At 27.4% G+C, this 57671-nt stretch carries 67 protein-coding genes, 1 tRNA gene, 1 pseudogene and 1 riboswitch (2 of these 70 cut by a window edge); of the genes and pseudogenes, 52 read left to right on the top strand and 17 right to left on the bottom strand.

What is annotated here, in order from left to right; translation table 11 throughout:
• Positions 1–639, top strand: the 3' end of a protein-coding gene (locus tag ACH5BK_RS10550; RefSeq protein WP_404307160.1) for an EAL domain-containing protein. 1395 nt of this gene lie to the left of the window's left edge; only the last 639 of its 2034 coding nucleotides appear in the window; the start codon falls outside the window, past its left edge; its stop codon occupies positions 637–639.
• A gap of 59 nt (positions 640–698) precedes the next feature.
• Here the strand turns inward: ACH5BK_RS10550 and ACH5BK_RS10545 are convergent, their stop codons facing one another.
• Entirely contained in the window at positions 699–1085 is a 387-nt protein-coding gene (locus tag ACH5BK_RS10545; protein WP_404307158.1) for a class II SORL domain-containing protein, read from the bottom strand.
• Positions 1086–1227: 142 nt separating this feature from the next.
• On the opposite strand from ACH5BK_RS10545, the gene ACH5BK_RS10540 reads away from it, so the two are divergent.
• The 3 genes from ACH5BK_RS10540 (at position 1228) to ACH5BK_RS10530 (ending at position 3556) form a co-directional block, all read left to right on the top strand.
• Positions 1228–2049, top strand: coding sequence for a thiamine-phosphate kinase (locus tag ACH5BK_RS10540; protein WP_404307156.1), 822 nt, complete (start codon positions 1228–1230; stop codon positions 2047–2049).
• A 15-nt stretch (positions 2050–2064) separates the two neighbouring features.
• On the top strand, positions 2065–3129 hold the full coding sequence (gene truD, locus ACH5BK_RS10535; protein ID WP_404307154.1) for a tRNA pseudouridine(13) synthase TruD: 1065 nt from the start codon (positions 2065–2067) through the stop codon (positions 3127–3129).
• A 76-nt stretch (positions 3130–3205) separates the two neighbouring features.
• Positions 3206–3556: a hypothetical protein gene (locus ACH5BK_RS10530; RefSeq protein WP_404307152.1), complete on the top strand. Its 351-nt coding sequence runs from the start codon at positions 3206–3208 to the stop codon at positions 3554–3556.
• 21 nt (positions 3557–3577) lie between these two features.
• On the opposite strand, the gene ACH5BK_RS10525 is transcribed toward ACH5BK_RS10530, so the two are convergent.
• Positions 3578–5767 (bottom strand): methyl-accepting chemotaxis protein, encoded by a 2190-nt coding sequence (locus tag ACH5BK_RS10525; RefSeq protein WP_404307150.1) that lies wholly within the window; start codon positions 5765–5767, stop codon positions 3578–3580.
• A 104-nt stretch (positions 5768–5871) separates the two neighbouring features.
• Here ACH5BK_RS10525 and ruvA point away from each other — a divergent pair, with 104 nt between their 5' ends.
• From ruvA to ACH5BK_RS10480, 9 genes are all read left to right on the top strand, one after another.
• Positions 5872–6441, top strand: a complete 570-nt coding sequence (ruvA, locus tag ACH5BK_RS10520; protein ID WP_404307148.1) for a Holliday junction branch migration protein RuvA — start codon at positions 5872–5874, stop codon at positions 6439–6441.
• A gap of 18 nt (positions 6442–6459) precedes the next feature.
• Complete coding sequence (locus tag ACH5BK_RS10515) at positions 6460–7500, top strand: D-alanine--D-alanine ligase (RefSeq protein ID WP_404307146.1); 1041 nt, start codon at positions 6460–6462, stop codon at positions 7498–7500.
• A gap of 2 nt (positions 7501–7502) precedes the next feature.
• The gene (locus ACH5BK_RS10510; protein ID WP_404307144.1) at positions 7503–8222 is read left to right on the top strand and encodes an alpha/beta fold hydrolase; all 720 of its coding nucleotides are present in this window, start codon (positions 7503–7505) and stop codon (positions 8220–8222) included.
• On the top strand, positions 8209–9654 hold the full coding sequence (locus tag ACH5BK_RS10505; RefSeq protein WP_404307142.1) for a Mur ligase family protein: 1446 nt from the start codon (positions 8209–8211) through the stop codon (positions 9652–9654). The genes ACH5BK_RS10510 and ACH5BK_RS10505 overlap by 14 nt, the downstream gene beginning before the upstream one ends.
• Positions 9655–9665: 11 nt before the next feature.
• Entirely contained in the window at positions 9666–10154 is a 489-nt protein-coding gene (locus ACH5BK_RS10500; RefSeq protein WP_404307140.1) for an HIT family protein, read from the top strand.
• Between the two features lie 101 nt (positions 10155–10255).
• Positions 10256–11500 carry an NAD(P)/FAD-dependent oxidoreductase gene (locus tag ACH5BK_RS10495; RefSeq protein ID WP_404307138.1) on the top strand — a complete coding sequence of 415 codons (1245 nt, stop codon included), beginning with the start codon at positions 10256–10258 and terminating at the stop codon, positions 11498–11500.
• Between the two features lie 75 nt (positions 11501–11575).
• On the top strand, positions 11576–12925 hold the full coding sequence (locus ACH5BK_RS10490) for a hypothetical protein (RefSeq protein ID WP_404307136.1): 1350 nt from the start codon (positions 11576–11578) through the stop codon (positions 12923–12925).
• 1 nt (position 12926) lies between these two features.
• Positions 12927–13931: an ATP-binding protein gene (locus tag ACH5BK_RS10485; protein WP_404307134.1), complete on the top strand. Its 1005-nt coding sequence runs from the start codon at positions 12927–12929 to the stop codon at positions 13929–13931.
• Between the two features lie 3 nt (positions 13932–13934).
• Positions 13935–15026: a VWA-like domain-containing protein gene (locus tag ACH5BK_RS10480; RefSeq protein WP_404307132.1), complete on the top strand. Its 1092-nt coding sequence runs from the start codon at positions 13935–13937 to the stop codon at positions 15024–15026.
• Positions 15027–15039: 13 nt separating this feature from the next.
• Here the strand turns inward: ACH5BK_RS10480 and ACH5BK_RS10475 are convergent, their stop codons facing one another.
• Both ACH5BK_RS10475 and ACH5BK_RS10470 read right to left on the bottom strand, forming a co-directional pair.
• The gene (locus ACH5BK_RS10475) at positions 15040–15162 is read right to left on the bottom strand and encodes a hypothetical protein (protein ID WP_404307130.1); all 123 of its coding nucleotides are present in this window, start codon (positions 15160–15162) and stop codon (positions 15040–15042) included.
• A 97-nt stretch (positions 15163–15259) separates the two neighbouring features.
• Positions 15260–15337: riboswitch (cyclic di-GMP riboswitch) on the bottom strand.
• A gap of 49 nt (positions 15338–15386) precedes the next feature.
• The gene (locus ACH5BK_RS10470) at positions 15387–16016 is read right to left on the bottom strand and encodes a TetR/AcrR family transcriptional regulator (RefSeq protein ID WP_404307128.1); all 630 of its coding nucleotides are present in this window, start codon (positions 16014–16016) and stop codon (positions 15387–15389) included.
• Positions 16017–16132: 116 nt separating this feature from the next.
• On the opposite strand from ACH5BK_RS10470, the gene ACH5BK_RS10465 reads away from it, so the two are divergent.
• The 25 genes from ACH5BK_RS10465 to infA all read left to right on the top strand — a co-directional run bounded on the left by ACH5BK_RS10465 (position 16133) and on the right by infA (position 29392).
• Entirely contained in the window at positions 16133–16705 is a 573-nt protein-coding gene (locus ACH5BK_RS10465; protein WP_404307126.1) for a hypothetical protein, read from the top strand.
• Between the two features lie 330 nt (positions 16706–17035).
• A complete protein-coding gene (locus ACH5BK_RS10460; protein ID WP_404307124.1) occupies positions 17036–18103 on the top strand; it encodes an ABC transporter permease in 1068 nt (355 codons plus the stop codon).
• 677 nt (positions 18104–18780) lie between these two features.
• The gene (rpsJ, locus tag ACH5BK_RS10455) at positions 18781–19095 is read left to right on the top strand and encodes a 30S ribosomal protein S10 (RefSeq protein WP_071627220.1); all 315 of its coding nucleotides are present in this window, start codon (positions 18781–18783) and stop codon (positions 19093–19095) included.
• Between the two features lie 16 nt (positions 19096–19111).
• The gene (gene rplC, locus ACH5BK_RS10450; protein ID WP_404307121.1) at positions 19112–19687 is read left to right on the top strand and encodes a 50S ribosomal protein L3; all 576 of its coding nucleotides are present in this window, start codon (positions 19112–19114) and stop codon (positions 19685–19687) included.
• The gene (rplD, locus tag ACH5BK_RS10445) at positions 19684–20295 is read left to right on the top strand and encodes a 50S ribosomal protein L4 (RefSeq protein WP_404307119.1); all 612 of its coding nucleotides are present in this window, start codon (positions 19684–19686) and stop codon (positions 20293–20295) included. The genes rplC and rplD overlap by 4 nt, the downstream gene beginning before the upstream one ends.
• A 1-nt stretch (position 20296) precedes the next feature.
• Positions 20297–20578 carry a 50S ribosomal protein L23 gene (locus ACH5BK_RS10440; RefSeq protein WP_254577568.1) on the top strand — a complete coding sequence of 94 codons (282 nt, stop codon included), beginning with the start codon at positions 20297–20299 and terminating at the stop codon, positions 20576–20578.
• Positions 20579–20589: 11 nt separating this feature from the next.
• Entirely contained in the window at positions 20590–21417 is an 828-nt protein-coding gene (rplB, locus tag ACH5BK_RS10435; protein ID WP_404307117.1) for a 50S ribosomal protein L2, read from the top strand.
• A 9-nt stretch (positions 21418–21426) separates the two neighbouring features.
• Positions 21427–21702, top strand: a complete 276-nt coding sequence (gene rpsS / locus ACH5BK_RS10430) for a 30S ribosomal protein S19 (protein WP_404307115.1) — start codon at positions 21427–21429, stop codon at positions 21700–21702.
• Positions 21703–21705: 3 nt separating this feature from the next.
• Positions 21706–22038, top strand: coding sequence for a 50S ribosomal protein L22 (rplV, locus tag ACH5BK_RS10425; protein WP_254577571.1), 333 nt, complete (start codon positions 21706–21708; stop codon positions 22036–22038).
• Positions 22038–22736: a 30S ribosomal protein S3 gene (gene rpsC, locus ACH5BK_RS10420; protein ID WP_404307113.1), complete on the top strand. Its 699-nt coding sequence runs from the start codon at positions 22038–22040 to the stop codon at positions 22734–22736. The genes rplV and rpsC overlap by 1 nt, the downstream gene beginning before the upstream one ends.
• A gap of 2 nt (positions 22737–22738) precedes the next feature.
• On the top strand, positions 22739–23164 hold the full coding sequence (gene rplP / locus ACH5BK_RS10415) for a 50S ribosomal protein L16 (RefSeq protein ID WP_404307111.1): 426 nt from the start codon (positions 22739–22741) through the stop codon (positions 23162–23164).
• Positions 23151–23342, top strand: a complete 192-nt coding sequence (gene rpmC / locus ACH5BK_RS10410) for a 50S ribosomal protein L29 (RefSeq protein ID WP_404307109.1) — start codon at positions 23151–23153, stop codon at positions 23340–23342. The genes rplP and rpmC overlap by 14 nt, the downstream gene beginning before the upstream one ends.
• Before the next feature lie 11 nt (positions 23343–23353).
• Positions 23354–23605, top strand: coding sequence for a 30S ribosomal protein S17 (gene rpsQ, locus ACH5BK_RS10405; RefSeq protein WP_404307107.1), 252 nt, complete (start codon positions 23354–23356; stop codon positions 23603–23605).
• Entirely contained in the window at positions 23605–23973 is a 369-nt protein-coding gene (gene rplN, locus ACH5BK_RS10400; RefSeq protein ID WP_404307105.1) for a 50S ribosomal protein L14, read from the top strand. Before rpsQ ends, rplN begins: the two co-directional genes overlap by 1 nt.
• Position 23974: 1 nt before the next feature.
• Complete coding sequence (gene rplX, locus ACH5BK_RS10395; RefSeq protein WP_404307103.1) at positions 23975–24214, top strand: 50S ribosomal protein L24; 240 nt, start codon at positions 23975–23977, stop codon at positions 24212–24214.
• A gap of 1 nt (position 24215) precedes the next feature.
• Positions 24216–24764, top strand: coding sequence for a 50S ribosomal protein L5 (rplE, locus tag ACH5BK_RS10390; RefSeq protein WP_404307101.1), 549 nt, complete (start codon positions 24216–24218; stop codon positions 24762–24764).
• Positions 24764–24949, top strand: coding sequence for a type Z 30S ribosomal protein S14 (locus ACH5BK_RS10385; RefSeq protein ID WP_254577578.1), 186 nt, complete (start codon positions 24764–24766; stop codon positions 24947–24949). Before rplE ends, ACH5BK_RS10385 begins: the two co-directional genes overlap by 1 nt.
• A 14-nt stretch (positions 24950–24963) precedes the next feature.
• Positions 24964–25362, top strand: coding sequence for a 30S ribosomal protein S8 (rpsH, locus tag ACH5BK_RS10380; protein ID WP_404307099.1), 399 nt, complete (start codon positions 24964–24966; stop codon positions 25360–25362).
• A 9-nt stretch (positions 25363–25371) separates the two neighbouring features.
• Positions 25372–25905, top strand: a complete 534-nt coding sequence (gene rplF / locus ACH5BK_RS10375) for a 50S ribosomal protein L6 (protein ID WP_404307097.1) — start codon at positions 25372–25374, stop codon at positions 25903–25905.
• Between the two features lie 10 nt (positions 25906–25915).
• Positions 25916–26275 carry a 50S ribosomal protein L18 gene (gene rplR, locus ACH5BK_RS10370; protein ID WP_404307095.1) on the top strand — a complete coding sequence of 120 codons (360 nt, stop codon included), beginning with the start codon at positions 25916–25918 and terminating at the stop codon, positions 26273–26275.
• A 9-nt stretch (positions 26276–26284) separates the two neighbouring features.
• On the top strand, positions 26285–26725 hold the full coding sequence (rpsE, locus tag ACH5BK_RS10365) for a 30S ribosomal protein S5 (RefSeq protein WP_254577582.1): 441 nt from the start codon (positions 26285–26287) through the stop codon (positions 26723–26725).
• A gap of 4 nt (positions 26726–26729) precedes the next feature.
• On the top strand, positions 26730–27128 hold the full coding sequence (gene rplO / locus ACH5BK_RS10360; RefSeq protein ID WP_404307093.1) for a 50S ribosomal protein L15: 399 nt from the start codon (positions 26730–26732) through the stop codon (positions 27126–27128).
• Positions 27129–27130: 2 nt separating this feature from the next.
• A complete protein-coding gene (secY, locus tag ACH5BK_RS10355) occupies positions 27131–28393 on the top strand; it encodes a preprotein translocase subunit SecY (RefSeq protein ID WP_404307091.1) in 1263 nt (420 codons plus the stop codon).
• Positions 28394–28395: 2 nt separating this feature from the next.
• On the top strand, positions 28396–29160 hold the full coding sequence (gene map / locus ACH5BK_RS10350; protein ID WP_404307089.1) for a type I methionyl aminopeptidase: 765 nt from the start codon (positions 28396–28398) through the stop codon (positions 29158–29160).
• A 13-nt stretch (positions 29161–29173) separates the two neighbouring features.
• Complete coding sequence (gene infA / locus ACH5BK_RS10345) at positions 29174–29392, top strand: translation initiation factor IF-1 (protein ID WP_072682044.1); 219 nt, start codon at positions 29174–29176, stop codon at positions 29390–29392.
• A 131-nt stretch (positions 29393–29523) separates the two neighbouring features.
• Here the strand turns inward: infA and ACH5BK_RS10340 are convergent, their stop codons facing one another.
• Positions 29524–29733, bottom strand: coding sequence for a hypothetical protein (locus ACH5BK_RS10340; RefSeq protein ID WP_404307087.1), 210 nt, complete (start codon positions 29731–29733; stop codon positions 29524–29526).
• 127 nt (positions 29734–29860) lie between these two features.
• Between ACH5BK_RS10340 and ACH5BK_RS10335 the strand changes: the two genes are divergently transcribed.
• The 10 genes and pseudogenes from ACH5BK_RS10335 (at position 29861) to ACH5BK_RS10290 (ending at position 43047) form a co-directional block, all read left to right on the top strand.
• The gene (locus ACH5BK_RS10335; protein WP_404307085.1) at positions 29861–30532 is read left to right on the top strand and encodes a uracil-DNA glycosylase; all 672 of its coding nucleotides are present in this window, start codon (positions 29861–29863) and stop codon (positions 30530–30532) included.
• Positions 30529–31662, top strand: a complete 1134-nt coding sequence (locus tag ACH5BK_RS10330) for a hypothetical protein (RefSeq protein ID WP_404307083.1) — start codon at positions 30529–30531, stop codon at positions 31660–31662. Before ACH5BK_RS10335 ends, ACH5BK_RS10330 begins: the two co-directional genes overlap by 4 nt.
• Positions 31663–31705: 43 nt before the next feature.
• Positions 31706–33457, top strand: a complete 1752-nt coding sequence (gene aspS, locus ACH5BK_RS10325; RefSeq protein WP_404307081.1) for an aspartate--tRNA ligase — start codon at positions 31706–31708, stop codon at positions 33455–33457.
• A gap of 19 nt (positions 33458–33476) precedes the next feature.
• Positions 33477–34271: a metal ABC transporter solute-binding protein, Zn/Mn family gene (locus tag ACH5BK_RS10320; protein WP_404307079.1), complete on the top strand. Its 795-nt coding sequence runs from the start codon at positions 33477–33479 to the stop codon at positions 34269–34271.
• A 100-nt stretch (positions 34272–34371) separates the two neighbouring features.
• On the top strand, positions 34372–36948 hold the full coding sequence (locus ACH5BK_RS10315; protein WP_404307077.1) for a chemotaxis protein CheW: 2577 nt from the start codon (positions 34372–34374) through the stop codon (positions 36946–36948).
• 139 nt (positions 36949–37087) lie between these two features.
• On the top strand, positions 37088–38869 hold the full coding sequence (locus ACH5BK_RS10310) for a YgiQ family radical SAM protein (protein ID WP_404307075.1): 1782 nt from the start codon (positions 37088–37090) through the stop codon (positions 38867–38869).
• A gap of 97 nt (positions 38870–38966) precedes the next feature.
• A complete protein-coding gene (locus ACH5BK_RS10305; RefSeq protein ID WP_404307072.1) occupies positions 38967–39551 on the top strand; it encodes an adenylate kinase in 585 nt (194 codons plus the stop codon).
• Positions 39552–39723: 172 nt separating this feature from the next.
• Positions 39724–40485: pseudogene (locus tag ACH5BK_RS10300) on the top strand (nitrate- and nitrite sensing domain-containing protein); the annotation flags it as partial.
• Between the two features lie 39 nt (positions 40486–40524).
• Entirely contained in the window at positions 40525–42291 is a 1767-nt protein-coding gene (locus ACH5BK_RS10295) for a methyl-accepting chemotaxis protein (RefSeq protein ID WP_404307260.1), read from the top strand.
• Positions 42292–43047: a competence/damage-inducible protein A gene (locus ACH5BK_RS10290; protein WP_404307070.1), complete on the top strand. Its 756-nt coding sequence runs from the start codon at positions 42292–42294 to the stop codon at positions 43045–43047.
• Between the two features lie 2 nt (positions 43048–43049).
• Here the strand turns inward: ACH5BK_RS10290 and ACH5BK_RS10285 are convergent, their stop codons facing one another.
• From ACH5BK_RS10285 to ACH5BK_RS10270, 4 genes are all read right to left on the bottom strand, one after another.
• Positions 43050–43616, bottom strand: coding sequence for a tetratricopeptide repeat protein (locus tag ACH5BK_RS10285; protein WP_404307068.1), 567 nt, complete (start codon positions 43614–43616; stop codon positions 43050–43052).
• Positions 43613–44635: an alanine racemase gene (locus tag ACH5BK_RS10280; RefSeq protein WP_404307066.1), complete on the bottom strand. Its 1023-nt coding sequence runs from the start codon at positions 44633–44635 to the stop codon at positions 43613–43615. Before ACH5BK_RS10280 ends, ACH5BK_RS10285 begins: the two co-directional genes overlap by 4 nt.
• Positions 44636–44637: 2 nt before the next feature.
• Entirely contained in the window at positions 44638–46488 is a 1851-nt protein-coding gene (gene uvrC, locus ACH5BK_RS10275) for an excinuclease ABC subunit UvrC (RefSeq protein WP_404307064.1), read from the bottom strand.
• A gap of 72 nt (positions 46489–46560) precedes the next feature.
• Positions 46561–47454, bottom strand: a complete 894-nt coding sequence (locus tag ACH5BK_RS10270) for a hypothetical protein (RefSeq protein ID WP_404307062.1) — start codon at positions 47452–47454, stop codon at positions 46561–46563.
• A gap of 127 nt (positions 47455–47581) precedes the next feature.
• Between ACH5BK_RS10270 and ACH5BK_RS10265 the strand changes: the two genes are divergently transcribed.
• Entirely contained in the window at positions 47582–48283 is a 702-nt protein-coding gene (locus ACH5BK_RS10265) for an SOS response-associated peptidase (protein WP_404307060.1), read from the top strand.
• On the opposite strand, the gene ACH5BK_RS10260 is transcribed toward ACH5BK_RS10265, so the two are convergent.
• From ACH5BK_RS10260 to ACH5BK_RS10225, 8 genes are all read right to left on the bottom strand, one after another.
• Positions 48272–49030 (bottom strand): phosphotransferase, encoded by a 759-nt coding sequence (locus tag ACH5BK_RS10260; protein ID WP_404307058.1) that lies wholly within the window; start codon positions 49028–49030, stop codon positions 48272–48274. The genes ACH5BK_RS10265 and ACH5BK_RS10260 overlap by 12 nt on opposite strands.
• Positions 49011–49580 carry a nicotinamide riboside transporter PnuC gene (gene pnuC / locus ACH5BK_RS10255; protein ID WP_404307056.1) on the bottom strand — a complete coding sequence of 190 codons (570 nt, stop codon included), beginning with the start codon at positions 49578–49580 and terminating at the stop codon, positions 49011–49013. Before pnuC ends, ACH5BK_RS10260 begins: the two co-directional genes overlap by 20 nt.
• Before the next feature lie 90 nt (positions 49581–49670).
• A complete protein-coding gene (locus tag ACH5BK_RS10250; protein ID WP_404307054.1) occupies positions 49671–50153 on the bottom strand; it encodes a glutathione peroxidase in 483 nt (160 codons plus the stop codon).
• Between the two features lie 372 nt (positions 50154–50525).
• Entirely contained in the window at positions 50526–50894 is a 369-nt protein-coding gene (locus ACH5BK_RS10245; protein WP_404307051.1) for a response regulator, read from the bottom strand.
• Between the two features lie 100 nt (positions 50895–50994).
• Positions 50995–51072, bottom strand: a tRNA-Pro gene (locus tag ACH5BK_RS10240).
• Between the two features lie 65 nt (positions 51073–51137).
• Positions 51138–51608 carry a hypothetical protein gene (locus ACH5BK_RS10235; RefSeq protein ID WP_404307049.1) on the bottom strand — a complete coding sequence of 157 codons (471 nt, stop codon included), beginning with the start codon at positions 51606–51608 and terminating at the stop codon, positions 51138–51140.
• Between the two features lie 52 nt (positions 51609–51660).
• Positions 51661–52164 (bottom strand): SprT-like domain-containing protein, encoded by a 504-nt coding sequence (locus ACH5BK_RS10230; protein WP_404307047.1) that lies wholly within the window; start codon positions 52162–52164, stop codon positions 51661–51663.
• A 5-nt stretch (positions 52165–52169) separates the two neighbouring features.
• Positions 52170–52619 (bottom strand): J domain-containing protein, encoded by a 450-nt coding sequence (locus ACH5BK_RS10225; RefSeq protein ID WP_404307045.1) that lies wholly within the window; start codon positions 52617–52619, stop codon positions 52170–52172.
• Positions 52620–52840: 221 nt separating this feature from the next.
• Here ACH5BK_RS10225 and ACH5BK_RS10220 point away from each other — a divergent pair, with 221 nt between their 5' ends.
• From ACH5BK_RS10220 to ACH5BK_RS10210, 3 genes are all read left to right on the top strand, one after another.
• Entirely contained in the window at positions 52841–54532 is a 1692-nt protein-coding gene (locus ACH5BK_RS10220) for an L-lactate permease (protein WP_404307043.1), read from the top strand.
• A gap of 106 nt (positions 54533–54638) precedes the next feature.
• Positions 54639–56570: an ankyrin repeat domain-containing protein gene (locus ACH5BK_RS10215; protein WP_404307041.1), complete on the top strand. Its 1932-nt coding sequence runs from the start codon at positions 54639–54641 to the stop codon at positions 56568–56570.
• A 95-nt stretch (positions 56571–56665) separates the two neighbouring features.
• A protein-coding gene (locus tag ACH5BK_RS10210) for an ankyrin repeat domain-containing protein (RefSeq protein ID WP_404307039.1) crosses the window boundary here: on the top strand, positions 56666–57671 show its 5' portion. Its footprint extends 908 nt past the window's final position; 1006 of the gene's 1914 nt are visible here — the first part of the coding sequence; its start codon is at positions 56666–56668; its stop codon lies beyond the right edge, outside the window.

The following is a 57671-nucleotide window of genomic DNA, read 5'->3' as shown; positions in this document are numbered from 1 at the left end:
AAAACTAAAAAGATAGTTAAATATGAAGCTTTAGTACGTTTAATCGATGAAAAAGAAAATATTATAAGTCCTTTTTTCTTTTTAGATATAACTAAAAAATCAAAACTTTATCCTGAGATTACAAAAATAGTAATTAAAAAAAGTATTGAATTTATTGAAAATAAAAATAAATGTGTATCTATAAACTTATCTTATCAAGATATAAATGATAATAATACATTAGAGTTTATATATAAAACTTTATATGAAAAGAAAGATATAGCTTCATTTATAACTTTTGAAATATTAGAGAGTGATGAAATAGATAATTATGCACATTTATATACATTTATTGAAAAAATAAAATCTTATGGTTGTAAGTTAGCTATTGATGATTTTGGAAGTGGATATTCTAATTTTACGCAATTATTTAATTTAAAACCTGATATTGTAAAGATAGATGGAAGTTTGATTAAAGATATAAATACAAATAACAATTCAAAAAATATTGTAGAATCAATAATAAATCTATCTAAGAAAAGTAATATTCAAACTGTAGCTGAATTTGTGGATAATAAAGAAGTTGAAGAAACAATAATAAAATTAGGTGCAAATTTGGCACAGGGATTTTATTATACAAAACCTGAAGATCTTTTATAAATAAAAAAGGCTTAAAAGCTAAAAGCTTTTAAGCCTTTTTAAATATTGGTATGTTTGAATTATGCTTCAACAGTTACTTGAACTGGAGTTGATTCCCATATACCATGCTTAGTACAGTATCCGTGAGCTACTAAGTTTAATTTTTTACTAGTTGGAATAATTGTAAAAGTTGTTGTATTATGAGCTTTAACATTTCCTAATGTACCTGGAACATAAGTAGCTTTTGCTAATAATGTTTCACCATTAAATAATGATACTGATTCAATAAAGTGATCAAAATCATCTGGGTGAGTATATTCGTTACCCATTTTAACAGTTACTTCAAATGGTTCACCTGCTTTTGCAGTTTCAGCACAGTGGATGAATGGTGAGTGTCTATCAATTAAATCTTTTTTTGCTTCTCTTTCAACAGTGTCAATGTCAACATATTTATTAATTTTTGGCATTTTGTCTCCTAATAATTTTAATTTGACTATTATTATACTATAAGTTTCTTAAAATTAAATAGGATAAAAACTATCCTATTTAAAATATAACTTTTTCGTAACAAAAAAGGGCTTGTTTTATTCTTCTTTGGTATAATTGCGTATGAATAAAGAAGATTATTTTATAAAACAGTTTTCAAAAAGTGATTTTATTGGTGATGATGCTGCTGTAGTTGGCAAATGGTCATATTCAAATGATGCTTTTTTTGAGAATGTTCATTTTAAAAAAGAATGGATGACATTAAAAGAAATAGCATACAAATCTATGCTTGTAAATATTTCAGATGCTATTGTAATGAACTCATATCCTAAATATGCTTTATTAACAGTTGCTATTCCTAAATCTTATACTAATGATGATTTAAAACAATTATCAAAAGGTTTTAAAAAAGCAGCAAAAGAGTTTAATATAGAGATTATAGGTGGAGATACTATAGCAAATGAAAAATTAGATATTTCAATTACAATTATTTCAAAAGTAAAAAATCCTATATTTAGATCAGGTGTAAAAAAAGATGATTTAGTTTGCTTTACAGGAGATTTAGGAACTTGTAAAAAAGACTTAGAAAAACTTTTTAGAAATGAAAAGGTTTCTAAAAAATCAAAATTTATTAAACCTAAATTGAAATCAAAATTCTTTTATGAAGCTTCTAAATATATAAATGCTTCTTTAGATATTTCTGATGGATTATTTTTTGAATTAGAAAGACTTTCAAAACAAAGTAAAATAGGTTTTGAGTTTTTTCAAGAAATTAGTAATGAAGTTGGAACTTCAGGAGAAGAGTATGAAATACTTTTTACATTTAACAAAAAAAATAAAAATAAAATAGAAAAAATAGCAAAAAAACATAATGTTAAGTTAAATATATTTGCTAAAGCAATAAATGGTTGTTATAAAACAAAAGCAAATAACCATCATTTTTAAAACTAAGGAAAATTATTGGAACAATTACAAAGATATTTAAATCATGCAAAAATTGATGTGGTATTTAAACAAACAAAAGATGACTTCGTTGTAACAGAAGTACCTTTATATGAGTTTTCTGGTGAGGGTGAACACCTGATTTTGAAGATTAGAAAAAAAGATTTATCTACATGGGATGCAGTTGAAATAATTTCTAATCATGTTGGTTGTAAGGTAAGAGATATTGGATATGCAGGATTAAAAGATAAAAATGCAATGACTATTCAATCTATTTCTTTACATAAAAGTTTTGAAGAAAAAATAAATAATTTTGAACATCCAAATATTAAAATTCTAGAAAAAACATATCATAATAATAAAATTAAAGTAGGACATTTAAAAGGAAATAAATTTTTTATTAGATTAAAAAGGGTTAATTTAATTGATCAAAGAAAAATAGAACAAGCTTTAAGCAGTATTGTCACTCTTGGTATGCCTAATTATTTTGGTTTTCAAAGATTTGGTATTGAAGGTGATAATTATAAAAAAGGTAAAGATATTATAGATGGTAAGTTAAAAGAAAAAAGAAGAAATCTAAAGCAAATGTATATAAATGCTTATCAAAGTTATCTTTTTAACTCTTGGCTTTCAAAAAGAATAGAAATATCAAAACTTATAGAAGCTTTTGAGCCAAAAGAAGTTTATGAAAAGTTAAATTTACCTCTTGATGTAGTTAAACAAATGAAAAAACAAAAACATCCATTGAAATTAATTACAGGAGATTTACTATCTCATTATCCTTTTGGAAAAATTTTTACAATTGAAGATTTAGAAACAGAATCAAATAAATTTTATGAAAGGGATAGAGTTCCAACAGGACTTTTAGCAGGTAAAAGAGTTAAAAATAGTGAAGGTTTAGCTTATGAAATTGAAAAAGAGTATGATGCTAAAACTTTTCAAGATGGCGCAAGAAGATTTGCATGGGTTTTCCCAGAGGAAGTTGAAAGTAATTATAAAGAAGATAAGAATTGGATGGAGTTACAATTTTATTTACCAAAAGGTTCTTATGCAACTGAATTAATTGCAGAAATAATTCATTAATATTTATAAAGTAATTTTTCTTATCATTAAGTAAAAATAAGTTAAACTCATGTATTAAGTACATTAAGGAAGATATATGAAGTATGAAGAGTTGATACATGAGTTATGTGATGTGATAAAACAAACAGAAAATAATGCTACACTTATATATGAGAATTTACAAAATATCTCAGACTTAACAGATAACTTAAGTGTAATTGAACATGATAAAAATAGAATTAATAGTCAAGTATCTGATGCAATGGGTCATCTTCAACATCAAGATTTATACAGACAAAGAATAGAAAAAGTTGTTAATTTTGTTTGTGAAAAGCATGATATTGATAAATCTCAATATAATATCGCTAATAGTGCAAAAAATATAGATAGTGATGATAATTTAAGTGAAGAAGAATTAGAAGAGCTTATTAAACAAATGCAAGCTTAATAAAGAAGTTAAATAACTTCTTTATTTCTCACAAGCGTCTTTTTTAAGACGATTTAAATTTCCAAAGATTTTTAGTGTTGTTATTTCCACTTCTTTTGCTCTTTCATTTAATATTTTATTATCTTCTTTATTAGCATTTTTATCTACAAGTAACTGTAAATTATCATGGAATTCTTTTGTTAAATTATTTAATTCTATCATCGTTTCTGTATTTTGTTTTTTCCCTGAATTTTTATGTTCTTCACACCAATTTTTAAGTTTTATATCTTCTTGAATTTTCCATGAATTGTAACTTCCAAGTTTAGAGTATGTTTCATCTTTTTGTCTTAATAAATCGACTTTTAATTCTGCTGTATCATAAACTAAATCTACATCACAAACCTTGTTTAAAGCTTCTTTTAAAAATGAAGCCCTAGATGCAGCTGTTACTAATGAATCAGACATTTCTGCTATATTATTAGCCATATTTGAAATGTTATTAGCAACTTCTGCGTTTCTTTGTGTAGCTTGATCTAATGTATTAATTGCATCATTAATTTGAACAATACCTTTTTCTTGCTCTCTTGAAGCAATAGCAACTTCTTCAATTGTTACAGTTGTGTTTGAAATGTTATCATTTAACTCTTTGTATCCTGTAATCATTTCATCTGAAATTACTTTACCTTCTTGCGCTTTATTAGTTGCAGCTTCTACTATTTCTTTAATCTCTTTAGCAGCTTCTGCACTTCTACTTGCTAAGTTTCTTACTTCTTGAGCAACTACCGCAAAGCCTTTTCCTGCTTCACCAGCTGTTGCTGCTTCCACTGCTGCATTAAGTGATAGTATATTTGTTTGGAATGCAATTTGATCAATAACTTCAATAGCTTCATTAATAGAGCTAACTTGTGTATTTATCTCATCCATAGAACCAGCAGTTCTATTTGCTAAACTTTCACCTTTTTTAGCAGAGTTAGTCACACTTTGTGCTAATTGTGACATTCTTTGTGTTGCTTGCGTATTTGATTGAATATTAGATGTTATTTGTTCAAGTGCTGCTGCTGTTTCTTCAAGTGATGAGGCTTGTTGATTAGACGATGTAGATAAATCTTTAGAGGCACTTGAAAGAACATTTGTATTTTCTTTTAGAGAATCACCAGTATTCATAATCATTGCTAAAATTTCTGAAGTATTATTTCCAACTAATTTTATCCCAGATGCTAAAGAACCTAAATCTCCATATATCCCTTTGTCATCAATTTTGTAGTCAAATTTAGATTCAGAATATTTTCTAAGAGTTTCATTGATTTTATCAAGTGTTTCTTTTGTATGAGAAATCATTGCATTAAGTTGATTTTTTAAATTTTCAACATGAGGGTTAGAAGCTGTACTTTCAACTTGATAAACAAAGAAACCACTTGCAGTTTTTTCTAAAATATCATTTGCTTCTTCAATTACAATTTCATCTTTTTTAAGACCAGCTCTTACTTTTTTCATATATTCATTAAATAAATCTGCAACTTCTCCTACTTCATCCTTAGATTGTACATCAAGTGTAATTGTAGGGTCATTTGATTCTAAAAGCTTTTCAAAGCCTTTTTTTAAGTCACCAATAGTATTTGTAGCTCTTTTTACTATAAAGAATACAAATAAAATTGTAACCCATCCAGCAATAGTTGCTACAACTAAAATATGTACTAATAAATCCCAAATTTCATCATCTGCTTCATCAAGTGAAAATGTTAAATCCATAACACCAATTACATCACCTTGAGCTTGATTTGCATGACATAATAAACAGTCTTGAGTAGCAACCATAGGTTTAATCATTCTTAAAGCATGGCCATTTTCATCTTGAGTTTCTAATAGTAAAGGTTTTTTTGTTTCAAATGTTTTTAGTATTTTTTCATCAGTTGTGTAAGTTGAGCCTTCACTTGGATACATTTCCATTAAAGGTTTACTTTTGGCTACTGTTAAGTTTTTTACACCTTTTATTTCTCTTGCATCATCTTCTGCTTTTTTTATTTGAGCAGGGTCACCTGTATTCATAGCATTTCTTAAACTTTGAAACATTGCAGCATTTAACATTTCTAAGTTTTCTTTTGTATTTTCAATTGTATTTCTACTAACTTCTTTTGTACTAAAATATACAATAGTTAAAGTACTAATAGTAAGTAAAACCAGAAGAGAAAATATGATTTTATTACTAATCTTTTTTGTTACTAATTCAAACATTATGGTGGCCTTTAAATTTAAGTCTATTTATTATATAATCAACTTTATTTATAAAATATTAATTGTAACATAAATATAACATAATTCTTAAGAAAAGTAGGAAAATGATTGTAGGTCTTGAAGGAAAAATAACTAAAAAAGAGCCAACGTTATTAAACATCAATGTAAATGGTATAATCTACGAAGTTAACGTCTCTCTAAACTGTTCTCAACGTATCACAAATAATGAAATTTCATTGCTAATAACACAAATAATAAGAGAAGATGCAAATATCCTTTATGGCTTTTTGGATCCTAATGAAAAGAAGCTTTTTGATACTGTTATTAAGATAAATGGAGTAGGGCCAAAAGTAGCTCTTGCTATATGTTCTACTTTTACTGCAAGCTCATTTTCTCAAATAGTTACAGACAATGATGTATCAATGCTTAAAAGAGTTCCAGGGATTGGTCCAAAAGGTGCAAGTAGGATTCTAGTGGAGTTATCAGGATTTATAGTAGATAGTGATGATGCTTCAAGTGAAGAAAACTTAGCTGCCTCAGCTTCTCTTGAAGCAGCGCTTGCTTTAGAGTCTCTTGGCTTTAAAAAAGATATGGTTTCAAAAATCTTAAAAACTTGTAAAAGTACAAATACAAGTGATTTAGTAAAAGAAGCTCTTAAAAAATTACAAAAATAAAATCACAAAAGGAATTTAATGAAAATAGCAATAGTTTTTGGTGGGATAAGCTTTGAACATGAGATTTCAATAGTAAGTTCAATTGCAATGAAAGATGTTTTAAAAAATGAATTAGTCTATATATTTTTAGATGAAAACAGAGAATTTTATCATATCCCAACAGATGTAATCAAATCAAAACTTTTTAGTTCAGGAGATTACAAAAAATTTGATAAATTAAGTATTGCGAAAAATGGTTTTTATAAAAAAGGTGGATTGTTTTCTAAAGAAAAGCCATTAGACTTTGATATAGCATTAACACTTATGCATGGTGGAGATGGTGAAGATGGTGTGATAGCTTCACTTTTTGAATTCTATAATATTCCTTATTTAGCTCCAAGAGTTGAAGCTTGTGTAGTTAGTTCAAATAAGTTTTTAACAAAAGGTTATGCTTCATCTGTAGATGTAAATGTAGTTGACTATAAATACTTTACAAAAGGTGATGAAGTAAAAGTTGAAAAATTCCCTATGATTTTAAAACCTGTTAAATTAGGTAGTTCTATTGGTGTTTCTATTGTAAAATCAGAAGAAGAATTAGCGTATGCTTTAGATGTTGCTTATGAGTTTGATGATGCAATTATAATTGAGCCATTTATCAGTGGTGTAAAAGAGTATAATTTAGCTGGTACTAAAGTAAATGGAGAGTTTAAATTCTCTATTTTAGAAGAGCCACAAAAAGCCGAGTTCTTAGATTTTGATAAAAAATACCTAGACTTTTCAAGAACTTCTAAAGCAAAAGAGGTTGATCTTGGTGTTGAGTTAAATGAAAAAGTAAAAGAAGCATTTAAAAGAATTTATAATAATCTATTTGAAGGTTCAATTATTAGATGTGATTTTTTTGTAATAGATAATGAAGTTTATTTAAATGAAATTAATTCAATACCAGGATCTATGGCAAACTATTTATTTGATGATTTTAATGCTTTATTAAATGAAGTCGCTTTAAATCTTCCAAAAAGAAAACATATACCAATTTCTTATGAGTATGTAAATAAAATTCATAGTGCAAAGGGTAAATAGTTTTGGCAAAAAAGAGTGTAAAAGTAGAAAATAAAGAGTATGAAATCTCTTATGAACTTGTAAATCCAAGTGCAAAAAAAGATTTTGTAGTTTTACATGGTTGGGGTTCAAATAAAGAGATTATGAAAAACTCTTTTGGAGCATATTTGAAAGATTTTAGGCATATTTATATTGATATGCCAGGTTTTGGTAAAAGCCATACTTCTTATGAACTTACTACACCTTTATATGCCAAAATACTAGAGGAGTTTTTGTCTGAATTGAACTCTTCAAAAGAGATAATTGCGGGGCATTCTTATGGAGGAAAAGTAGCAACACTTCTAAATCCATCATATTTAGTACTTTTAAGTAGTGCTGGTATTTTAGAAGAAAAAGCTTTTGACGTAAAAGTAAAAATTGCTATTTCAAAATTTTTTAATTTTATTGGTTTAAGTGGTATTACAAAAGCCTTTAGAAGTAAAGATGTAAATACTATGAGTGAAAATATGTATGCAACATTTAAAAATGTAGTAAATGAAGATTTTAGCTCAAATTTTAAAGCTTTTAAAAATCAAGCATTAATTTTTTGGGGAGAGAAAGATACAGCTACTTCCTTAGATTCAGGTAAAAAAATAGCCTCTTTAATTAATAACTCAACATTTATATCATATCATGGTGACCATTACTTCTTTGCAAAAAATGCAAAAGATATTTGTGAGAGAATAGAAAATGCAATACCTTGAATATTTTAATATATTTACACATATAGTTTTAATAATGAGTTTAGGTTGGTATATTATTACTAACCTTCAATGGTACAACTATAAAATTGAAAGAGTTGTTTTAAAACATCATAAATGGCAATGGCATATTACATACTTTTTAGCGCCTATTGTTCTTTTTTATTTAATACCTGAGATTTATTATTCTATTTATTTTTATGCTTTATATTTAGTTAGTTTTATTTTATGGAATAAGAAACTTGATAAACCTTTAGTTTTAACTGCTAGAGTAAAAAGATTTCTATCAATACTTCTTTTTACAACTTTTATTTTAACAGCTCTTTGTTTAGCTAGTCAAGCTTGTGCAAATAAATTTATCTTTGCCCCACTTATATTAGCTTATGGTATTTCAACAATTTTAGAGAAGATATTTTTTATCTCTTTTAAACATAAAGCCAAGCAAAGATATGAAAATATTAGAGGTTTAAAAACTGTAGCTATTACAGCTTCTTTTGGGAAAACTTCAATAAAAAACTTTTTATACCATATCTTAAAAAACAAATATAAAACATATAAAACACCAAGATCTGTAAATACAATTGCTGGTATTGTTTTAGATGTAAATAGAGATTTACCTGATGATACTCAAGTTTATATTGCAGAAGCAGGTGCTAGAGTAAAAGGTGATATTGAAGAAATAGCAATGTTTTTAGAACCTCAAATTTGTGTAGTTGGATCAATTGGTGAAGCTCACATTGAATACTTTAAAACTATTGATAATATTATTCATACAAAAATGGAACTTTTAAAATCTCCAAAGTTAGAAAGAGGTTTTGTTCATGAATCAACACATATAAAAGATTATGACACTATTACAAAGTTTCCAAATGGTTTACACGTAACAAAAAGTGATTTAAATGGTATATGGTTTGATGTTGAAGTAAATGGACAAATTGAACATTTTCATGCACCAGTTTTAGGAAGTTTTAATGCAATAAATCTAACAGCAGTTATTTTAGTTGCACACCATTTAGGTATGAGTATTGATGAGATTAAATTAGCTCTTCAAAGTCTACCTCAAGTTGAACATAGACTTCAAAAAATTGAAGCAGGTGGGAAATTAATTATTGATGATTCTTTTAATGGAAATATTGAAGGAATGCTTGAGGGAATTAATATTTGTTCTTCTTATGAGGGAAGAAAAGTAATAATCACACCTGGGTTAGTTGAATCAACAGATGAAGCTAATATTTTATTAGCAAATGAAATTAATGAAAAATTTGACCTTGCTATAATAACAGGAGATTTAAACTCTCATTTATTAAGTTCAAATATCGATGAAAGTAAAGTATTTATTTTAAAAGACAAATCAAAAATGCAAGAGATTTTAGCCCAAAAAACAAAAGTAGGTGATTTGATTCTTTTTGCAAATGATGCACCAAACTTTATATAGGATAAATGAAAATGGAACACTTATATGCCCCATGGAGATACTCTTACGTTAGTGAAGAGAAAATTGAAGGTTGTATTTTTTGTCATATTTCAAAAAACTTAGATGATGAAAAACTTCAAGTTTTATTTCATGATGAGTATTGTTATGTAGTTATGAATAAGTTCCCATATTCCCCTGGTCATATTATGGTAATTCCTCATTTTCATACTGATAAAATAGAAGATTTAGATGATAAAACATGGGAAGTTATAAGTAAAAGAGTAAGACAAGGAGTTAAGCTTTTAAAAGATGTTATGTCTTGTGAAGGTGTAAATATTGGTATGAATTTAGGTAAAGCAGCAGGTGCTGGAATAGCACAGCATGTACATTATCATATATTGCCAAGATGGCTTGGAGATACAAACTTTATAAGCTCAATTGGAGGCAATAGAGTCTATCCTGCTGATTTTGATGAGATTTTTAACAAATTGAAAAATTCTACTTCAAAATACTTTATATAAACATTCAATTAAAAAAATTATATTATAATATTTTCACATATTTTAACTACTAAAATACAAAAAATTAATATATTATTTATAAAATATTTTAAGGATTTATTATGAAACGAGATATCGTAATAATTGGTGGAGGTATTATTGGATTAATGAGTGCTTATTTCTTGCATAAAGCAGGAAGAAAAGTAACCTTAATTGATGAAAATGATATTACAAATAGTACTTCTTTTGGAAATGCAGGTTTACTATCCTCTTTTGATAAGGCTCCTTTAAGTCATCCAGGGGTAGTTGGGGAAACATTGAAGATGATGTTAAAAGGTGAGTCTCCTGTAAAGCTTCATCCTAAATTTGATTATCAGCTTTTTAAGTGGTTATTTGAATTTGTAAAAAATGCAAATCATGAAAGACTTAAAAAAACACTCATTCTTTTTGAAAAATATGGACAAGATACTATTGATTTATATAAACAAATTCAAGAAGAAGAGAATTTAGATTTTGATTTTCATCATACTGGAATGTTATCAGTTTTTACAGAGCAAGATAGTTATGATAAAAAGTTAAAACAGTATAATTATGAAGATAGTAAAAGATTTGAAATACTTACAAAAAACAGACTAGAAGAGTACTTGCCTTGTGCAAGTTCTGATGTAAAAGGTGCTATATTATTTAAGAAAAATGCTCATTTAGATCCTCAAAGAGTAATGCTTGAAATGAAAAATTATTTAATTGAAAATGGTGTGGAGTTTATACTAAATGAAAAGATAGAAGATATAGCTTTTAGTGATGATAAAGTTATAAGTGTGAGTTCTAAAAGTTCATGCTATGAAGCAAATAGTTTTATTATGGCTACAGGATATCAAACACTTTTAGCAAAAAGAAGAAAAAAACAGTTGATGATGACACCTGCAAAAGGTTATAGTATTACTTTTGAAATGCCAAAAGAATTACGCCCTAAAACTTCTTGTTTATTTAATGATTTATTTATAGTAATGACTCCAAGAAGAAACAATGTAAGACTTACATCAAAACTTGAATTAGGATCCTCTAATCCAAAAATAGTAAAAGCTCAAATAGATAGTATAAAAGAAAATTTTAAAAAATATACAAAACCTTTTGAAATGAAAAATATTAAAGAGTGGAGTGGGTTTAGACCTTTAACACCAAATGATAGACCACTATTTGGGAAAGATGAAGAGTATGATAACTTAATATATGCTATGGGGCTTGGTTGGCTTGGTATGACATTTGCTCCAAGTATTGCTAAAACACTCGAAAATTTAATCGTAAATGATTTAAAAAATGAAGAAGATGATGATGTTCTTCTTTTCTCAGGATTCTACCAAGGTTAGGGTCCTAGACTTTAAAATAGCTTAATTCTACATTATAAAACTTTTTTTTAATAAATACTAAGATACTATTTACAGATGAATAATTATGAAAATCAAAATATATTTTTTACAGGAAGAGCTAACCTTATTGATTTAGAAGAGTTAGAAAAGTATTTATTACAAAAAGGTGCAGTTCTTGTTGATAGTATACAAAAAGCAAATATTGTTATAAAAGGTAAGTTTACACCTATTGTTATTGAAGAAGAGTTATATGAGTTATCGAAAACACAAATTGATATTTTAGAAATAAATAAATTAGAGGAGGAGTTTTCAAAGAATCTTGATATAGATTCTGTATTGTTAGCTATTAAAATATCAAAAGATCAAGAAAGATTATTAAAACTTTTAAGTAATGAGTATTTCGATGATGAAGTTTTTATAAAACTTCTAAGATTATATGATTTTAAAGATGAGGATATTTATGATACTGATGAAAATAGGGATGTTTGTACTAAAATAGTAGAGAGATTTTGTAGTTTAGTTGAAACAAACCACAATATTCAATATGCACCAATAGGAGTATATTACACAGCCCTAGAAGCTACACACCCTAAGCTTTTAGAAGTATTATACAATATGCCTGATTTTTCTATTTCTGATAAAAATGCTCAAAAAGATCAACCTTTGAATTTAAAAGAAGTAGTAGCTTTAAATCCAAATAGTTCAAAGACAATGCATTTGCAGATTATAAAAAATAATAGAGTAAATGAACTAAGATTTTTAGCATTAAATGAGGCTATTTCTCTAATGGTTCAAAAAAAATTATTTGAAAAAAATATTCAAGAAGTAAATATTTCACTTATAAAAGCCTCAAACTATGAAGTAGATATGATTGACGAATTTTTAAAAGATGATATTTTAAAAAAAGAACTTCTAAAAACAATAACTTTAAATGAAGAATTATTTAATAAATTTATTGAAAATATTGATGATGTGTTTTTGATATATTTATCTATGAATGAAACTTTAAATACTAAAATGATAGATAGACTATTTCAAAAAGATATAGAAAATGCAAATATAAATCTTTTAAAAAATAAAAATTGCTCTAATCTAAAAATAGAAGAGTTTTTAAAGAAAAAAGATAAAGTATATAATATAGCTATTGCTCATAATATTAATTTGTCAAAAGAACAATTTGAAAGCTTATATAGTTTAAATGATTTTGATATTAATATCTCTCTTGCTTCAAATATCAATACTCCAAAAGAGATACTAAAAGATTTAAGTAAGCTAGATAATAGAATAATAAATGAAGCTTTATGTGAAAATATAAGTACTCCAATAGGAGTACTTTTACAATTTCAATATGATGGTGGCTTAAAATCGATTATCTCTAATAATGATAGTTTTAGAGAGTTTACAAGAAAAAATATAGGAATGTAATATGAAAGCTAGTGATTTAAAAAACTCTTTAGAGTCTTTGATAAATAGTAAAGTCCCTGTATTTATTTGGGGAAATCCTGGAGTTGGAAAATCTTCACTTGTAAAGCAAATAGCAAATGAAAAAAATATGAACTTTATTGATTTGAGATTAAGTTTACTGGATCCAACTGATTTAAGAGGAATACCATTTTTTGAAAGTGAAACAAAAAGTGCAGTATGGGCAAAACCTGAGTTTTTACCTAATACTAACTCAAAAGAAGAAGGAATTCTTTTTTTAGATGAGATAAATTCAGCTCCTCCAACTATTCAAGCAGCTGCTTATCAACTTATTTTAGATAGAAAAATAGGAGAATATACTCTTCCCTTAAACTATGCAATTATTGCAGCAGGAAATTATGAAACAGATAGAGGTGTAACTTATAGAATGCCAACACCTTTGGCAAATAGGTTTGTACATCTTGATTTTGATTTAGACTTTGATGAGTGGAAAAGATGGGCTTATACTTCAAATATTGATACTCGAATTATCTCATTTTTATCATATAAAAGTGAAAGTTTATTTACTTTTGATGCAAAATCAAAAGAAAAATCTTTTGCTACTCCTAGATCTTGGTCTTATGTAGATGATATATTAAAATCAAAATTAGAAATAAACTTACTAGAAGAGGTAATAAGTGGTGCTGTTGGAAAAGATAGTGCAGTTGAGTTTATGAACTATTGTAAAATTATGAAAGATTTACCTGATATAAATGCTATCTTATATGGTAGCTTAAAAGAAGTACCTCAAAATAATTCTGTTTTATATGCTTTATGTACTGGAATAACTTATGCTTTAAAACAAAATCAAAATGTACAAAATATAACGAATGTTTTAAATTACTCCTTAGAGTTACCAAATGAATTTTCAGTGATGTTGATTAGAGATATTCAAAAAGAGGGTATTAATATTGAGAGTTCACCTTCATGGAAAACATGGAGTGATGCAAATAAGTTTTTAATTGGCTAAGTTTTGAAAAACCAAATAGAACAGAGAATTTCAAGAGTAAAGTCTTCATTGATAATTGAGCAACCATATTTTGGATCAATAGCTTCAACTCAAAAGGCAGTGTTAAATGAAGATTTAAAGACCTATCTTTCAACTAGTAAAAACTTTGAATATAATGATGATTATATAAACTCATTAAGTGATGATGAACTAGGTTTTGTACTTACAAATTCAGCAATGCATCAAGCCTTTTTACATGATAAAAGAGTTGATTCAAGAATGCAATGGCTTTGGGTTCTAGCCACAGATTATGCAATAAATTGCTTACTTGTTAATAATGGTTTAGAACTTCCCGATGGTGTAAATTATGATGAAAGATTTGATGATATGAGTGCAGAGGCTATTTATGCTGCACTTGAAAATGAAATTGATGATGATAAACATACACCTGAGCAAGTATCACAAATAAAGTTTGAAAAACATCAAGAACAAGAAATAGATAATAATCAAGAAATACAAGATATGCATGAACAGCTTTTAAGTAAAGCCAAACTTCAAGGTGATTTACCTCTTGGTATAGAAATACTTGTACCAAATTTATATGAAGGAAAAATCTCTTGGGAAGATGAACTTTATAATATTATAGAACAGTCTATAAAATTTGATTATAAACTCATACCTCCAAATAAAAGATATATTTCTCAAGGTTTTGCATTACCATCTTTACAAGGAACAAAAGCTAAACTTGTAGTTTGTATTGACAGTTCTGGTTCTATTGATGGAAAACTTTTGTCAAAATTTTTAGCAGAGGTTGAATCTATAATGAATAGTTTCGAAAATTTTGAAATAGATCTATTAGTAGCAGATGCAAAAGTGCATGAACATCATATTTTATATGCAGGAGATGAACTATCATATACCTTAAAAGGTGGTGGGGGTACTAATTTTGAAAACACTTTTATTTATATTGATGAAAATATTGATGATGTAAATTTATTTTTATATTTTACAGATGGCTTTGGTAAATTTCCAATAGAAGAGCCTAGTTATGAAAGTGTTTGGGTTTTAAGTGAAGATATAGAAGTTCCTTTTGGTAAAAAACTTCTATTAATCTAATTTATATTTTACTTTAGCTTGAAAAGAGTTTGAAAAAAGGTATCATATCTTGAATATGCATAAGTAAAATAAGTGTGAATGAAAAAATAGCTAATAAACAGCTATTCTTTAATTCTTTTGTTGCTAGTATTTTCATTTTTAATCTCCTAGAATGTTCAAAGAAGTGTAGTTCGCGTGTAACCTCTTTATTTTAATTCATAGATTAGATTAAAATTGCCAATTGCATTGGTTTTGAGTGCAATCCGGCTATCTTAAATCTAAGACCCGTGACTTTCCGTCCTTACCTCACGATAAGTTTGGCTATACTAATTTTATGTTATTTTTTATTACAAGAAGCTTACTTATGGGAAAGCTTTAGTTTTATTTAGTCATTTTTCTAATTAAATCTTTACCTTTTTGCGTAAGATTAGGGTAAATCATAAATTCGAAGAATACCTCTTTTGATTCTTGTAGTGTTTCTAACGTTACATCGCCTGTTGTTGAAGCAAAAGTTTGCCAATATGCTGTAATAAACCAATGAAGTTTTGCTCTTTTATTTAAAGAACTTCTGTTTAGTTCTTTGATTAAACCTTCTTTTATAAGATATTTTAGTAGACCTTCTATTTGACTTATTCTTATTTCTTGGTTTTTTGTAAATGCTTTTTTTAGATTTGAATCCATTGCTATTAGAACAGTTGCATCTCTTAGTAAAAATCTATATTCAAAGAAAAGTTTTGCGTATTGATTAAACATATTATCCATTGCTTCAAAAAAGTTTTCATGCATTAACATATTTTCAAAACTATTAAGCTCCATAAATTTAGAGCTTAATTCCATATATAAATCAAGAACTATTTCTTCTTTATTTTTATAATGGTAATAAAGATTACCAGGTGAAATATCAGCTTGTTTAGCTATGTGATTTGTAGTAATACTCAATGAGTCTTTTTCATTAAAAAGTTTCATGGCAGATTGTTTTATTTTTATTTTTGTATTTATTTTCTTTTTCATGATTTATTTTAACATTTTAGAGCTTTTACTTGATTTACTAGAGTAATTACTCTAAAATTAAGTTGTTTATAAAAAATATTATTTTAGAATAAATAAAATAACAAGAAAGGTTACAGGTGGAAACAAAAGCAGGTGCTGGGTTACCTAGTATGGAAAAAAATATAATCAGGTATGTTTTAATACCAATTGTAAGGTTACTTATGAGTTGGAATTTGGCACTTTTTCTTATAAAAAGGGAAAGAAAACTTATAGAAAAATTAACATCTTCTTTATCAAAAGAACAAAAAGAAAGGAGAATAAAAATAAATAGAACTTTTGCTATAGAAGAACATAGTTCTGATTATTCTGTAAATATGGCTTGTGAACATTTATATATTACAGGTAATGCAATTATGAATGTAATTGATACTTTATCAAAAGAAAAAGAGTTTAAACATAAAATCACAATAGAAGCAGTAAAACCAATAGGTGAAGACAAAAATGCTATTACAAACTTTTTGAAATTTATGGAGACTTATGAAAACTATATAAAAGAGCATAAAAAAAATCAATCAAAACAAACTAAAGCACATCCTTGGTTTATAAATTTCAATAATCATGATTGGAGCTGTTTTATGTTTATGCATACTTTTATTCATAGAAGACAAGTAGAAGAAATAATTAGAGTACAAAAGGAAAAATATGAATAATTATAATGGAACGATATTAAGAATAGGTTTTATATTTATTTTTTTATTAACAGTTTGGCTTTTATTAGGAGGAATCATTTCTTTATTGATTACTTATTTATTTAATATAAATTTTAATTTACATATACTTAGCTATGCAATTACTTCTATTTTAGTAATACGGATTTTTTATCCAAAATTTATATTTAAGAATTAAGAGGAAAAGAAATGAAAGAGAGTCTTAAAAAATTTTATAAGAATAATTTTGTATTTAAAGGAAAAGAAAAACTCTCCAAACTTTCAATTTTTTTTATAGTTTTATTAAACTTATTCGTTTTTAGTATTTTACAAATGGGTATAGAGTTTCAAGTAAAAATACTTAATAATCCTTATAATAAATATTCTAGCACTTGTAAAAATATAGTGACATCAAGTAAGGTTGAAAGTGTAAATAGCTATTACTATATAAATGAAAGTAGAAAATATAATAGTATTCAAAAACAAGATGTTTCAAATAAATGTAAAGAAATTATAGCATTAATAGAAGATATCAAAAAACAGCATAATATAAAAGATTTAAGAAAAGAAAAACAGTTATTAAAAAAAGAGTTATCATCTATAAATAATCAAATAAAATTCTATCGAGAAAACTATAACACTACATTATTTGAAAATATTCAAGTTCAAAATAAAAAACAAATAAATAGTGAAATTAAAAATAAATATAATCTCTATTTAGAAAAAAGAAAAAAGCTAAATGAAAAAATTCAACAAATAGATAAAAATTTTGCTTCATCAAAAAGTGTAAAGAAGTTAGTTTCGTATATCAAAAAAAATAAAGATTTAGTAAAAGAAGAATATAAAGAAAAAATAAAAGTATATGAAATAAAAAAGGATTTAATTACTTTAGCATTTTTATTGCCACTTTTACTAGTATCTTTCTTTTCTATGAAAAGATTTATGTTAAAAGAGAACTATATATTATATATAATTGCTAAAAATATTTTAGTAATAATTTCAATTCCTACAGTAATATCTTTTATTTCATTAATATATACACTTTTGCCAAAAGTATTTTTTGAAAAACTTATGAGTTTCTTCGCAAGTTTAGAAATACCATTTGTTGTTTACTATTTTGCATTAGCTGTTCTTGTAGTGGTTTTTACCTTTATCATAATAAAAGTGCAGAAAAAATATAAAGAAGAAAATACTCAATTTCAAAATACAACAATTTCAAAAATTGAATCATATAATAAAAGTATATGTAATAAATGTAACAATAAAGTAAACTATGAAACAATGAATTTTTGTCCAAATTGTCAAAATAGATTGAGAAGTAAATGTAGCACTTGCGAAAATATGAAAATAGTATTATTAGAATATTGTCATAAATGTGGAGAAAAAGAATCTATATCTTAATCGCATAAAATGATACTATTGTAGTACCTTTCATCAATATAATAGATATTATAGATGAAAGGTTGTGATATGAAAGTAATAAATTTCTTAACTGTGATAATTTTTTTATTAGTAATAACTGGATGCCATAATCAAAATACTAAAATTAGTAAACAAGATTGTATAAATAAAAATAAAAAATACAAGATTGAAAAACAACTTAATTATAGAACGGGTAAATATGTAGAAAGAGTGGTTTGTCTTTAAACTAACGGTCTCAAATATTTTATTTTAAATTCTAATATTATCTAACTGAATTATTCTATACTCAAAGCTGGAGTAAATACTTTTTATAAGATAAAAGGAAAAATGGCAGTATATACAAAAGCCTAAATAAAGGGTTAACTTCTACCTTATTAATATATACACACATTTCATAAGCAAATAATTAACATTTTAAAAGCGGTTTTACAACTTTACGTAAATAATTTAAAATTTAAGCCATAATCTTAGTTTATGCTTAATATGATACCAAATATACACTATCTTTCCTTTTAAAAAGGAAATAAAATAGACTTTTTTTATACCTAAAGCCCATTATACTTGACATTTAATTCCTTTTAAGTTATAATCCGCGTCCACTAAATGTGGTTAGAGTGCTTTTTCGGTACATCTAACGAGTTCTTTAAAGGAAAAAAATGGAAAAAATCAGATTAAAGCTTAAAGCTTACGATCATAGAGTTTTAGACAGAAGTGTTGCTTCAATTGTTGAAGCTGTTAAAAGAACTGGTGCTGAGTTAAGAGGTCCAATCCCTCTTCCAACGAAAATCAGAAGATATACAGTTCTTAAAGGTCCTCACGTAAACAAGGATTCAAGAGAGCAATTCGAAATCAGAGTTCATTCAAGAATGATTGATATCATTGCAGCGACTCCTGATACAGTAGATTCATTAATGAAACTTGACTTAGCTCCTGAAGTTGATGTTGAAGTTAGATCTATGGGTCAAGAATAAGAAGAAAGGGTAATAAATGGAATATATCGTAGAAAAAATTGGTATGAGTAGAACTGTTTCTGTTCCTGCTGTTCCTGTTACACTTTTAAAAGTTCTAGATACTAAAGTATGTGAAGTGACTGACGGTGTAGCAATTGTTTCTTACGCATCTGGTAAGAAGATGAATAAGACAATTGAAGGTCAACAAAAGAAATACAATCTATCTAAAGAGTTTAACAGATTTGCAACAGCAAACGTAGCAAATACTGAAGCAGGTGACTTAGATTTAGCTCCTTTATCAGAAGCTAAAGTTTTAAAAACTACTTTTAAAACAAAAGGTAGAGGTTTCCAAGGTGGAGTTAAAAGATGGAACTTCGCTGGTGGTAGAGCATCTCACGGGCATAGAATGGGTAGAAGAACTGGTTCAATCGGTAATGCAGAATGGCCAGGTAGAGTTCAACCAGGTAAGAAAATGCCAGGACAATACGGAAATACAAATGTAAGTGTTAAAAATGATGTAGTTTCATTTGACGCTGAAACTGGAATCTTAGTTGTTAAAGGTTCAGTATCAGGACCAAATGGTGCATTAGGAAAAGTAAAGGTTGCTAAATGAGTAATGCAGTAGTATTAAACGAAAAATTTGAAAATAATGGTGAGTTAGCATTACCAGCTAAGTATGATGAGATTAACTCTCACAACTTATACTTATATGCTAAATCTTACTTATCTTCATTAAGAGCAAATACAGCTAGAGTTAAAAACAGATCTGAAGTAAGAGGTGGTGGTAAAAAACCTAAAGCTCAAAAAGGTTCTGGTGGTGCTAGATGGGGTTCTAAAAGATCTCCTTTATTCGTTGGTGGGGGTCAAGTATTTGGACCATCTGCTAGAAACTATAACCAAAAAATTAACAAAAAACAAAAAGCTTTAGCATTAAAATTTGCTTTAAATGCACAAGCTAAAAATGGTTCATTATTTGTAGCAGACTCTGTTAAAATTGAATCAGGTAAAACTAAAGACGCAGTTGCAGTTTTAAATAAACTAGACAAAAGAGATACTCTTGTTGTAGTTGATACAATTGATGAGAAAACATACTTAGCGTTTAGAAATGTTAAAAACTGTTATATGGTTGAAAAGCAAGAAGTTAACGCTTATTTAATTGCTGCATACCACTCAGTACTAATTGAAAAATCAGTATTTGATGCATTAACAAAAGAGGCTTAAGATGGCAGATATTACAGATATTAAAGCAATATTATATACAGAAAAGACAATCGAGCTTCAAGAAAATGGTGTAATCGTTGTTCAAACTAGTCCAAGAATGACTAAAAACGGTTTAAAAGAAGTATTTAAAGAGTATTTTGGTGTTACTCCATCAAAAGTTAATTCTTTAAGACAAAACGGTAAAGTTAAAAGATTTAGAGGAAAGCCTGGTAAAAGACCAGATTTCAAAAAATTCTACGTTACATTACCAGAGGGCGCTGAAATAGCGAACCTATCAGCTTAAGGAGATTATAGATGGCAATTAAAAAATTTAGACCAATAACTCCTGCAAGAAGATTCATGTCTGTAATGGATACTTCTGATATTACTTCTAAACCAACAGTTAGATCTTTACTTGTAAGAGTAAAAGCTTCAGCTGGTAGAAATAATAACGGTAGAATCACTTCTAGACATAAAGAAGCAGGTGCTAAAAAATTATATAGAATTATTGATTTCAAAAGAAACAAGTTTGGTGTAGAAGGTACAGTATCAACTATTGAGTACGACCCATACAGAAACTGTAGAATTTGTTTAGTAACTTATGCTGATGGTGATAAGAGATATATCTTACAACCTTCTGGATTAAAAGTAGGTGATAAAGTTCAAGCTGCTGAGTCTGGTTTAGATATTATTCCAGGTAATGCAATGAGATTAAAATCTATTCCTGTAGGTACTATGGTTCATAACATTGAAATGAAACCAGGTAAAGGTGGACAAATTGCAAGATCTGCTGGTGGATATGCTCAAATCATGGGTAGAGAAGATAAATACGTTATCTTAAGATTACCATCTGGTGAAATGAGAAAAATTCTTGGTGTATGTATCGCAACAATTGGTATTGTTGGTAACGAAGATTACATTAACATGGTTGTTGGTAAAGCTGGTAGAACTAGACACATGGGTATTAGACCTCAAACTAGAGGTTCTGCAATGAACCCTATTGATCACCCACACGGTGGTGGTGAAGGTAAAACTAACTCTGGTAGACATCCTGTTACTCCATGGGGTATGCCAACTAAAGGTTACAAAACTAGAAAGAAAAAAGCTAGTGACAAACTAATCATTTCAAGAAGAAAGAAGTAAGGGTTTAAGATGGCAAGATCAATAAAAAAAGGTCCATTCGTAGACGCGCACCTAATGAAAAAAGTTATCAAAGCTGTTGAAGCTAACGATAGAAAACCAATTAAAACTTGGTCAAGAAGATCAATGGTATTACCTGATATGATTGGTTTAACTTTTAATGTGCACAATGGAAGAAACTTTGTTCCTGTAAATATTACAGAGAACCACGTTGGATATAAATTAGGTGAATTTGCACCAACTAGAACATTTAAGGGTCATAAAGGCTCTGTACAGAAGAAGGCGTAATCAATGGGTAAAGCAATATTAAAATTTATTAGACTTTCTCCTACAAAAGCAAGATTAATTGCTAGAGAAGTTCAAGGTATGAATGCTGAGTATGCTATTGCATCTTTAGAATTTACTCCTAACAAAGCTGCTGGAATCATCTCAAAAGTTATTGCATCAGCAGTAGCAAATGCTGGTTTAGAGCCAGAAGAAGCTGTAATTACTTCAGCTAGAGTTGACAAAGGTCCAGTTCTTAAGAGATTTACTCCAAGAGCTAGAGGTAGTGCATCACCTAAGCACAAACCAACTGCACACATTATGATTGAAGTAGCGGCTGCTGAAAAAGGAGATAAATAATGGGTCAAAAAGTTAATCCAATAGGTTTAAGATTAGGTATCAATAGAAACTGGGAATCAAGATGGTTTCCTAAATTTTCTAACATGCCAGCAAACGTTGCTGAAGATGATAAAATTAGAAAGTTCGTTAAGAAAGAGTTATACTATGCAGGTGTTGCTCAAACTATCGTAGAAAGAACTGCTAAAAAAATCAGAGTTACAATTGTAGCTGCTAGACCTGGTATCATCATTGGTAAAAAAGGTGCAGACGTTGAAAAATTAAAAGTTAACCTTTCTAACTTAGTTGGTAAAGAAATTGCTGTTAACATTAAAGAAGAGAGAAAACCACAATTATCTGGTCAATTATCTGCTGAAAATGTTGCACAACAATTAGAAAGAAGAGTTGCATTTAGAAGAGCTATGAAAAGAGTTATGCAAAATGCTCTTAAATCTGGTGCAAAAGGTATTAAAGTATCTGTTTCTGGTAGACTTGGTGGAGCTGAAATGGCTAGAACTGAGTGGTACTTAGAAGGTAGAGTTCCTTTACATACTTTAAGAGCTAAGATTGATTACGGATTCGCTGAAGCTCATACAACTTATGGTTGTATCGGTATTAAAGTTTGGATCTTCAAAGGTGAGATTCTTGCAAAAGGAATTCCAGCTGAAAAAACAGAAGAGCCTAAGCAAAAGAGAAGACCAAGTAAGAGAAGAGGTAAATAATTATGTTAATGCCTAAAAGAACTAAATATAGAAAAATGATGAAAGGCCGAAACAGAGGTAAAGCCCATAGAGGTAATACTTTAGCTTACGGTGAAATCGGACTTAAAGCTGTTGAACACGGAAGAATTGATTCAAGACAAATTGAAGCTTCTAGGGTTGCAATGACTAGAAAAGTTAAAAGACAAGCGAAAGTTTGGATTACTGTATTCCCAGATAAACCACTTACTGCTAAACCATTAGAAACAAGAATGGGTAAAGGTAAAGGTGCTGTTGATAAATGGGTAATGAACATTAAGCCTGGAAGAATTTGTTTTGAAATGGCAGGTGTAAGTGACGAGTTAGCAAGAGAAGCTTTAACTTTAGCACAACATAAATTACCATTTAAAACTAAAATTGTAACAAGAGATAGCGAAAATGAACTATACTGATTTAAAAGACAAAAGCCTAAATGAGCTTCAAGAGTTATTAAAAGAAAAAAAGGTGCTTCTTTTTGAATTAAAAGCGAAGCTAAAAACTATGCAGTTAACTAACACTTCTGAATTAAAAGCGGCAAAAAAAGATATCGCTAGAATTCAAACAGCAATTACTGCAGCAAAAGCTAACTAAGGATCCAAAGTATGACACATAAAAGAGAGATTCAAGGTGTAGTGGTAAAAAAATCTGGAGATAAAACAGCATCTATTCTAGTTACTAGATACGTTTTACACCCAAGATATCACAAGACTGTAAAAAGATTTAAAAAATATTTAATTCATGATGAAAGAAATGAGTTAAATGAAGGTGACAAAGTTATCGCTATTGAGTGTAGACCTTTATCAAAAACTAAATCTTTCAGATTAAAAACTATTGTTGCTACAGGAGTTAAGTAATGATTCAAAGTTTTACAAGATTAAATGTAGCTGATAACACAGGTGCTAAAGAGATTATGTGTATCAAAGTTCTTGGTGGTTCTAAGAGAAGATACGCATCTGTTGGTGATGTTATTGTTGCTTCTGTTAAAAAAGCTTTACCAACTGGAAAAGTTAAAAAAGGTCAAGTAGTTAAAGCAGTAGTTGTTAGAACTCATAAAGAAGTTCAAAGAGAAAACGGTTCATTAATCAGATTTGACGACAACGCAGCAGTTATTTTAGATGCTAAAAAAGACCCAATTGGTACAAGAATCTTTGGACCTGTTGCTAGAGAAGTTAGATATTCAGGATTCATGAAAATCGTTTCACTTGCACCGGAGGTATTATAATATGGCAGTTAAATTAAAAATCAAAAAAGGTGATACTGTAAAAATCATCGCTGGTGATGATAAAGGTAAAACTGGTGAAGTTTTAGCTGTATTACCAAAAGAAATGAAAGTAATCGTTAAAGATTGTAAAGTTGCTAAAAAAACTGTTAAGCCTGATCAAGAGAAAAACCCTGAAGGTGGTTTTGTAAACAAAGAAATGCCTATTGATATTTCAAATGTAGCAAAAGTAGAAGGTGAGTAAGATGGCAGCAAGATTATTAGAAAAATATAATGCAGAAATTAAACCAGCATTAGAAACTGAATTCCCAAAAAACAAGATGTTAACTGCTAAGTTAGACAAAGTAGTTATTTCTGTTGGTGCGGGTGAAGCTATGAAAGATAGTAAATTAATGCAAAACATTCAAGATACTATCTCTTTAATTGCTGGACAAAAAGCAGTTAAAGTTATTGCTAAAAAATCAGTTGCTGGTTTTAAAGTAAGAGAAGGTTACCCTGTAGGTGTTAAAGTTACACTTAGAGCTGAAAGAATGTATGAATTCTTAGATAAATTATGTTCTATTGCATTACCAAGAGTAAAAGACTTCCAAGGTTTAAACAGAAATGGTTTTGACGGAAGAGGAAACTTCAACTTCGGTTTAGATGAGCAATTAATGTTCCCTGAAGTTGTTTATGATGATATTATTAAAACTCATGGTATGAATATTTCAATTTCTACTACTGCTGATAACGATGCTGAAGCATTTAGATTATTAGAATTAGCAGGAATTCCATTTACTAAAGGAAGAGCGTAATGGCAAAGAAATCTATGATTGCTAAGCAAAAGAGAACTCCTAAGTTCTCTTCAAGAGCATATACAAGATGTTCAGTGTGTGGTAGACCACACTCAGTTTACAGAGACTTCGGACTTTGTAGAGTTTGTTTAAGAAAAATGGCTAACGAAGGTTTATTACCTGGTGTTAGAAAAGCTAGTTGGTAGGGAGAAAATAAGCTATGATGAATGATATAATCGCAGATGCTTTAACTAGAGTAAGAAATGCTGCAATGAGAAAATTAGATGTTGCAACATTATTACATTCAAATACAGTTGTTGGTATTTTAGAAGTATTACAACAAAAAGAGTACATTGAAAGTTACAAAGTAATTGATGGTGAAAACAACAAAAAAACTATTCAGGTTTCATTAAAATATGATGATAATGATAACTCTGTAATTAACGAAATTAAAAGAGTTTCTAAACCTGGTAGAAGAGTTTACAAATCTTTTGATGAACTAAAAAACTTTAAAAATGGATACGGTACAATCATTGTTACAACTAACAAGGGTGTTATTGCTAACGACGAAGCTTACGCTTCTAAAGTTGGTGGTGAAGTACTGTGTACAGTATGGTAGGAGAGTGTAATGTCTAGAATTGGAAAAAAACCTATCGCTATCCCTTCAGGGGTAGAAGTATCAGTTGATGGTACTATTGTAAACGTAAAAAAAGGGAATAAAACTATTCCTGTTGAAACTCACGGAAGAGTTTCTGTAGAAATTGCTGACAACCAAGTTGTTTTAGGAAAAGTTGGTGAAGAAAAAGAATCAGCTGCTTTCTGGGGAACTTATAGAGCTTTAATTAATAATGCTGTTGATGGATTAGCTAAAGGTTTCCAAAAATCTTTAGAAATTAATGGTGTTGGTTATAGAGCTGCTGTTAAAGGTAAAGTATTAGAGTTACAATTAGGATACTCTCACCCAATTAATTATGATATCCCAGAAGGGTTAGAAATTACTGTTGAGAAAAACTTAATTCACGTTAAAGGTGCAGATAAACAACAAGTTGGTCAAGCTGCTGCAATTATTAGAGGCTACAGAAAACCAGAACCTTACAAAGGTAAAGGTGTTAAGTATACTGACGAGCATATCGTTAGAAAAGCCGGAAAAACTGCTAAGTAAGGTGTGAATGATGAGTAGAGCAAAAGATTTAGCAAAGAAAAATGCATTAAGAGCAAGAAGAAAAAGAAGAGTTAGAGGATCAATTTTTGGTACTTCTGAAAAGCCAAGAGTAACAATTTTTAAATCTAACAAATACTTAAGTGCACAAGCAATTAACGATGTTGAAGGTGTTACTTTAGCATCAGTTAGTTCTCAAAACATGGGACTTAATGTAAGTAAAGAAAATGCAGGTAAAGTAGCAGCACAATTTGCTGAGAACTTAAAGTCTGCTGGTATTGAAACAGTAGTATTTGATAGAAATGGGTACCTTTATCATGGTGTTGTTGCAGCATTTGCTGACGCATTAAGAGAAAATGGTATTAAATTATAAGGGTTAATGATGGCAGTAAATAGAGAAGACTTTCAAGAAGCAATCGTTAAAATCGGAAGAGTAACAAAAGTTGTAAAAGGTGGTAGAAGATTCAGATTTACAGCTTTAGTTGTTGTTGGTGATAAAAACGGAACAGTTGGATTTGGTACAGGAAAAGCTAAAGAAGTTCCTGATGCAATTAAAAAAGCTTTAGATGATGCATTTAAATCTTTAGTAAAAGTTAGTATTAATGGTACAACTATTGCACATGATATTGAACATAAATATAACGCATCTAAAATTCTTTTAAAACCAGCATCTGAAGGTACAGGACTTATCGCAGGTGGTGCGGCAAGACCAGTTCTTGAACTTTCTGGAGTTAAAGATATTATTGCAAAATCTTTAGGTTCAAATAATCCAAATAACCTTGTACAAGCTACAGTTGAAGCTTTAGCAAGAATCAAAGGATAGTTAAATGGCATTAGAAAATTTACAACCAGCTCCTGGTAGTACAAAAAACAGAAAAAGAGTAGGTAGAGGTCAAGGTTCTGGAACTGGTAAGACTTCTGCAAGAGGACAAAAAGGTCAAAAATCTAGATCTGGTTACAAGATCAAGAGAGGATTTGAAGGTGGTCAAATGCCTATGCAAAAAAGACTTCCTAAAATTGGATTCTTCTCAAGAGTTGCTAAGCCTTACTCTATCAATGTTGATAAAGTAAAAGCAGTTGCTGCACTTGAAGAGATTACAGTTGAGTCAATCAAATCTGTATATAAATTATCTAAATCAGTTGTTAAAGTTAAATTAATTGGAGCTGCTGCAAAAGATTTAGTATCTAAAATTAAAGACGAAAACGTAACAACTACTGGAAAATAACCATGAGTAAAGATCTAATAAATAAGATTCTTATTACATTAGGTTTTATATTTCTTTACAGGTTACTGGCTTATGTGCCAGTACCTGGGGTTAATATAGACGTAGTAAAAGAATTCTTTGATTCAAATGCAAATAATGCATTAGGTCTTGTTAATATGTTTAGTGGTAATGCAGTTGAAAGACTGTCTATCATATCACTAGGAATTATGCCTTACATTACAGCTTCTATTATTATGGAATTGTTAGCTGCAACTTTCCCTGCACTTGGTAAAATGAAAAAAGAAAGAGATGGGATGCAAAAATATATGCAAATCATCAGATATACTACTATTGTTATCACATTAATTCAATCAATTGGTGTTTCAATGGGATTAAATTCTTTAACAGGACAAAGTGGACAAGGTGCAATTTCAATTGACATGAATACATTTATAGCTGTTTCTTCAATTTCTATGTTAACTGGTACGATGCTTCTTATGTGGATTGGTGAACAAATCACACAAAAAGGTATTGGTAATGGTATTTCATTAATTATCTTCGCTGGTATTGTTTCTGCAATTCCAAGTGCTATTGGTGGAACTATTGACTTAGTTAATAATGGACAAATGAACTTCTTAACTGTAATTGCAATTATTGTAGTTATTTTAGCTACAGTTGGAGCAATTATTTATGTTGAGTTAGGTGAAAGAAGAGTTCCTGTTTCATATTCAAGAAAAGTAATGATGCAAAATCAGAAAAAAAGAGTTATGAATTATATTCCTATTAAGGTTAACTTAGCAGGTGTAATTCCAGCAATTTTCGCATCAGCAATTTTAATGTTCCCTGCAACTGTTTTACAGGGATCACAAAATGAGTACTTATTAGTTATTGCTGACTATTTAAGTCCAAGTTCTTATACATTTAATGTATTTATGTTCTTATTTGTAGTTTTCTTTGCATTCTTTTATGCAAGTATTACATTTAATGCAAAAGACATTTCTGAGAACTTAAAAAAACAAGGTGGATTTATCCCAGGTGTTAGACCAGGGGCAAGTACAGCTGAGTTTTTAAATGAAACTGCAAGTAGATTAACATTCTGGGGTGCTTTATACCTTGGTGCTATTTCTACTGTTCCTTGGCTTGTTGTAAAAGCTATGGGTGTTCCATTTTATTTTGGTGGTGTTGCAGTATTAATCGTTGTTCAAGTTGCTATTGATACAATGAGAAAAATTGAAGCACAACAATATACAAGTAAATATGAAACATTAAGTGCAGTAGGATTATAAAAATGGCTATTCCTATTAGAAAACCTAACGAAATAGCTAAACTAAAAGTAGCAAATGAAATTGTTGCTAAAACACTTAATTATCTTAGAGAAAATGTAAAACCTGGCATGACTTTATTAGAAGTCGATGCCATGGGTGATAAGTTCCTAAGAGATTTAGGGGCTAGACCTTCATTTAAAGGGCTTTACGGTTTCCCTAATTCAGTTTGTACTTCATTAAACGAAGTAATAATTCATGGAATACCTGATGATACTGTTTTAAAAGAAGGTGATATTCTTGGCCTTGATATTGGAACAGAAGTTGATGGTTGGTATGGTGATTCTGCGATTACTATGCCTATTGGAAAAATATCAAAAGAGGATGAAGAACTAATTGCTTGTGCAAAAGACTCTTTATATCATGCTATAGATATTATTCATGAAGGTATGAGATTCAAAGAACTTTCAAAAGCTATTGAAGACTTTATTGTTGCTCGTGGTTATCAACCATTAGTAAGATTTTGTGGACATGGTATTGGAAAGAAACCTCATGATGAACCAGAAATTCCAAACTATTTAGAAAATGGTAGTCCAAAATCAGGACCAAAAATTAAAAATGGTATGGTATTCTGCTTAGAGCCTATGATTTGTCATAAAGATAGAGAACCAGTTATATTAGAAAATGATTGGGATGTAGTATCGCGTGATGGATTAAGAGGTAGCCATTATGAACATACAGTTGCTGTTGTTGATGGTAAAGCAGTTATTTTAAGTACAGTTGAAAACTAGGGAGACATAAAAAGTGGCAAAAGATGATGTAATTGTAATTGATGGGAAAGTAATAGAAGCTTTACCTAATGCAATGTTTAGAGTTGAATTAGACAATGGTCATGTAGTACTATGTCATATCTCAGGAAAAATGAGAATGCACTACATTAAAATTTTACCTGGTGATAAGGTTAAGGTAGAAATTACTCCTTATTCATTAGATAAAGGTAGAATTACTCATAGATATAAATAAGGAATTTTCCTTATTTATATTTTTTTGGTTTCATACAAATATACAAAACTATGAAGCCTCTAACAATTAATTTTTCGCGCTATTTAAAAAGTTTATTAAAAGTTATGGCTTCATAATTTTATATATTTATATTATACTCTTTTCTTATTTAGACTTATCTCATTTTCTATTATTTCTTTTTGTTTTACTAGTGTTTCTAGATTTTTCTTTAATAATTCTTTATCTTTATATGAATCAACAATAAATTTAAAAAGTTTAGGTCTATTTTTTTTCCAATTATGTAATGTTGTTTTATTTACTTCTAAATCTTCTTCTAATTTTCTAAGACTTGGTGTTGTCATTTTTATATTTCCCAAAAATATTTAGATGATTTTATAAAATATTGGTACAAAAGTCAATAAAAAATATAATATTGTTTAAATTAATGGAACAAATAGTTAACAAAGAAACTTTTTTGTACAATTTTGTATGACAAAATTAACTAAATATAAATTATTACATCATTTAAACTTCTTAAAATCTATTGGATATTCATATCATGAGCCAATTAATTTTATATCAAATGAAATAAATGGTTTTAATTTACCAAATAATCTTGATGCTTTAAAAAATAGTGTAGATAACTGCTATTTATGTGAGTTATCAAAAAGCAGAAAGAACACAGTATTTTCAAATGGTAACAAAAATGCTAAAATTATGTTTATTTCTGATTTTCCTGGTGCTCTTGAGGATGAAACAGGAAAAATTTTTGCTGGTAAAACAGGTGAACTTTTAATTAAAATGATTGAGAATGTTTTAAATATCAATAAAGATGATGTATATATGGCAAATATTTTAAAATGTAAGCCAATAAATATAACTTCATTTAGTAAAGAAGCAAATTTATGTAAATCATATCTTTTTAAACAAATAGAACTAGTTAAACCAAAGATTATTGTTACATTAGGAGAAAATGCTTACAAGTATTTGACAAATGAAGATGTTAATATTAATCTATTAAGAGGGCAAACAATAAATTATAAAGATATGGTTTTAATTCCTACTTTTCATCCAAGTTTTTTATTAAGAAACCCCTCTTCAAAAAAAGATGCATATATTGATATGCTAAAAATTAAAAATCAATTGGAGTCTTTAAATTGAAAAAGTTATTAAGTATAGTTTTTATAGTTGTAGTATTTATAGGTTGTACACCAAAACAAGAAGTGGAAATAAACATTCCTAATGAAAAAGTTAATAAGGATTTAGGAAAACCAATAACAAATGATTTTGATATTGGTGAAAAAATTGGTAAAGAAGAAATAGAATCACTTGACCCTTTAGATATAAAAGAAGATGAATTTAGTTTTGTAAGTGATGGTAAATCAATTAATATAGCTGTTGTTTATCCTTCTAGAATTGTTGGAAGATATGCTAAAACATCAATGAACACTATACTTGGATATTTAGCATTTATGAATGCAAATTATAATGTAAAAGTATATGACACTGAAAATGAAAATATTGAGAATATATCTAAAGCTTTTGAAAATTTAAAAACAGATGGTTTTGAAAAAGTAATTGCTTTATTTACTCCAAGAGCTTCAAATATTTTACATGAACTTGATACATCATCTTTAAAGGTGTATCTTCCTTTAAGTAATAAAAGTGATAATGAAACTTTTAAAGAAAACTTTGTTTATGGAGCAATCTCTTATGATAGGCAGATTAAAAAACTTTTAGAGTATTCTAATATTAAAAATACAATGTTTTATCAAGATTCTTATATAGGTAAAAAATTAAAAGAGAAGTATGAAGTACAAGTTCCTGTTACTTTAAGAACTAAAATGATTAAAAATAAAAGAAACTACTTTAAAGGTATTGTAAAAGATTATAAACTTAAAAATTCTACTTTATTTTTAAATACAAAACTTGTAAAAACTTCAATTATTTTATCTCAATTACGTGCTTATGATATTGAACCTAAAGTGATTTTATCAACACAATTAAATTTTGATCCTAGAATTATTGCTTTAACTCAAGAGAAAGATAGAGAAAATTTTGTTGTAGCAAGTTCTATTGATAAAGTTGATGATAAATTAATTGATATTATTAAGATGTACGGAGGAGATATAGAGTATAGTTGGGTTGATTATTCTACTTTAGTTGGAATCAATTATTTATATGAATCAAATGTCTCAAATGGTATTAATACAAAGATTGAAGAAAATAAAGTTATTTATGAGCCAAAACTATATAAAACTACTAGGTTTGGTTTTTTAGAAATTAAGTAAAAGTTAGATAAAATCGCGCATATTTATATTTATGGAGTTTGAATTGAGAACACATTATTGTACAGAAGTAACTGAAAAAAACATTGGTGAAAAAGTTACTGTTGCTGGATGGGTAAACAGTAGAAGAGATCACGGTGGAATTATATTTATTGATTTAAGAGATAAGGGTGGAATAGTTCAATTAGTAGCAGATCCAAAAGTTTTACCTGAATCAGAAAGTGTAAGAGATGAGTTTGTATTAATTGCAACAGGTGAAGTGAGAGAAAGAGGTGAGGGATTAGAAAATCCAAACTTAATTACTGGAAAAATTGAGATTGTTTTAGATGAATTAGTAATCGAAAATAGATCTAAACCAATGCCTTTTGATTTAAATGATGAAAAAGTAAATGATGAGATTAAACTAAGAAATAGATTCTTAGAATTAAGATCAGATAAAATGTATGACATTTTTAAATTAAGATCAAAAGCAACTATTCAAGTTAGAAATACTTTAGATGAATTAGGTTTCTTAGATGTTGAAACTCCAATATTAACAAAATCAACTCCAGAGGGAGCAAGAGATTATCTTGTACCATCAAGAGTACACCCAGGTGAATTTTATGCACTTCCTCAATCTCCACAATTATTTAAACAATTATTAATGGTATCTGGATTTGATAAATATTTCCAAATTGCTAAATGTTTTAGAGATGAAGATTTAAGAGCTGATAGACAACCTGAATTTACTCAGATAGATGTTGAGATGAGTTTTTGTAATCAAGAAGATGTAATCAAAGTAGCTGAAAAATTAATCTATGATACATTTACAGCTTGTGGAAAAGAAGTACCTACAACTTTCCCAAGAATAACTTATGCAGATGCTATGGAAAAGTATGGTTCTGATAAACCTGATTTAAGATTTGATATGGCAATGGTTGATGTTATTGATATTTTTGCTAATTCTACAAATGAAATCTTTGCTAATATTGCAAAAGATACTAAAAACAATAGAATCAAAGCTTTAAGATGTCCAAATGGAGATAATATCTTCTCAAAAAGACAAATGAAAGGTTTTGAAGATTACGTTAGAAAATTTGGAGCTAAAGGTTTAGGTTATTTCCAAATGAAAGAAGATGGATTAAAAGGTCCATTAACTAAATTCTTCTCAGAAGAAGATTTAGAAGCAATCGTTAAAACAACTGAATTAGAAGTTGGTGATGTTGTATTCTTCGGTGCAGGTGATAAAAAGACTGTATGGGATTACATGGGAAGATTTAGACTTTACTTAGCAGAGCAAATGGAAATTATTCCAGCAGACGTTTATGAGTTTGTATGGGTTGTTGACTTCCCTATGTTTGAAGTTGAAGATGGAAGAACAAAAGCATTACACCATCCATTTACTATGCCTAACTTAGAAAAATGTGACTTAGATAATATTGAAGATATTGAAGAGATTGAATCAATTGCTTATGATATTGTACTAAATGGTACAGAGCTTGGTGGTGGTTCTATCAGAATTCATAAAGAAGAGATTCAAGCAAAAGTATTTAAACTTATGGGAATTTCTGATGAAGAAGCAAAAGAGAAATTTGGATTCTTATTAGATGCACTTCAATATGGTGCACCATCTCACGGTGGTTTTGCTATGGGGCTTGATAGAATGATTATGTTACTTGCAGGAACTGACTCAATTAGAGATGTTATTGCATTCCCTAAAACTCAAAAAGCTCAATGTTTATTAACTCAAGCTCCAAGTGAAGTTGATGCTGAGCAATTAAAAGAGTTAAGCTTAAGAATTAGAAAATTAGAGCAATAATTTTTAATAGGTAAGAATTGTGAAAAAAACTCTTTTTTTACTAATTCTTCCTTTATTGGCATTTAGTAAGTTTCAAATAACTGTCTATATGCCAATAGAAGAGTTTTTCATAAAAAAAATAGCTCAAAACTATGTTCGAGCTAAAAAAGTAGCTTTATATTATACTGATAAACCTATAGATTTCAAATATTCAGACCTTTCAAGACTTGCTCAAACTAGGGCTTATTTTCATTTTGGATTAGATATTGAAAAATCATATATTTCAAAATTTAAAGAAATAAACCCACAAATAAAAGTTTTTGATTTATCAAAAGGCATTAAAAAATTAGAACTTAAAAATGGTAAAACTAACCCTTATATTTGGACTGATCCTTTACTTTTAAGAGTAGTTGCTTCAAATATATATAATGCTTTAATTCAGTTAGATTCTATTAATAAAGAACATTATAAAAGAAATTATGAGTTATTACTTACTAAACTTGATAAATTGTTTTTAGATATAAGAGCTAATTTATATAAAAGTGATATATATAATATTTATGTTTTTGATGACTATTGGGATTATTTTGCTAATAGGTTTAGTTTAAACTTATATAAACGAGAAAAAAAGATTATAAAAGCTGATACTCTAAAAGATTTAGAAAGTTTCACTAAAACCAATGAAATAAAAGCTATTTTAATACAAGGTAAAAAAACTGATACTTATGTAAAATCTTTAGCTTCAAAAGTTGAACTTCCTTTAAAAAAACATGATATTTTTGAAGAACTTTTCTTCTTTAATTTAGAAAGTTTATCAAAAAAATTATCTAATTAATTATAAAAAATTATACAACTATATAAAAAGTATACACCCTAATAAAAATTATTTCTTCCATTGTATGTATAATTAGTATATATAAATTGGGAGAATAACTATGCCAAAGAAACTTATCAATTACAAAGGTATTAATGTCAAAAAAGATTTATATCCAATAATTAAACATATAGAAGATGTAGACAAATACAGAGAAGAGTTAGGAAGATTAAGCTCATCATGGGATATATTTGCACTTCTTGGGCAATTGGGAGATATTAATATTGATATTGGAAAAACAAAAGAGAACTTTTTAAATCTTACTTCCACGCTATTAAATCATTTAAGTGAAGAGACAATTAAAAAAGTTACAGCAGAGATGAACTTCAAATCTCAAGTTGCTATTGATATAGTGATTAGAAATTTATTTGAAAGAACAGCTGATATTGGTTTTTTAGCAACTGATGATGATATTAGAAACTTTATTCAATCTTATGTATCTGATTATAATGAAGAAAGTTTAGAATTAAAAAAACAAATTCAAAAAAGATTTAAAGAGTATGTAGCTAAATATTCTGTGTATTTTGATATTGTTTTGGCTAATTGTAATGGTAAAGTAATAGCTAGACTTGATGAAGCAAATAAAATAGATAAAATTGATAATAGTTTTGTTCAAAAAATTTTAAATTCAAATGATGAATATGTAGAAACTTATAAATATCATGAGTTTATTCCTCAATATAAAAAGACACTAATTTATTCATATAAAGTTACTAAAACAAATGATCCAAATAGTGAAGATCTAGGTGTTTTATGTTTATGTTTTAGATTTACAGATGAAATGAAGGGAATTTTTAAAAATTTAATTGATATAAAAAATAAAGAAGCATTAACAATTTTAGATGAAGAGGGTTATGTTATTGCTTCAAGTGATAAGGAGTATATTCCTTTAGATTCAAAACTTGCTATTGTGCTAAATGAACCTTATAAAATAGTTTCCTTTGCTGGAAGAGACTATGTGGCAAAGACTTGTAAAACAAATGGTTATCAAGGGTTTAAAGGACTTAAATGGTATGGACATATAATGATACCTATTGAGTATGCTTTTTTAAGTGATGATTTAAATCCTATTGATACTGATGATAATATTATAGAAGCTATGATGGAAAATGAAGAACATTTTTCAAAAGAGTTAAAAGAGGTATTTAATAAAAGTAGAACAATTCAAGATAATTTAAGTCGAGTAATATGGAATGGAAATATTGCTCAAAGTAAATTAAAGTCATCAAATAGAGGTTTTTCAAAATCTTTATTAAATGAAATAGGAATTACTGGGATTAAGGCAAACTCTTCTTTAGAGAACTTAAATCAAACAATTATTACTTCAATTTTAAAGGATAGTGAATTTTTATCTTCCTTAGCAATTGATATTATGGATAGAAATCTTTATGAAAGAGCAAATGACTGTAGATGGTGGGCTTTAACTTCTTATTTTAGAGAGGCTTTAGATGATATGAATTCTATATCTCATAAACAAGGCGAGATAAGTGCAATTTTAAAGTATATAAATGATTTATATACAGTTTATACAAATTTACTTATTTTTGATAAAGATGGTAAGGTAATAGCTGTATCAAATGAAAAAGATGAGTATTTAGTTGGAAAGGTTTTATCTTATGAATGGGTAGAAAAAACACTTAATTTAGATGATACTTCTAAATATACTGTCTCTAAATTTGAAAAAACAAATTTATATGAAAATGATGCAACTTATATATATTGTGCAGCAATTAGATCTAATAGAAATGAGAAATTAATTAATGGTGGTATTGCTATAGTTTTTGATTCAAAACCTCAATTTCATGCAATGCTTGATGAGACTCTTCCTAAAAATAAAAGTGGAGTTTTTGCATTATTTACTAATAGAGCTAAAAAAATAATTTCTACAACAAATAAAGCCTTTAAAATAGAAGAGTTTTTAGATATTGAAGATAAGTTTTTTAATATTGAGAATGGACATAAATATAGTGAAATTATAGAATATAATTCTTGTTATTATGCTGTTGGTGTTAGATGTTCTCAAGGATATCGAGAGTATAAAAGTAGGGTTGATGACTATAAAAATGATGTTTTATGTTTTGTTTTTATAAAAATAGGAGATATTGATAATACCAATAAACTTTTATCTAATAAAAATAATACTTTTACAAATCAAAGTGAGACTAAAAGTTTTGATGAAAACTATACTGAACTTGCTACTTTTAATATTGGAAGTAAGTTTTTAGCTGTTGATGCAAAAAATGTCTTAGAATCTATAAGTATTGATGAGCTTGAAGAAGCTATTGATATGGATAAAAATAATCCTTTTAAAGGTATGGTTTTATATAAAGATAGATTAATTTCAGTTTTAGATATAAGAGATTTTATAAATGTAGATGTAAAAGATGAAGAGTTAAATAATATTATTTTATTTGAATATGATAAAGACAATATTGAACACTGTATTGGAATAATGGTAACAACACTTCAAAGTATAAGTATTGTTAAAAAATCATCAATTCAACATATTGAAAATCACTTTTTAGGTTCAGGAACATTAGTTCAAAGTTTAGTTGATATTACTCAAAATGATGAATCAAAAGTTGCTATGATTTTGGATATTAAGAAAATCGATGATAATCTTACTGATAGGGTTTAAAAACTTATGGTTTAGTTGTTATTATTAGATTTGTACAAGTTTTAATACTTAACTTACGATACTCCTTATAGTATATGTTAAAACATATTGTGGCACAATACGAAAAATATAAATACAAATAAATTTAAAAGAAAATATAATGAGTCATAATAATAAACCAAATAAATTTTTACCAACTACTAAAGCTGAAATGAAAGAGCGAGGTTGGGATGAATTAGATGTTGTTTTAATTACAGGAGATGCCTATATTGATTCTCCTTTTATGGGAATAGCAGTTGTTGGAAGAATTTTAGAAGATATAGGACTTAGAGTTGGAATCATCGGGCAACCTGATGTTGACTCTGATGTTGATATTAAAAGACTAGGTGAACCTAAACTTTTTTGGGGTGTGAGTGGAGGAAGTATTGATTCAATGGTTTCAAACTATACAGCAACAAAAAAGTTTAGAAATTCTGATGACTATACTCCTGGTGGAAAAAATAATAAAAGACCAGATAGAGCTACTTTAGTTTATACAAATTTAATTAGAAGACATTTTAAAAATACAGTTCCTGTTGTTCTTGGAGGAATTGAAGCTAGTCTTAGAAGATTAACTCACTATGATTATTGGACAAATAAATTAAGAAAACCTATTTTATTTGATTCAAAAGCTGACTATATGATTTATGGAATGGGTGAGCAAGCTATTATTGATTTAGGAAATACTTTAAGGCAAGGTGGTGATCCGAGAAATATCAGAGGACTTTGCTATATTTCAAAAGAAGCACCTAGCGATGAAAACTTTAAAGAGATACCATCTCATCAAGAGTGTTTAGATGATAAAGAAAAGTATATTGATCTTTTTAGAGATTTTTATGATAACAATGACCCTATTTATTCAAAAGGTTTGTATCAAAAAGTTGATACAAGATATCTAATCCAAAATCCTCCAAGTGACCACATGGAAGAAGAAGAGATGGATAAAATCGCATCTTTTCCATATCAAAGAGACGCACATCCTTTCCACAAAAAAGATGGTAAAGTTAAGTGTTTAGAAACTATCAAATTCTCAATTATGACTCACCATGGATGTTGGGGTGAGTGTAACTTCTGTGCTATTGCTGCTCATCAGGGTAGAACTATTAGAACAAGAAGTGAAAAAAATATCTTAGCAGAAGCAAAATCTTTTACTAAAATGAAAGACTTCAAAGGTATTATTTCTGATGTTGGAGGCCCAACTGCTAATATGTATGGGTATGAGTGTAAAAAGAAGATGAAGCTTGGAACTTGTGTTGATAATAAAAGATGTGTAGATGCAACACGACTTTGTAGAACTATGAAAGTTGATCATAGTAGAAACATAAAGCTTTTAAAAGATATTAGAGAAATTCCAGGAATTAAAAAAGCCTTTGTAGCTTCTGGGGTTAGATATGATTTAATTACAGCTGATAAAAAACATGGTTATGAGTATTTAAAAGAGATGGTTGATCATCATATTTCAGGACAAATGAAAGTAGCACCTGAGCATACAAGTGATGAAGTACTCCATCACATGGGAAAACCAGGGAAACAAACACTTATTGATTTTAAAAAAATGTATGATAGATTAAATAAAGAATCAGGTAAAAAACAGTTCTTAACTTACTATTTAATCGCTGCACATCCTGGATGTGAAGAAAAACACATGAGAGAGCTTAAGGATTTCACTACAAATGAACTTAAAATGAATCCAGAACAAGCACAGGTATTTACCCCAACACCTGGAACATACTCAGCAGTAATGTACTATACAGGACTTGACCCTTTTACAAAAAAGAAAATCTTCGTAGAAAAAGACCCAAGAAGAAAAGAGAAGCAAAAAGAGATTGTTATTAAGAAGCATAAGTTTAATCACTATGGTGGAACAAAGAAAAGAGAGTTTGGTTCAGGAATGCAAGGGTAGCTCTTAATTAAATCAAGGTATTTTACCTTTGATTTAATTACATTTTCGATAAAATCTCATTATTAAATACTTAATTATACTCAAGGAAAATCAATATATGAAAAAACTATTTTTAATCATTGGAGCTCCAGGTTCTGGAAAAACTACTGATGCTGAACTAATCGCACAAAAACATAAAGATATTACTCACTATTCAGCTGGTGGTATGTTTAGAGCTGAGGTTGAAAGTGGAAGCCAAAGAGGAAAACTAATAGACTCTTTTATTTCAAAGGGGCTTATTGTTCCTATTAATATTGCTATTGAAACAATAGTTGACGCTATTAAAAATGCTCCAACAAAAGTTGTAATTATAGATGGTTATCCAAGATCTAATGAACAAATGATAGAACTTGATAAATACTTAGAAAAAGAAAAAGAAGTTGAATTATCAAGTGTTATAGAAGTTGAAGTATCTCAAGACACTGCTTTTAAAAGAGTTTTAGGAAGAGCTGCTGATGATGAAGTGGTTAGAGCTGATGATAATGAAGAAGTGTTTTTAAATAGAATGAAAGTTTATACTGAACCTTTAAAAGAGATTCAAGAGTTCTATCAAAAAAGAGATTTATATAAAGTAATTAGCGGAGAGGGAACTATTGAAGAAATTGTTTCTGAAATGGATACTTTTATTTCTTCAAAAATTTAAAACAACCTAAAAAAGGAGTATTTTACTCCTTTTTTTATCTCTATAAAAAATTTTAAATTTTCTTAAAACTTATATATATCCAAGTTACTTTTGTCTAAAATATATACTTAAATAACTATTTCAAGATATTAAAATAATTTTTTAATATTCAAAGAAAGAGGGAGAAAATAGTATGCTTAAGAAAATGTCTATAAAAAATAAAGTTATTATGCTTATGGTAATACCTATCATTTCAATGATTTTATTAACAGCAAAAATAGTTGACTCTGATTATAAAAAACTTCAAGAGTATAAGAAGTTAGATGTTGCAGTTCATTTAACTACAAAAGTTTCAGCATTAGTACATGAGACACAAAAAGAAAGAGGTGCCACAGCAGGTTTTTTAGGAAGTAAAGGAAAAAAATTTAAAGATATACTTTCAAAACAAAAAAAGCTTACAGATAAAAAAACTAAAGAATTAGAGGTTTTTTTAGCAAAATATAAAATAGATATTTCTCCATCTTTAACCCAAACCTTAAATACGTCACTGAAACAATTAAAAAAAATTGATTCTATTAGAAACTCTGTAATTTCATTTAATATCTCAACAAAAGATGCAATTGCATATTATACAAATATGAATGCAACTTTTTTAGCAATAGCTTCAGAAGTATCAAAGGTTTCAACTTCACCTGATACAACAAAACAGTTAGTGGCTTATTCTAACTTTTTATTAAGTAAAGAGCGAGCAGGTATAGAGCGGGCAGTAGGTTCAAATACTCTTGCTAGAGATGGTTTTGCTTCTGGAATGAAAATTAAATTGAATAATCTAATTGCTGCTCAAAACTCTTTTATGAATAACTTTTTATTATATGCTTCTTCTGATGCAAAAGAATTTTATAAGAATACTTTAAAAGGTGAAGCTGTTGATGAAGTTGAAGCTATTAGAAATGTACTTTTATATTCAACAAAAAAGCATGAGATAGTTTCATCTATGAAAAATCTTGTAGGTTATGGTGGTTTAATTCATAATTTTAAAAATTATGTAATCAGAGGTACTTCAAAATATGAAGTAAAAGTCAAAAAACAATATAATAGCTTAATGTCAAAGATTCAAGAGTACAAAGCTTTAAAGGGTGTAACACAAAAAGAAATAGAACTTCTTAATGATGTACAAAAAGTATTTACAAAATATTATAATGGTTTACCAAATGTAGTAAAAGCAGTAAATGAAAATATTCCAGTTAAACAATTGGATAAAGTAGTTAAAGTAAGTGATGGCCCTGCAATAAAAGCTTTAAATACATTAAGTACTAGTTTATTTAGTGTTGAATCTGAATATTGGTTTAACACAATTACTAAAAAAATTAATCTTTTAAAGAAGATTGATGATTATTTAGCAACAGAATTAATAAAGTCTTTAGATCTTGAACATGATAAAGCAAGTAATGAATTTAATTTAGTTGTTACTTTAGCAATGCTTACTTTAATTATAGTATTTAGTTTATCTTTTATTGTTGTAAAAGGAATAATTTCTTCATTAAATGATTTTAGAGAAGGTTTATTATCATTCTTTAGATATGTAAATAAAGAAACTAATCATATTGAACATCTTGATGATTCAAATCAAGGTGAGATTGGTGTGATGGCAAAAGCAGTAAATGAAAACATTGAAAAAGCAAAAGTAGCTATAGATGAAGAAAGAAATGTTATTGATAAAACAATTAAAGTTTTAAGAGAGTTTGAACATGGAGATTTAACTCAAAGAGTAAATATTCATACTACAAATGAAGCTTTAAATGAATTGACAACATTAGTAGATCAAATGGCTGCAAATTTAGAACATAATATTGATAATATTTTAGATGTTTTAGATCAATATGCTTCTTATAATTATATGTCAAAAGTTGATGACAAAGATTTAAAAGCACATCTGAAAAAACTATCATCAGGTGTAAATAATTTAGGTACTTCAATAACTCAGATGTTAGTAGATAGTAAAAAAGTTGGAGTTGAATTAAATAAATCATCAGTTATCTTACTTGAAAATGTTGATATTGTAAATCAATCTTCGACAAAAGCAGCAGCTTCATTGGAAGAAACAGCTGCTTCTCTTGAAGAGATTACAAGTAATGTTATGAATAATTCAGAATCGATAGCTCAAATGACAAAATATGCTACAAAACTTAATGATTCTACTCAACAAGGTCAGAATTTAGCAAATAAAACTATAAATTCAATGGATGAGATAAATGAGAAAGTTAGTTTAATTAATGAATCAATTTCAATTATTGATCAAATAGCATTCCAAACAAATATTCTATCATTGAATGCAGCCGTAGAAGCAGCAACAGCAGGTGAAGCTGGAAAAGGTTTTGCAGTAGTTGCTCAAGAAGTAAGAAATTTAGCTGCAAGAAGTGCAGAAGCTGCTAAAGAAATAAAAGATTTAGTAGAAGATGCAAATGAAAAAGCTGTTGAAGGTAAAGAAATTGCTGATTCTATGATTCATGGTTATGAAGATTTAAATAAGAATATTTTAAGTACAATTGAATTAATTAGAACTGTTGAAACATCTTCTAAAGAGCAAAGAGCAGGAATTGAACAAATTAATGATGCAATCAATATGCAAGATAGACAAACTCAAGAAATAGCAAATGCTGCAAGTCAAACATATAGTATTGCTTCTAATACTTCTGTTTTATCTAACAAGATTGTAGAAAATGCAAATGAGAAAAGCTTTGAAGGAAAAGATAATATATAAATGAAAAAAGAAGTTAATTTTTACTCAGTTATTATCGGAACTGAACTTTTAAATGGGCGAAGAAAAGATGCTCATTTTTCTTTTTTAAATGAACAACTTTTAAAAAGAGGCTGGGAACATAAAGCCTCTTTTGTAATAGAAGATGATCCTGAATTAATGTTAAATATCTTTAATCTTATAAAAGCAGATAAAAACTCTGTAATGTTTTGTTTTGGTGGGATTGGCTCAACACCTGATGATTATACTAGACAAACAGCTGCTAAGGCTTTTACTTCATCAAAGATGGAATTTCATGAGGAATCTAAAAAGAAAATAGAAAACAGATTTAAAGAAGAGGCTTATCCTCATAGAATAAATATGGCATATTTACCATTAAATGCAAAATTACTTCAAAATATAGTAAATGATGTACCAGGGTTTTATTTAGAAGATAGATTTTTCTTTACTCCTGGTTTTCCTTCAATGAGTCAAAATATGGTAATAGAAGCTTTAGATAAATTATATCCAAAGAGTATTGCTAAATATAGAAGAGTTTTAACTGCTTCATCTGGTGAAAACGATTTAATAGATATTATGAAAAAAATGCCAAAGAATCTTGATTTTGCTTCTTTACCTAAAATAATAGGTGAAAAAAGAAAAGTTGTAATATCTCTTGCTGGGTATAATGTAGATGAAGTTGATAAAAATTTCCAACTTTTTATAGACTATTTAGAAGAAAACAAAGTAGAGTATATTTTAAAAGATATTAGTTGTTAGTTTTATTCTATAGGTTTATTATAATCTCCAATTTTCCAACCCTTATCTTTTGGATATTTATCTAAATTATAATCATCCCAAACTTTTTTACATAGTTTATTTCCTTTTTTATACTCTTTTTTAGCAAAGATATGAGCTCTACCAAAATTTGGAAATACACCTTTTCCACTTGCATACATATATGCAATATAGCAGTTGGCTTTATACTCTCTTTGTTTTGAGGCTTCTTTAAAGTAGTACATAGCTTTTTCATAATCTTTTTTTGTAGTTACACCTTGTAAAAAAAGTCTTCCTACTATTAACTGTGATTTTGCATGGGCTTTATTTGCTGCATATACAAAACTATTATATGCTTTTATTTTATTATAGTATTTTGTTTTTTTTGATAAGTAGATTTTTCCTAAAGTGTAATAAGCATCTAAGTTGCCATTTTCTTTTGAGAGTAAAAGTAAAGTATATGCTTTGTCAATATCTTTATTTAAATATTTAAGAGCTTCTTTATAGTATGGGTTTGTTGTAGCAAAAAGTAAGTTTGATAATATACTTAAAGCTACAAGAATTCTTTTCATACTATAGACCTTGGAATTTGAGTATTTAAAGTAGTTGTAATTTCATAAGTAATTGTATTGTGAATATTAGCTAAAACTTTTACATCCTCAAAGATACATACTTCTTCATCTTGTGAATTTAAAGATAAGTTATCCATTGATACTCTACCTAAGATTTTATACCCTTTAGGAGTAAAGTATTCATTCTTTTCATTAAGCCTTAAAAAACCATCTCCGTATCCTAAATCATAAGTTGAAACCATCATATCTTCTTTAGCTATATATGTTCCCCCATAACCAATAGCTTGACCTTTTGTTATTTTTCTAGTTGAGATTTTATTCGCCCAAAGAGATAAAACTGGTTTTAAAGATGGTATTTTTAAAGGTTTTTGATTTTCAATATAACCATAAGTGGCTATTCCAACTCTAGCAAAATCTTCATCAAAGTGGTTATGCCTAAATAAGGCCGATGAGTTACAAGAATGGAAGGCAGGAAGCCTTAATGAAAGTTCTTCACATAGGCTTTTAACTATTGTCTTTACTTCTTTAAAATTTTCATTTTGCCAAAAAAATTCAGTAGTTAAACTATCTGCATTTCTATGATGTGTAAAAACTCCTGTAATATTTACATTTTTCTTACATAATCGGTAAATACACTCTTCTAGCTCATTTATACTTATACCGTTTCTATGCATTCCTGTATCAACTTTTATATGAACGTTTGCATTTTTTGGTAAATCACTAATATTTTCTAGGGAGTTTAAAGCTATGTGAAAAGAGTGTGAATAAGTAGGGAAATTACTTTCAGCTAGGATTAATATATAGTCAAATAATTTTTCTATTTTTATTGCTTCCTCATAGTTTCTAACCACTGCTTTTTTTATCCCAAACTCTTTTGCCATAGTGGCTATCTCTAATAGACCATGACCATAAGCATTGTCTTTTAGTACTACTGCAACTTTATCTTTACTTCCTACTTGATTTTTGATTATTTCTAAATTATGAAATAAGTTATTTTTATTCAATTGAATTTTAGCCAATACTATTCCTCATTTTCTTTAAAATAATTATATATTAAGTTCGCATCTTTTTCATTTATAACTTCTTTTAACTCTATAATTGATGCTTTTTTGATTTTTTCAAACTCTCCAAAATATAAAAGGAGTTTTTTTACTTTTGCTTCACCTATGCCTTTTATTTGAAGTAATGATATTTGTTTATCTTCTTTTCTTTTTTGTTTTTTATGGAAGTTGATTACAAACCTATGGGCTTCATCCCTTTGTCTTTGTACAAATTGAAGTCTTTGATCGCTTGTTTTTAGTTTTATATTTCTTATTGTTCCATCACTATCTTTGTAGTGAATTATATCTTTTGCAGCACCTTTTGCTCTGTGGGCTTTTGCATCTACTTTTTCTTTTGCTATTGCTATAATATCAAGGTTTACACCAACTGATTGAACTATGTCAAAAGCAAGTTTTAAAAGTGTTTCTCCCCCATCAATAACCCATAAATCAGGGGCAGGGTTCTTTTCAAAACTCTCAACTCTTCTTATTAGCATTTCTCTCATTTGAGAGTATTCATCTTTTGATTCAAGATTATAGTGTCTAAAGGCTTTTCTATCAAAAGAGTTTAACTCTTCATTCCAAACAACCATAGCTCCAACAGTAGCTTGACCCATCATGTGAGAGTTATCAAAAGATTCAACTCTATATGGTAAAGTTTGTAGGTTAAATAGCTTTTTTAACTCATCATAAATAGTAGTTTGGTTTCTTGATGAATCAATTCTTAATAATTCATCACAGTTATTTAAAGCTATTTCAAGAAGTGTTTTTTTCTTTCCTCTTTGAGGATTAGAAATAGTAATATTTTTATCAAATCTATTTTTTAAAAACTCTTCTATTTCTTCTTTATCATCTACTTCTTGAGCTATAAGAATTTCTTTAGGTAAAAGAGGAATTTCATTGTCATAGTAGTTTATAATAGCTCTTTTATATGCTTCACTTAAATCAATATTTGTATTATCTTCTAAGAAATCAAGTTTTATAAAATCATGTGAAGAAGAGGTTAATTTTCCATCTCTTATAAACATTCTTACAATAACAGCTTTTTTTGTTCCTGCTTTTATTGCAAAAAGGTCTAAGTCTTCATTTGTTGCTAAATCCATTCCAGATTTTATTTGAGATTTTTCTATAGCCTTTATTCTATCTCTTATTTTCATAGCTTCTTCAAATCTAAACTCTTCTGAGTATTGCATCATTTTTTCATTTAGTTTTGCGATAAGTTTAGATTTATTGTAGATAAAATCAAGTGCTTCTTCAACTATTTTTCCATACTCAGAAGTTGAAATTTTTCCTTCACAAGGAGCATGACACTTTTTAATTTGATGGAAAAGACAGGCTTCTTTTCCTTTAATACAAGATTTTTTTTGCACAAGAGGAACTATCTCATAAATAGAGTCAAGCATATCTTTTGAGCCTGTAGAGTAAGGTCCAAAATATTTAATATTTTTGCCTTTATATACTTTTCTTGTTATTTCAAGTCTAGGAAAAAGTTCATTGTAATCAACCATAATATAGGGATAAGTTTTATCATCTCTAAGTAAAATATTGTATTTAGGTTTTAATTGTTTAATTAAAGAGTTTTCTAAAATTAAAGCATCATGTTCATTTGGAACAACAATCCATTCAAGTGATACAACCTCTGTAATCATTTTGTAGATTCTAGGCCCTAACTTGTTTGAGGGCATAAGTTTAGGAGTGAATTTAAAGTATGATCTTACTCTATTTTTAAGCACCTTTGCTTTTCCAATATAAAGTAAATGACCATCTTTATCAAAGTATTGATATACCCCCGCATCACTTGGGAGTTGTTTAAGTTTTTCTTCTAATTGCATTTTGAAATAATATCCAAATAATGCTTTACAAGAATTATAAGTTTAATTAAATTTAAATTAATCAAAAAGCATTTAATGATAATTTATATAATAAGGTTGTGTTAATATTTTTTGGCTCCCAACTTTTTCAAAGCCTAATATTTTTCTTGGGCTCATTAAAGGTTTTGTATCATTTTTATAGAAGATTTTAAAACCTCCAATAGCTTTATTTGTTTCTTTTGTTGCATATAGAGCATTATAGATTTTCACCTTTACTCCTGCTTGTCCATGCCCGTCTATGTTGTAGATTAGTTTTATGTTTTCATAGTTTTTTACTTCATTTTTTTGTCTTAGCATTCTTTTATGGAACATGTGTACGATTATTTTCTTTGGCTCTTTAATACTACTTTGTTTTAAGTAATCACTTACATATTTTTGTAGTTCGTTTAATTCTATTGCTTTTATATGTCCTACGTATTTACCAGGTGGATATCTTCTATGTTTTGGAATTCTAAATTCAGGATCAATGGCTAAATGTACATTTTTATATTTTAGATATTTTAACAGAGGTTTAATAGCTTCTTTAGGTGTTTTAACAGCAAGTTGAACATCTAAAATAACATCAAAGTTCTCTTGTTTTGCTCTTTTTATATATTTAAGTACAGTTTTTTCACTCATATTTAAAAGATAATCATTTCTTCTGCCTGCATCTTTTGTTGCTAAAGAATGAATTATATGAAAAGCAAGTTTTATTTTTAGCTTATTATGTAGTTCTTTTTCATAATAAGCTTGTTTTTCTTTCATTTTTAATACTAATGTATCAATATTATTTTCTCCTAAAATACCTAAAGACTTACTATGTGGTCTTCCATAAAAACCTATAAGAATTTCATCATTATATGTTTTAGAATACTCCTTTGTAGTTGCATTTAATGCTTCAAATAAAATAAATTGTAAGATGATTGATATAAATAGTATGAATTTCATTTAATGCCTTAAAAAAGTTATTTTATTCTTTTAGTATATTCTATTATCTTAAAATAGAATTTAAAATAAGCAAATAAGTATAATTACAGTTAAATATTATTAAGATTTCATCAAAAAAGGAATAAATTTGCCAGGAAGATTAGCTATTTTTGATGATAGAGAGTTTAAAAATGATGCAAAGAGTCTAATCAAAAATGATTTAGTAAATGAACTTTACGCAAGATATAATATTCCTCCAACTATTCCTGTTCCTGCTCTTTTAAATAATGGAAACTATTTATATACACATTTTGGATATCTTCCTTCTTGGGCAAACTCAAAGTCATCTATGAACATAAATGCTAGAAGTGAAACCATATATGAAAAGAAAACCTTTAGAGATTCTTTTAGATTTAGAAGATGTATTATTCCAATAAATGGTTTTTATGAATGGAAGGTTGAAGATAAAGAAAAAACACCTTATTTTGTAAGTGATGCCAAAAACTCATATATGGCCTTGGCTGGTATTTGGGATGAGTATTTTGAACCTGAATTAAATATGAATATTGTAACTATTGCTCTTATTACTTGTGATGCAAATGAAAAACTATCAAAAGTTCATCATCGAATGCCTGTTGTTTTAGAAAAAAAGGATTTTGATTTATGGCTTAAAAGTGATGATTTAAAAGCTATAAATAAACTTTTTGAAATTTATCCAAGTGAAAAGCTAAAGCTTCATATTGTAAGAGATGAGGTAAATAAAGTAGATTTTGATAAACCTTCTTGTATTAAAGAAATTAAAGAGAAAAAGCAAAGTGAAAGCCCAATAGGGCAGTTATCACTTTTTTAAAACTTCAAACCATAAAATCCAAAGATTTGTACAGATTATTTTATATGCTTTTAGTTTTTTTAAGTGCTTTTTCTTGATTTTATTAAAATAGTATTTTAATAAAATTTGTTCTTGTTTTTTATTTAGTTTATATTCCATACTCAAAGCAGCTAAATCAAAAAATCTATCATTTACACAAGCAAATTCCCAATCTATAAAATAGGCTTTATTCTTATTGAATAAAACATTTTTTTGGTTTAAATCATGGTGACAAGTTACTAAATCTTTTTTATATTTTTTTAGTTTTTTTAGTTGCTTTTGTGCTTCTTTGATAAGCATTTGTGATTTTTTATCATTTAGAAGTTTTTGATAGTTTTTAAAGTCTTTTTCAAGATTATAAGACTTTATAGGTATTTTTATTTTATGAAGTTTTTTTAATGATTTTACAATAGCTTTTATATCTTTATTTTCTAATTGATTTTTATGAAAGCCTTTTATAAAATCACATATCATAAGAGCATTTTTTTTATCAAGTATATATGCTTTTGCAGCTATGTTTTTTTTGAAGGCTTTATTTTGAATTTTAAATTCTAAATTTCTAGTTGAAATATCTTTATGAAAATCTTTGAAAACTCTTATTGAATAAGTATTTTTTGATGTTTTTAATTTATAGATTGTATTACATACACCTTGGTTTTCTAAAAGTTTTAGTTCTAAAAATTCTTGCTTTTGTAAGAAGTTATATTTTTTAAGCTTTTGTAAATTCATACTCTTTTTTCCAATTTAAATATGCTACAAATGCAAGTGCTGTATAAATAGCAAATAATATAGCTGTTAGATTTAATTCTTTTTGTATATAAATATAAATAGAAATAGCATCTATTACTATCCAATAAATCCAGTTTTCAAGTATTTTTTTAGCTAGCATATAAGTACTAAATATAGCAAAGACTGTAGTAAAAGAGTCAATGTAAGCAAAGTCAGCCTTAGTATAATTTGCCATTATAAAGCCTAAAATAGTTGATATAATTGATAAAACTATAATAATAAGTATATTTTTTTTAAGACCTAAACTACTTACTTTTAGCTCTTTTTCTTTAAGTTTATTTCCATATTTCCAAGAGTACCAACCATAAAGAGCCATAACTAAATAGTAGACATTTAAAGCACTATCCATTAAAAGTGATACATCAAAAAATATTATTGAATAAATAAGTGTAGAAAAAAATGCAGCAACCCAACACCATAAACTTTGTTTAATTGCTAGTAAGAGATAAGCTATAGATAATCCCATAGCAATTGCTTCCCAGTTTGACATGATTTTTAGATAATCAATTACAGGGCTTATAAAACTTTCGATAATATTTCCTTTTTTAAATGGAAATATATCGAAATAAAATTAAAAAAACTATTTTTTTAACAATTCTTGTATTTTAGGTTCTATATCTAAAGGTTCTGTAGTTGAACCATATCTATCAATAACTTTTCCATTTTTATCTACTAAAAACTTTGTAAAGTTCCATTTTATACTTTGTGTACCTAGAATTCCTGAAGCTTCATTTTTTAAGTAAGTGTATAATGGATGTTCATTTTCACCATTTACATCAATTTTTGAGAACATATCAAATTTTACACCAAAAGTTAAAGTACAAAACTCTTTTATTTCTTCATTTGTTCCTGGTTCTTGGTTTGCAAACTGATTTGATGGAAAACCTAATACCATAAAGTCTTGATTTTTATATTTTGCATGAAGTTTTTCTAAACCCTCATATTGAGAGGTAAAACCACATTTGCTAGCTACGTTTACTATTAGAAGAACTTTGTCTTTATATTTTGACATTGATATTTCTTTTCCATTAATATCTTTTACTTTAAAATCATATATGCTCATTGTATTCTCCTTAGCAAATATTGAACTAAATATAAGTGTAATAAAAATAACTATTTTTAGTATCATAACTTATTCCTTTTTTAAATTACTTATTTTAACAAAATATTTTGTTCTTTTGAATGGGTTTCATATATATTTAATATTTTACTTGTTTTAAAAATAGTTTTTAATGAGTATAAAAAATATACAATTTTTTTAATTTTTTTGTAACTGTCTTGTTATAATTATTTTATATAATACACAAAAGGAGAAATCATGGAAATTATTTATGTTTCATTTGTTTGTATTTTTTTAGTTGGGATTACAGCTTGTTATATAGTTAAATATTTTAGTAAAAATGAAAAAACTATATAGTTTTATAGTTTAATTTCATTATTTAGTTAAATTAAGACTTTCTAACATTTTTTTTAGATTGTTTAAATTAATTGGTTTTTTTATAAAACCTAAAGCACCATTATCTTTTGCTTTTTGCATTGCTTGTTCTTGAATATCTGCACTAACTATTATAATCTTTGAATTTTTATCAAATTCAGTGATTGCTTTAGCTGCTTCAAATCCATCAAGTACTGGCATAGTTAAATCCATAAAACATATATCAGGTTTATTTTGTTTATATAAATCTATTGCTTCTTGTCCATTAGTTGCTTCAATAATAATAGAATCTTCATTTATTATTTCTTTAAGATTTTTTATTGTCATTTTTCTTGCTAGTTTAGAATCATCTACTATTAAGTATGTCATTAAGAGTCCTCTTTAAAATTTAAATTATTATAACATAAAGATGTTTTATTTATTAGTAAAAATAATATGATATTGTTCAATGAATTAATAAATATTAAGATGGTCGGGGCGAGAGGATTCGAACCTCCGGCCCCCTGGTCCCAAACCAGGTGCGCTAACCAGACTGCGCTACGCCCCGCCGTTTTAATGAGGACGAAATAATACTATGTTTTTATTCATTTGTCAAGAGTTAAGTTAAAGAAATTATTGTTTTTTTGAAATTTCAATACCATTTACATTTTCAATAAGTTTTAAAAGAGTATTGTCTTTCATTTCCAAAAAACCTTCACTTTTTATTCTTCCTTTTGAATTATAAATAAATTTATAGTTTTTATCATAAGTAACTGTAATAAACTTATCTTTTTTAACTTCTATTTTTTCTGCTTTTACATCATTTGCCATTGCTTTTTTTAATATATATATTATTGCATAATTATCTTTTTTATATTTTGTAGTTTCTTTATTTTTTATGCCATTAAAATCTTCGTTATAAAAAACGAACTTGTCTTTTCCAAGTAAAAATCTTGCTATTGAATTTGTTACTTTTGCTTCTAAATAGTTCTTTTTTAATGAGTCAAAGTTTTCTATCTCACCTAAAGTAATTCCTTTAAATTTTATAGAGTAATTAGCAAAAGCAAGGTTTGCTAGTAGTAGAACTGGTAATAAAAATTTCATCTTCTTCCTTTAACGTGTATCTTATATTTAAAAAGTGTATTTTTCGTGAGCCTTAGTTATTAAAGATACTTGTTTTTTCAATCAAAATATCATTATGATTAACAAATCTTTCACATCTAAGTCCATTTAGTTTTTGACAAATTAGTTGCCATTTTTTTGTATGTCCTGAATTTTCTTTTGAAAAGTCACCTAAGAAAAACATAATAGCATGAGCATACTCATGTGGTAAAACATCATTTATCATATAATTAGAACTTTCTTTAAATCTTTTTTTATTTAAATATATTTTTATACTGCCATTTTTTTCATATACTGCCATACCAAATCTATTATCATTCATATCATCTGATACTATAACTGGAAAGTCTTTTATTACATTAAAATTGATTTTTGCTAAATATTTAAGTTCTTTTTGTTTTATTTTTATTTGTTGTATATATCTTTTATCTAAGGGTTTTTCAAAAAAAGTATAATCTTTATACCAAATAAAAACTAAAAGTGCAGCTGCACTAATAGTTATAAGTAAAAATATTTTTTGTAGATTTTGAAAAAACATTTGTTTTATCCAACTGTTTTTATTAAAATATCTCTGTAGTGATTTAACTCTTTCATTTTTGTATCATCTCCACCATTTATATCTGGGTGATATTTTCTAGCTAGCTCTTTATATCTTTTTTTTATTTCTTCTTTTGTTGGTTCACTAGTAAAACCAAAAAAGTTTTTTGCTTCTTCTATTTCATTGTATCTTGGTTTATTAGCAAAATTTTGAAAGTCATTAAAATTAAAATTTGTATTATTACGTTGAGAAAATTCTTGTCCATTAAATTTAAATTCAAAACCACTTGTACGTATTTTCTTCTTTATATTATAAATAGTAATAAATCCTAATATAAAGATAATACCAATAATCATCAAGAAAGTTCCAAAGTTTGTAAAAATCAAATATAAAATAAAAAATATTATCGCTAATCTTACTAATCTATTAAATATGTAAATTACTGTGTTGTTCATAAAAAATTATATCCTTTAAAATAAATGTGTATTATAGTATTCTTTTTACAATAAGTAAATTAAAGTTCTAGCTTAGATGTAAATTAATTACAAATAGTAAAAATGTTACAAAAGTAACCATTAAAATTTAAAAAATATTGCTATTTTTTTGCTATATAAAAAATATCATAAAAATATCACATTCTAGGAATATTCTATTCTTGTTAAAACAAGGAGGATTTATGAGTATTGGTTTACAAGCATTTTTTGCTGCATTACCTATATTTTTAGCTGGTATTTTATTAGTTGGGTTAAGGGTTTCTGCTAAAAAAGCAATGCCTTTAGTATATATTGCAACAGTTGCAGTTGCATTTGTAGTTTGGGAAGTTTCTTTTAATAGAGTTATGGCTTCAACAATTCAAGGTCTACTTATAACAGTTGCTGTTTTATGGATTATTTTTGGTGCAATTTTACTTTTAAATACACTAAAACATTCAGGTGCGATTGCTGTAATTAGACAAGGTTTCAATAATATTAGTCCAGATAGAAGAATACAAGTAATTATTATTGCTTGGTTATTTGGTTCATTTATTGAAGGAGCATCTGGTTTTGGTACACCTGCTGCTATTGCTGCACCTTTATTAGTTGCTATTGGTTTCCCTGCAATGGCTGCTGTTATGGTTGGTATGATGATTCAAAGTACACCTGTATCTTTTGGAGCAGTTGGAACTCCTATTTTAATTGGAGTAAATAAAGGTTTAGACTCTGAATCTATTGGTCTTACTTTAGATTCATTAGGTTCATCTTGGGATGCTTATTTACAAATTATTACATCACAAGTTGCTATAACTCATGCAATTGTTGGAACATTAATTCCTTTATTTATGACAGTTATGCTAACTAGATTCTTTGGTGAAAATAAATCTTGGAGTGAAGGTTTAAGTATTTTACCATTTGCTATTTTTGCAGGTCTTGCATTTACAATTCCTTATGCACTTACTGGTGTATTCTTAGGTGCTGAGTTCCCATCACTTATTGGTGCTTTAGTTGGTCTTCCAATTGTTATGTTTGCTGCTAAGAAAGGTTTTTTAGTACCTAAAAAATCTTGGGACTTTGCTCCAAAAGAAAAATGGCCAACTTCATGGGTTTCTAAATTAGAAATGAAACTAGATGCAATGAGTGCAAAAGTTCCTATGTCATTAACTAAAGCTTGGATTCCTTATGTATTAGTGGCTGCTATTTTAGTGCTTACAAGAGTAAGTGATGAAGCAAAAGCATTTGTTAAGTCATGGGTTATTCCTTTTAAAGATATTTTAGGTGAGAATTTAGGTTATTCAATTACTCCACTTTATTTACCAGGTGGTATTTTAGTATTTGTAGCACTTGTTACTTATTTCTTACATAAGATGGAATTTAAAGAAATGAAAGAAGCTATAAGTGAGTCTTCAAAAGTTATGATTGGTGCAGGTTTTGTACTTATATTTACAATTCCATTAGTTAGAATTTTAATTAACTCTGGTGTAAATGATTCTGGTTTTGATTCTATGCCTGTTGCTATGGCTAATTTTGTTGCTGCATCAGTTGGTGATATTTATCCATTATTTGCTCCAATGGTTGGGGCTTTAGGTGCATTTATTGCAGGTTCAAATACAGTATCAAATATGATGTTAGCCCAATATCAATTTGGTGTAGCAGACGCTCTTGGTGTATCAACGGCATTAATGGTAGCACTTCAAGCAGTAGGTGCAGCAGCTGGTAATATGATAGCTATTCATAATGTTGTTGCAGCAAGTGCAACAGTAGGTTTACTTGATCAAGAAGGACAAACTTTAAGAAGAACAATTATCCCTACAATTTATTATTGTTTACTAGCAGGTATTATAGGTCTTGTTGGTATGTATGTTCTTAATGTGGTAGATCCACTTATGAAGTAAAGAAAAGAGATTTATTCTCTTTTCTTACTTTCCTTATATTTAACCTTTTTATAACTTATTTTTCGATAATCTAAAATCATATTTTTACGCATAGGTAACTAATTTTATGTTAAATAAACTGTTAGAAAAAAAAGAACTTTTATTTGGTAAAAAAGAGTCTTTAGAAGAGATTGTTTTAATTCAACCTTTTAATCAAAGGAAATTGGAAAAAGCTATTGGTTCTTATGAATTAGACTTAAACAATCAATATTTACTAAAACTTTGTATTGAAAACAACTGTTTTGAAGCCTTAAGTTATTTAATAGAAGAAGCAGGATTTAATCATACTAAATTAGATATAAATAAAGAAAATTTACTTTTTCTTGCTTTAAGAAAAAATGCTCTTGAGTGTTGTAAGGTATTACTTTCAAATAATATAAATATCAAACAAGCAAATATAAATAATGTTACACCACTTCATTTAGCTGCTAAAAGTGGAATGTTAGAAATTTTTGATATTTTAACTGATAGGTTAGATGATTTAGAAATAGAAGATAAAGATGGAAGAAACATACTTTTTTATGCAGTTCAATCTAAAAAATTTGAAATTATAAAAAAAGTATTTCAATTAACATCTATAAAACTAAATTTTAAAGATAAACAAGAGAATACTATTGTTCATCTAAAAGAGATTACATTTAATCTTGAGCTATTTAAATTTTTTGTAAATAAAGGTTTAAATGTAGATAGTATAAATAAAAATAATGAAGATTTTTTATATTTAAACTGTTTAGATTTAAATATTCCTGATGAGTTATTTATATCTTTTTTCCAAAAAACTAATTTAAAAAATAGAAATTATGGTTTAGATGGAGAGACTATTTTAATAAAAATAGTTAAGAAAATTTTATCAATTGATTTTCAAATTTTAGAAAACAAACCTTTAGTTACTAAGTACCAAGATAGATTACTTACTTTTATTGAATATGGTGTAGATGAGAATAACTTAAACAATAAAAATGAAAACTTTTTATTTGAAGTTGTAAAACACAAAGATGATTTAGTTTTAGAATTTTTATTAAATAGAACTAAAGTTAATATTAATCAAATAAATACATTAGGAGAAAATCTTTTAGATTTAGCGATTTTTAATGGAAAACCAAATGTAGAATTGGTAAAAAAATTAATTTATACAAATATTGATTGTACAGTCAAAGATAAAGATGGCTTCACAATTATAGAAAAACTAGTAGATGTTATTTTAAGTGAAGATATTCCAAATAGAGTTAGAAAAATTGGTAAAACAAAAAGTGTAAATAATGTAAATTATACACAAATGTTAGTATTTATATTAGATTATACAAAAATTGACATCAATGAAATAATGTTTGAAGATGAACCAATAGTTTTTGAAATTGCTAAATCTTTCCATGTTTCTTTACTTGAAATATTTAAAAAATATGGTGCAAACTTAAATGTAGTAAGTAAAAAAGATAAATTAACTATTTTTTATAGAGTTTTAGAAGCTGGAAAAAATTCTAAAGATGAAAGAGCACTTTTTTTAAAAATGTTAAAATATCTAGTTTTATGTGATGTTGATATTGATCATAAAGATTCTTATGGAGGAAACGTAATTCATAAGGCAATATTAGACCATGATTTACAAGTTATAAATATCTTAACTTTAAGAGTTAAAAATTTTAAAGCAAGGGATAGAAAAGGAAGGACTTATATTCATCATACTGTTTGGGATAATAAAGCAGATATTTTAAAGAAAATTGCTTTTAAAAATAAAGATCTTATGAATATACCTGATAAATTTGGTTTATTACCTATAAATTATGGGGTTATTATGGGGAAAAAGGAAGTTGTTTTTGCATTAATTAAAATGGGAGCTTATTTAAATAATCCTTATAATGTAAATGAACAATTTAAAGAACAATTTTTCTCTAAACTTGGAAAACTAGAAGATATATTAAGCTCAACTATGACAGAAAATGAAAGATCTTTAATGACAGAGCTTGTTCGAAGTATGCAAAAAGAACTTAATATTAATTAAAATAATTTTTATAAAACCCTAAATATAGGTCTTTAATAGAAATATAATTAATAAATGGATACTCTTTTGAGTTTAAAAAAAGTAAAGGTAAAATTGTGTTAAAAAAATTATTTGGAAGTAGTGAACCTATTGAAGAATTGATAATTAAAAAGCCTTTTAATGAAAAAATAGTAGAAAAAAAATTAGCAAAAACAGATTTTAATAAAAATGATACAACTTTATTACACCATTGTGCAAAGTATGATGCTTTTAATGCAATAAATTATTTATTAAAAATAGGTGTAAAAATAAACTCTTTAAATGAATTTAATGAAAACGCTTTATTTACAGCTCTAAAAAATTCAAGTTTAGAAACGGCAAAATTATTAATAAAAAAAGGTATAGATGTTAATCAAGAAAATTTTGATGCTGAAATACCTTTGCATTTTGCATTTAAATTTGGAGTAATACAATTAATAGATATTATTGCTTCTAAAACTAAAGATTTGAATAAAACAAATAAAGCTGGACGTTCAGTTTTATTTTATGCAATTGAATCTAAAAATAGACTTGCCATAAAAAAAGTATTAACATTGATGGATAATTTAGATATTAATCAACAAGATAATAATGGAAATACTATTTGCCACCTAAAAGAAATTACAGCTGATTTAAATATTTTTGATGGTCTTATTGCATTAGGTTTAGATTTGAATACTGTTAATAAAAAAGGAGAAGATTTTTTATATTTAAATTGTTTAGATTTAGATCTGAATAACAATCTTTTCTCTTTTGCCATAAGAAACGAAGCTTCTTTAAATAGAAGATATGGAACAAAAAAACATACATTATTGATGTATCTTGTTAATAAATTACTCTCTTATGATATTCAAGTATATGAGAATAAAGGTTTTATTAATAAGTATCAAGACCGAATTATGACTTTTATAGAAAATGGTGCTAATGTAAATTTATTAAATTTAGAAGAGGAAAATTTACTATTTGATGTTGTTCGATCAAGAGATGAGTTTAATTTAGAATTTATTTTGAACTCTTGTCAAATAAATGTTAATCAATCAAATATTATTGGTAATACAGTTTTAGATATTGCTATTTTTAATG

The organism is Arcobacter sp. YIC-80, assembly GCF_044841725.1.
GTDB lineage: Bacteria > Campylobacterota > Campylobacteria > Campylobacterales > Arcobacteraceae > Arcobacter_B.
This window is presented reverse-complemented; position numbering and strand designations above follow the sequence as displayed.

What these genes read in the sequence shown, in the direction of transcription:
- pnuC (WP_404307056.1), bottom strand. Translation starts at nt 49,580, where the DNA reads ATGTCAAACTGGGAAGCAATTGCTATGGGATTATCTATAGCTTATCTC.
- rplE (WP_404307101.1), top strand. Translation starts at nt 24,216, where the DNA reads ATGGCAGCAAGATTATTAGAAAAATATAATGCAGAAATTAAACCAGCA.
- ACH5BK_RS10525 (WP_404307150.1), bottom strand. Translation starts at nt 5,767, where the DNA reads ATGTTTGAATTAGTAACAAAAAAGATTAGTAATAAAATCATATTTTCT.
- ACH5BK_RS10230 (WP_404307047.1), bottom strand. Translation starts at nt 52,164, where the DNA reads ATGTTTTTTCAAAATCTACAAAAAATATTTTTACTTATAACTATTAGT.
- ACH5BK_RS10540 (WP_404307156.1), top strand. Translation starts at nt 1,228, where the DNA reads ATGAATAAAGAAGATTATTTTATAAAACAGTTTTCAAAAAGTGATTTT.
- ACH5BK_RS10260 (WP_404307058.1), bottom strand. Translation starts at nt 49,030, where the DNA reads ATGAATTTACAAAAGCTTAAAAAATATAACTTCTTACAAAAGCAAGAA.
- ACH5BK_RS10460 (WP_404307124.1), top strand. Translation starts at nt 17,036, where the DNA reads ATGGGTATAGAGTTTCAAGTAAAAATACTTAATAATCCTTATAATAAA.
- ACH5BK_RS10500 (WP_404307140.1), top strand. Translation starts at nt 9,666, where the DNA reads ATGGAACACTTATATGCCCCATGGAGATACTCTTACGTTAGTGAAGAG.
- ACH5BK_RS10340 (WP_404307087.1), bottom strand. Translation starts at nt 29,733, where the DNA reads ATGACAACACCAAGTCTTAGAAAATTAGAAGAAGATTTAGAAGTAAAT.
- rpsE (WP_254577582.1), top strand. Translation starts at nt 26,285, where the DNA reads ATGGCAGTAAATAGAGAAGACTTTCAAGAAGCAATCGTTAAAATCGGA.
- ACH5BK_RS10385 (WP_254577578.1), top strand. Translation starts at nt 24,764, where the DNA reads ATGGCAAAGAAATCTATGATTGCTAAGCAAAAGAGAACTCCTAAGTTC.
- ACH5BK_RS10270 (WP_404307062.1), bottom strand. Translation starts at nt 47,454, where the DNA reads ATGAAATTCATACTATTTATATCAATCATCTTACAATTTATTTTATTT.
- ACH5BK_RS10505 (WP_404307142.1), top strand. Translation starts at nt 8,209, where the DNA reads ATGCAATACCTTGAATATTTTAATATATTTACACATATAGTTTTAATA.
- ACH5BK_RS10290 (WP_404307070.1), top strand. Translation starts at nt 42,292, where the DNA reads ATGAAAAAAGAAGTTAATTTTTACTCAGTTATTATCGGAACTGAACTT.
- ACH5BK_RS10310 (WP_404307075.1), top strand. Translation starts at nt 37,088, where the DNA reads ATGAGTCATAATAATAAACCAAATAAATTTTTACCAACTACTAAAGCT.
- ACH5BK_RS10220 (WP_404307043.1), top strand. Translation starts at nt 52,841, where the DNA reads ATGAGTATTGGTTTACAAGCATTTTTTGCTGCATTACCTATATTTTTA.
- rpsS (WP_404307115.1), top strand. Translation starts at nt 21,427, where the DNA reads ATGGCAAGATCAATAAAAAAAGGTCCATTCGTAGACGCGCACCTAATG.
- rplO (WP_404307093.1), top strand. Translation starts at nt 26,730, where the DNA reads ATGGCATTAGAAAATTTACAACCAGCTCCTGGTAGTACAAAAAACAGA.
- ACH5BK_RS10475 (WP_404307130.1), bottom strand. Translation starts at nt 15,162, where the DNA reads ATGAAAATACTAGCAACAAAAGAATTAAAGAATAGCTGTTTATTAGCT.
- ACH5BK_RS10305 (WP_404307072.1), top strand. Translation starts at nt 38,967, where the DNA reads ATGAAAAAACTATTTTTAATCATTGGAGCTCCAGGTTCTGGAAAAACT.
- secY (WP_404307091.1), top strand. Translation starts at nt 27,131, where the DNA reads ATGAGTAAAGATCTAATAAATAAGATTCTTATTACATTAGGTTTTATA.
- map (WP_404307089.1), top strand. Translation starts at nt 28,396, where the DNA reads ATGGCTATTCCTATTAGAAAACCTAACGAAATAGCTAAACTAAAAGTA.
- rpsQ (WP_404307107.1), top strand. Translation starts at nt 23,354, where the DNA reads ATGACACATAAAAGAGAGATTCAAGGTGTAGTGGTAAAAAAATCTGGA.
- rplB (WP_404307117.1), top strand. Translation starts at nt 20,590, where the DNA reads ATGGCAATTAAAAAATTTAGACCAATAACTCCTGCAAGAAGATTCATG.
- ACH5BK_RS10295 (WP_404307260.1), top strand. Translation starts at nt 40,525, where the DNA reads ATGAAAAATCTTGTAGGTTATGGTGGTTTAATTCATAATTTTAAAAAT.
- ACH5BK_RS10315 (WP_404307077.1), top strand. Translation starts at nt 34,372, where the DNA reads ATGCCAAAGAAACTTATCAATTACAAAGGTATTAATGTCAAAAAAGAT.
- ACH5BK_RS10245 (WP_404307051.1), bottom strand. Translation starts at nt 50,894, where the DNA reads ATGACATACTTAATAGTAGATGATTCTAAACTAGCAAGAAAAATGACA.
- ACH5BK_RS10495 (WP_404307138.1), top strand. Translation starts at nt 10,256, where the DNA reads ATGAAACGAGATATCGTAATAATTGGTGGAGGTATTATTGGATTAATG.
- rplR (WP_404307095.1), top strand. Translation starts at nt 25,916, where the DNA reads ATGAGTAGAGCAAAAGATTTAGCAAAGAAAAATGCATTAAGAGCAAGA.
- ACH5BK_RS10250 (WP_404307054.1), bottom strand. Translation starts at nt 50,153, where the DNA reads ATGAGCATATATGATTTTAAAGTAAAAGATATTAATGGAAAAGAAATA.
- ACH5BK_RS10335 (WP_404307085.1), top strand. Translation starts at nt 29,861, where the DNA reads ATGACAAAATTAACTAAATATAAATTATTACATCATTTAAACTTCTTA.
- ACH5BK_RS10490 (WP_404307136.1), top strand. Translation starts at nt 11,576, where the DNA reads ATGAATAATTATGAAAATCAAAATATATTTTTTACAGGAAGAGCTAAC.
- rplN (WP_404307105.1), top strand. Translation starts at nt 23,605, where the DNA reads ATGATTCAAAGTTTTACAAGATTAAATGTAGCTGATAACACAGGTGCT.
- ruvA (WP_404307148.1), top strand. Translation starts at nt 5,872, where the DNA reads ATGATTGTAGGTCTTGAAGGAAAAATAACTAAAAAAGAGCCAACGTTA.
- rplX (WP_404307103.1), top strand. Translation starts at nt 23,975, where the DNA reads ATGGCAGTTAAATTAAAAATCAAAAAAGGTGATACTGTAAAAATCATC.
- rplP (WP_404307111.1), top strand. Translation starts at nt 22,739, where the DNA reads ATGTTAATGCCTAAAAGAACTAAATATAGAAAAATGATGAAAGGCCGA.
- ACH5BK_RS10235 (WP_404307049.1), bottom strand. Translation starts at nt 51,608, where the DNA reads ATGAAATTTTTATTACCAGTTCTACTACTAGCAAACCTTGCTTTTGCT.
- rplD (WP_404307119.1), top strand. Translation starts at nt 19,684, where the DNA reads ATGAGTAATGCAGTAGTATTAAACGAAAAATTTGAAAATAATGGTGAG.
- ACH5BK_RS10485 (WP_404307134.1), top strand. Translation starts at nt 12,927, where the DNA reads ATGAAAGCTAGTGATTTAAAAAACTCTTTAGAGTCTTTGATAAATAGT.
- rpmC (WP_404307109.1), top strand. Translation starts at nt 23,151, where the DNA reads ATGAACTATACTGATTTAAAAGACAAAAGCCTAAATGAGCTTCAAGAG.
- ACH5BK_RS10530 (WP_404307152.1), top strand. Translation starts at nt 3,206, where the DNA reads ATGAAGTATGAAGAGTTGATACATGAGTTATGTGATGTGATAAAACAA.
- ACH5BK_RS10545 (WP_404307158.1), bottom strand. Translation starts at nt 1,085, where the DNA reads ATGCCAAAAATTAATAAATATGTTGACATTGACACTGTTGAAAGAGAA.
- rplF (WP_404307097.1), top strand. Translation starts at nt 25,372, where the DNA reads ATGTCTAGAATTGGAAAAAAACCTATCGCTATCCCTTCAGGGGTAGAA.
- ACH5BK_RS10515 (WP_404307146.1), top strand. Translation starts at nt 6,460, where the DNA reads ATGAAAATAGCAATAGTTTTTGGTGGGATAAGCTTTGAACATGAGATT.
- ACH5BK_RS10440 (WP_254577568.1), top strand. Translation starts at nt 20,297, where the DNA reads ATGGCAGATATTACAGATATTAAAGCAATATTATATACAGAAAAGACA.
- rpsC (WP_404307113.1), top strand. Translation starts at nt 22,038, where the DNA reads ATGGGTCAAAAAGTTAATCCAATAGGTTTAAGATTAGGTATCAATAGA.
- rplV (WP_254577571.1), top strand. Translation starts at nt 21,706, where the DNA reads ATGGGTAAAGCAATATTAAAATTTATTAGACTTTCTCCTACAAAAGCA.
- rpsH (WP_404307099.1), top strand. Translation starts at nt 24,964, where the DNA reads ATGATGAATGATATAATCGCAGATGCTTTAACTAGAGTAAGAAATGCT.
- ACH5BK_RS10285 (WP_404307068.1), bottom strand. Translation starts at nt 43,616, where the DNA reads ATGAAAAGAATTCTTGTAGCTTTAAGTATATTATCAAACTTACTTTTT.
- uvrC (WP_404307064.1), bottom strand. Translation starts at nt 46,488, where the DNA reads ATGCAATTAGAAGAAAAACTTAAACAACTCCCAAGTGATGCGGGGGTA.
- rpsJ (WP_071627220.1), top strand. Translation starts at nt 18,781, where the DNA reads ATGGAAAAAATCAGATTAAAGCTTAAAGCTTACGATCATAGAGTTTTA.
- ACH5BK_RS10225 (WP_404307045.1), bottom strand. Translation starts at nt 52,619, where the DNA reads ATGAACAACACAGTAATTTACATATTTAATAGATTAGTAAGATTAGCG.
- rplC (WP_404307121.1), top strand. Translation starts at nt 19,112, where the DNA reads ATGGAATATATCGTAGAAAAAATTGGTATGAGTAGAACTGTTTCTGTT.
- ACH5BK_RS10215 (WP_404307041.1), top strand. Translation starts at nt 54,639, where the DNA reads ATGTTAAATAAACTGTTAGAAAAAAAAGAACTTTTATTTGGTAAAAAA.
- ACH5BK_RS10470 (WP_404307128.1), bottom strand. Translation starts at nt 16,016, where the DNA reads ATGAAAAAGAAAATAAATACAAAAATAAAAATAAAACAATCTGCCATG.